Origin of the sequence: Vibrio sp. qd031 (genome assembly GCF_002100145.1) — a bacterium.
GTDB lineage: Bacteria > Pseudomonadota > Gammaproteobacteria > Enterobacterales > Vibrionaceae > Vibrio.
In genome coordinates this window covers 267088-324758 of sequence record NZ_JXQD01000025.1, presented here as the reverse complement: position 1 = coordinate 324758, position 57671 = coordinate 267088, and the positions used below count along the sequence as shown (strand labels likewise).

The following is a 57671-nucleotide window of genomic DNA, read 5'->3' as shown; positions in this document are numbered from 1 at the left end:
AAATGGCATAGACGCCAGCTTATCAAACATTTGCTGGCCTTTAGCCGCAAGCCCTTCAGCTTCGGCTGCGGTGGTGCAAGCATCGAGCATGCGTACGTCAGCACCGGCGACAAAATTATCGGGTTTGGTCGAGTGCACCACCAATCCCGCCAGTTTGTCTTGTTTGGACTCGAGTTCAACAAAGATCTCTTCCATCTCGTCAGCGAAGGCCGATTGTAAGGTGTTCATTTTCTCGCCAGGTACGTCAATTGCCAACCAAGCCAGATTGTTTTCGTCTATCGTGAGAGTAAATGCTTTATCTTGAATCATTATTCTGCCTCCAACACCATTGCAGCGCCTAGTCCACCTGCGGCACACGCTGTATTAAGCGCAAGGCCACCTCCACGTCGTTTCAACTCGCGAAGAGTTTGGGTGATCATTCTGGTTCCGGTAGCCGCAAAGGGGTGACCGTAAGCAATCGAGCTTCCCATTACATTAAATTTGTCCATATCAATCTCGCCAATCGCGCGGCTTCGATTCAGTTTCTCTTTGGCAAATTTTTCGCTACCGAACATTTTCACATTGGACAGAGCTTGAGCAGCAAAGGCTTCGTGCATTTCAATGAGTGTTAGATCTTGTAGCGTGATACCCGCACGATCCAACGCGATAGGCGTTGCATAAGAAGGTCCCATCAGCATGTCTTCCCACACGTCAATGGCAGAAAATGCATAAGAGCGAATGTAACCCAGAACGTCTAAACCAAGCTCTTTTGCGCGACCTTCACGCATTAACATGATGGCGGACGCGCCATCAGTAAGAGGCGTTGCGTTTGCCGCGGTAACAGTCCCAAACTTACGGTCAAACGCAGGACGCAGTTTGGCGTAGCTTTCTAATTGAGAGTCAAAGCGAACGTTGTTGTCTCTATCAATAAACGCTTTGTAAGGTTCTGGATAGGCGGTCATTACTTCGTCACGCAGCAATCCATCATTCCAAGCTTTCGCGGCTAGCGAGTGTGAACGGTGCGCTAACTCATCTTGCTCTAAACGTGTAATACCGTGTGACTTAGCCATTTGCTCGGCGGTCTGCCCCATACTAAGGCCTGTTGAATACTCTGCAACGGCCGGTGGCACTGGCATAAGATCTTTAAACGACAAACTTTTTAGAATCTTCAGTTTTTGTCCGACGGTTTTGGTCTTACTTAGCGCCAATAGATTAGCCGCCAATTTTTTTGATACCCCAATCGGCAACACAGACGATGAATCCGCACCGCCAGCAATACCAATTTCAACGGTGCCTGACAAAATGCTTTCTGCAACGTTTGCAGCGGCTTGGAAAGACGTCGCACAAGCTCGAGTCACACTGTACGCGTCGGTGTGCACATTCATTCCGGTACCCAGCACGATTTCACGCGCAATGTTTGGGGCTGCAGGCATCTGGATCACTTGCCCAAAAACCACTTGATCGATCAGAGCCGGATCAATGTCGGTTCGAGCCATCAGTTCGTTCACTACCATTTTGCCTAAATCTACGGCAGCCACTTGGCCAAACTCGGTACTCTGTCTCGCAAAAGGCGTGCGCAGTCCTGAGACGACGGCAATCCTTTCACCTGAAGGGGTTTTCAAATTTTGAACGCCCATAGCTTCTCCTTTATCCATTCACGCGTCCGTGGCGAAAAAATCACCGACGGTTTGTCTTTATTGTCGTTGTTGCCTCTGCGTCAGTTAACAAAAATCAGAGGTCAGACCTCAGGCCATTGTAACCAATTTGTTAACAACTTCAAACGTGCGTTTAAAAATAATAGTTAGAAAAGTGTTACAAAGCACAGAATGGGGCGTTGCCGACAAGCAAAGTGTTTGAAGTATTTGTGCTAAATGAGTCGACAGGGGTGAGAATCGAGAATCGAGAATCGAGGCTAGTTAGAATCATTAGATAAAAAAAACCACGCTCAATGGCGTGGTAGAGTAATTTCTTTTTTTAGTGGGGCAATCTGTAGCCCGCTCAAATTATCAGTTTCCCGATAATAAGGAGAAAGTAAAGTCAGCCTTCATAAGAAGTGTTGCCCTGCTCAACGAGTTAATCTGCCATGACTAACTGGGCAACAGCGTGTAATATACGTAAAAATAAGCTTAACGAATTGAAATAGATCAATCATTTCAACGAAATAGTAAATTGCACAAATCGGCAACAGGAGGTTGCAGTGTCAATTTCTGACTTTTTTGGAAAGAAAAAAGCCACATCCACGGTCAACTCTGACATGGATAAGCAAAACAAATACGAGTCCCTAGTGAGGGCCTATCATCGCGACCTGTTTCGCTACGCTTACTGGCTGTGTAAAGACCGCACAGTAGCCGAAGATTTGGTACAGGAAACCTGCCTTAGGGCTTGGAAATCGCTCGATAGCTTACAAGACGAAAAAGCAGCGAAAGCGTGGCTAATCACCATACTGCGCCGCGAAAACGCTCGTCGATTTGAACGCAAGCAGCTTGAACTGGTCGACATCGACGATCACAGTGGCGACGCTTTTGTAAACGACGATGGCTTTCATCAGCAAGAGTGGCTTCAAGCGCAAATTCTCCGCTTAGACGTCGAATACCGCGAACCGCTCTTCCTGCAAGTGGTGGGCGGATTTACTGGTGAAGAGATCGGAACGATCTTAGATCTAAACACCAATACTGTAATGACTCGCTTGTTTAGAGCACGCAATCAATTGAAAGAGCTGCTCGACGAGTCCAACACAAATAAGGAGAGACACAATGGATGAGTTAGAATTTCGCCGTCGGGTCATCTCTGATCCCAAAAATCGTGATGCCGACGTCGCCGAGCATGTGTCAGACAACCCAAGCCAAGCTAAGTTTATTGATGAGATGCTCAGCCTAGATGCCCGCATTGAACAAGCTATGCGTGTGGATGTTCCCGAAGATCTGGCCGACAAAATCTTGTTCCAAAGCTCAAATAACGTGGTGACGCCCAGTTTTGGCAAGCGTGCACTCAGCATTGCGGCTTCCGTGGCATTTGCGGTGGGTTTGGCTGCAGGCCAGCTAAATTGGGGAGCACTGATTGCTCAACCTGCCTATGCAAGCTTGTCGCAAACCGCGATGGAGCATGTGCATGCAGAGCGCCCATTTACAAACGCGCTGGATGAACAAGCAGAAATGCCACAACTGAACATGAAGCTGCAGCCGTTTGAGTTTCAGTTTACCGAAGACTTTCCCTACCATGTCTACTACTTAAACCACTGTGGATTTGGTGAGTCTACCGCGATGCACGTTGAGTTTGCCGGTGAAAAAGGACGGGTTACTCTGTTTATCACCAAAATTTCCGCCGACAGCGCTAGCCAGTTCTCTGACGAAACCTTCGCAGGTGAACTTGCCCCAATGGGTGACGCCACCTTGATTGTGGTCGGTGAGCAAGACGAAAACCTAAACGCAATTGTAGAGAGATTGGTCTCCATTATTGAGCCAACCAGTTAACTCCGTTTTCGCGATTAATTGAAATAGGCAAAAGCACCCTTCGGGGTGCTTTTTTCGTTTTACAACCAGTAGCACACAAAAAACTGGCGACAATAAAAAAACTTGCCAAAGGTATTTCTTACGCTCTAATATGTAAACGAAGTGTTAAAATAGAGTAAAGACGCTAATAATAACTTAATTGCTTACATTAGCGTTATTTTGGCAACATTTCAGAACATTTAGCCCCACAAACTCAAGTGGTCTGATATGTTTAACGGACGAATACGATAGGATACGCGCCTAAACTAATGGTAAACAATTAGTAATACTAACGTTAAGGCGTTACACAATCACAACCGTCCGTAGAGACGGTCAATAAGGATGAATAATGAAGCAGTCACGTATATTTACCCGCACGATTTTGGCAACAGCGGTTGCCCTTACAAGCCAACAAGCTTTCGCTGCTGGTTTTCAACTTAACGCCCAATCTGCAACAGGCCTAGGCCGTGCATTTGCTGGTGACGCGGTTATTGCGGACAACGCATCAGTCATGGCTCGTAACCCAGCGGCAATGGCGCTGTTTGATAAAACTGAATTTTCTGTTGGTGTGAATGCGATTAGCACTGATATTAGTGTGACGGACATCGAATATACACGTCCATTCGGTGGCGGTAGCATCGATGATGCAAGCAACGGCGGTACAACTCCAGTGCCTAATATCTACCTTGTTGTTCCAATGAATGAGAAATTAGCTCTTGGTGCTGGTGTATATTCAAATTTTGGCACTAGCAATGAGTTTTCTGATGATTTTGGCCGTGCCACTGGTGCTGCACTTGGTCCAGTACTTATCCCGGGCGCTGATGCTTTTGGTGGAACGACCAATGTTTCAAGTATTAACATTGCACTTGCTGCCTCCTATCGACTAAACAGTCAATGGAGTATTGGCGGTGGACTCGACATTGTATATGGTACCGGTGAATTATATAGAACCTCAGATTTTGGAGCATTACCAGAACCTGCAGAGTTACTCAATGTTGACGCTAAAGGGTACGGCCTCGGCTTCAATCTAGGTACCGTATTTGAATTAAACGAAAATAACCGCTTTGGTTTAGCGTATCACTACAGCCCAACAATTGAAGCGAGCGGTACAGTAGAATATCAATCAAATGATGACATTGGCGACCTAATTCTCCCATTGCCATCAATGCTAGAGTTCTCTGGTTACCACCGCATTAACCAAACTGATTTTGCCGTGCACTATAGCGTACAATGGATCGGTTGGAGCGCATTCGACAAGCTAGAAACTACTGATGATGTATTGATCAAAGATTATGAGTGGCAAGATGGTATGCACTACGCAATCGGTGGTACGTACTACATCAACAAAAACTGGGAAGCTCGTGTAGGTTACATGTACGACACCAGTGCACAAGACGAAATCACTTCAATCTCTGTACCAGACTCTGATCGCCAATGGTTCTCTGCAGGCGCAAGTTACCACTTCTCTGAAAACAACAGCCTAGACTTCGGTGTAACATACCTAGTTGGTCACGATGTTGAAGTAACAGACGTCCTTACTGAGCAAGTTTATGTTACGGCAACAACCCGTGCTGACGCATGGCTATACGGTGTTCAATACAGCCACCGTTTCTAAATCTAATCTATAGATTTTGCGAAAAAGGGCTGATGAAAATCAGCCCTTTTTTTGTTCTCGCTATGCATCCAATACTTATCGAAACATAGACAAAACATATCCCTACAAATGCTGCTGATACAGCTTGGTATAGCGCTCAACTTGAGCCTCCATGGTATAGTTCAGCGCATTCTCAAACCCTAGTTTTATAATGTCAGACTGATCGTCCTTGTGCTCAATTAAGCGTTGCAATAACTGCGCGAGTTGCTCACTCGACTCATTGTCAAAAAGTAGGGGCCACTTCTCTGGCAAAGAAGGGGTCAGTCCCGGAGCACGTGCGGCTATTACGGGCGTCTTTTCTATCTGACCTTCAAGCGAGATCAACCCAAAACCCTCATAGCGTGACGGCACCACAAGGTAATCGAAATCCTTAATGTTTTGCCTAGCGTAAGGCACCGCGCCATAGAAAAAGATCAGTTGCGGAATCGACTCGCTCATCGCTTCTAAGGTCTGTTTTTCTTCCCCATCACCAATAAAATGCAGCGCAATGCTCTGTTCAGGAAGCTGCTTTATTGCTTCCAAAAGAACGTCAGGGCCTTTTTGATAGGTCAACCGCCCGATAAACCCAAGATTAAGTTTCCCCTCTTGATAGCGTACTACACTCTGCTCTTGATTGACTTCGCAGTGGCGGTTGATGGCATTAGGCACAATTTTATTGGTCTGTGGCGGCGGTAAGCCAAACTCCGCTCGTCGCGCATTAAGCGCCGTTATGCTGTCGGGCGTAAAGTGCGCAGTAATAGCTTTTGTTAGCGAGCGTTCTGCAAACTTTCCGCGGACCTTGCTGGTTGGCCAAAACACAGTGTTTCGGATTGTTCTCACCACCAACGCATCCACCCAAGGTTTTATGAGCGCATACAGATATTCGGGGTGGTCGGTATGCAAGTGAACTACATCAGGTTTAAATCGACGAATGATAGACAGTAGTTGGTACGCACTAACCAATAATCCAGGGGGGAGATTGGAGAAGTTGAGTTGCTCGTACTCGACACCACTCTGTTTGAGTCGCGCAAGTAACTCGTCCGCGATTCCAGCGTAAATATCGAGCGGAGGCTTGATCCCCACCAGTAGAATCGAATGGTACTTAGCTTGAGCACAAGATAGGTGGATGGTTCCCGATTCCGAGCCTCCATTACCAATGCGATTGACTACGTGCAAGATCTTTAGATTCTCTTCCATGCTTCTCCTCTTATCCCTCCTCTCTTAAAGTACGTGAGAACTATTTTCGCTAGTGTCCAATTTGCGAGACATTGTAACGACAAAGAGTATGTTGTTATGCGCTGTTGAACTTGAATACGACAATAGCCAATTTCACTCTCTCACTGTTGAGACTCCCCCACCTTACTAAAACTACGCCCCTTAAGTGTGATGCACATCACAATAAATTTAACTAATCGATTGCTATTATGAACTTATCGCGCAGTCGTGGTGGCATTTCATACAAGTCGTACTGAGACTCATTTGTGTATGGCTCCCACACTGGTCAATAAAAATTCATAATAGACATTGTGTTATTCACAAAAGAGTCATCTAAGTCATCAACACTACAAGGCAAAGTGGGAGCCAAAAACCCAAGGGCGGTAGCGTGTTAAAACGCATTATAAAAACGACAAATAGTGTCGAGCGCCCACCTTACTGCCAATAGTTTGATTGCATGTTGCAGTTAAGCAATCAAACAACTTTTTCGATTAAGCTAGCGTTTTAAAAGGCCCAAAATGGACAAGTCACACGGTATAAAAACTCATGGAACAGAGTTCGCATTACTGTATAGAAGCACTGACATTCTTGTCATCTTTTCTACTTTGATGTTCTGTGCACAAGCTTACATTGGTAGCATTCATACCAGCGTATTAGCTGCGGCTTTATTGGCGATCGTGGCCTTTATGCTGACCGCAGAGAGCATTGCGCTGTATCGTTCCTGGCGAACAGCATCCATTAGGGAACAAGTTCTTGCTCCACTAACATGCTGGATTGCTGCTTTAGTGGTTGTGGTGTTTTGGGTGTTTTTTAGTAAATCCAGCGACCAATACTCGCGCGTGGTGATGGGCAGTTGGGCAATTGCAACCCCGACACTATTAATCTTCTGGCGCTTAATCGTTCGTCAATTGTTAATACGCGCTCGGAATATGGGCTTTAATCGACGCCGCGCCATCATCGTTGGTGTTACAGACAACGGCATTCGCCTCGCTAAGGAAAGCAAAAACAACCCGGAGTTTGGCATCGACTTAGTTGGGTTTTATGATGATCGCGACCTATCTCGCCTTGAGCTTTCTGACCTACCCATCCCTTATAAAGGAACCATTGAGCAAGGGTTGAAGCTCACTAAAAAACACGTTATCGATCATGTCTACATTGCAATGCCGATGAGAGCCGATGAACGCATTGCCCTGTACCTAAAACAATTCTCCGATACCACCGCCAACACCTACGTCATCCCCGAGTTCTTTGTCTACAACTTGATACAGTCTCGCCTTTCATCGATTGGTACTATCCCTACATTAAGTGTGCACGACACGCCGTTTTATGGATTTAATATATGGAGTAAGCGTCTACAGGACATCATTGTGTCGAGTTTAATTATTCTGTTTATCAGTCCGGTGCTTCTCGCTGTCGCTATTGGCGTAAAGCTCTCATCACCTGGGCCCATCATCTTTAAACAGAAGCGATATGGATTAGACGGCAGGCAAATTAAAGTGTGGAAATTTCGCTCAATGCGCACCATGGACAATGGTTCGACAGTGAAGCAGGCCACCAAAAATGATCCGCGAGTGACTAAGTTTGGCGCATTCATTCGACGCACCTCTCTGGACGAATTGCCACAGTTTTTTAATGTGTTGCAAGGTCGAATGTCTATCGTAGGCCCTCGCCCTCACGCTGTCGCGCATAATGAGCAGTATCGCGCTATTGTGGATCGCTACATGTTGCGTCACAAGGTAAAGCCCGGCATTACTGGGCTTGCGCAAATCAGTGGTTACAGAGGGGAGACAGACACGTTAGAGAAAATGGAAAAGCGAGTTGAATGCGATCTCAAATACATACAGTCATGGTCGACGTACCTGGATCTTAAAATCATTTTCTTAACCATATTTAAAGGGTTTGTCGGTAAAACCGCGTACTAAATGGACTTAAATAGGAATGCGCATGAAGCACTGTAGAGTTTTCCTTGCCATCGTTGCAGCAATGAGCACATCGCACGTATTGGCGTTAGAAAGCAACGGATACACCACCGAAAATGGCTTGACCATCATTCCCATTTTGGAAAGTGGTTTGCGTTATAACGACAACTATACCCGCACCAGTGACGCACAATCATCGGCTATCTTCGATGTAAAACCTGGAGTGGCAATAGAGTCGGACCGCAACGGTAATCGCTATAGAGTCGCCTATCAACTTGACGCGGGCTTTCACTCCAACACCAGTGACGATAATTACGTTGATCATACCTTTGCGACCAATAATTTAGTGCGATTTACCACCCGACATGCCTTAGGGTTTAACTATGCATTTCTCACCCAACATGATGCTCGAGGCAGCGGCATCGCATCAGGTGATGCGTTAGTTGCAAACTTAACGACTCCTGTTGAGTACAAAACCCATGTCGCCGACGCAACGTACATATTTGGCTCCGACAATGCGAAAGGCAGAATCGAAGCAACCCTCGATTTTGAAGACCGAACTTACACCAACTATCGCGGCAGCGATGTCTTAGACACAACCTTTGATGACTACCTGCAAATCGGCGCTGACGGTGCATTTTATGTCCAAGTGCTGCCCGCTACCCAACTGCTTTTGCAGTTGGATTACAACAACCGCCAATACACTAAAAACAGTCGCAGTGGCGGCTCTCAAGACTACAACGAAACTTACTACTTAACCGGTGCTGTGTGGGAAATAACCGGTAAAACGAACGGTAAATTACGACTGGGTATCCAAGACAAAAAGTACGACGACAGCTCTCGCGAAGGGAGCGACAACTTCAGTTGGGACCTCACCGTTGAGTGGAAACCGTTAGAATACTCCACACTTACCATTGACGGTGGGTTACGAAACGAAGACGCGGATACAGAAGAAGGCGATCTGGATGGAAGCCGCATTAGCGCCCAGTGGAAGCACTACTGGTTGGCAAATGTTTACAGTAATTTGGGTTTAAATTATAGCCGCAAAGATTACAACAGCGTAACGCGAACCGATGACACTTCCAGCGCCTCAATAAAACTGGGTTACGAACTGTATGAACGTGTAGACCTCGTTGCGGGTTGGCGCGGTGAAGATAACGACTCTAATTCTGTTGGATACACCTACAACCAAAACGTTTGGTCCCTCAACGCTAACTTTGCATTTTGATAGATAACTTATGAGCAAATTATTTTCTGTTTTTATCCTATTCTCTCTTAGCCTATTGGCAACGGTTGTCACAGCTGCCGAAGAGTCCGATTCAACCTACAAAATTGGTGCAGGAGATCGCATTGAAATTGTTGTCTACGACGAGCAAGAACTGTCCATCAGCGGCCTTCTCATAAGTAGCAGCGGGCGATTTAATTACCCCTATTTAGGCCAACTGACCGCTATTAACAAAACTCCCGAGCAACTCAAGCTAGAGATCATCAAAGGTCTAAAGGGCGATTATTTAGTCTCGCCAAAAGTGAGGGTGAGCGTTGTAGGCTATCGCAACATCTATGTCAATGGTGAGGTAAAACAACCTGGTGGCTACGAGTTTCAACCTGGTCTAACTGTCGATAAAGCCATTGCACTGGCGGGCGGTTTTACCGATAGAGCTGCACGTAAAAAAATCTACATTACCCGCTCAAATGACGTCAATACAAAAATCAAAGCAGCATTGTCGGCCAGAGTTAATCCTGGTGACATCATAGTGATTGAACAAAGCTTTTTCTAAATTTTCACGCAGGCGACGAATACGAGAATATGACTATATCTAATCCAGCAATGCAGCGCCCTCTCGCGCTCGATCCTCTCTACTATGTGTCTTTACTGGCAAAGCACTGGTTCAAGATTTCGCTGTTTACTGCGGTTTGCACCGGTATTGCTGTGATGGGCGCACTCTCTATAACACCCACTTATCGAGCGGTATCAACACTGTTTATTGAGTCGTCGCAAAACAATACCGTATCCATTGAAGCGGTAGTGGGGTTGGATACCAGCGCTGATGGCTATTATCAAACCCAGTATGAGATTATGCGCTCTAACGTTGTTGCACGTAAAGTCATCGATGCGCTCAACCTCACTGAGCACCCAGAATTTAATCCCGCGTTAATACTTAAAGAGCCTAACCTACTCGACCGCCTCAAAGAGCAAGTCAAACAACTACCATTAGCGCGAAACTATTTTGCAAAAGAAACACCCCAACCCACAGCAGCTCAGTTGGAAGAAAGTGCGTTTCGCTCTGCATTGTCGACGTTTAAATCTAAGCTGACCATCATACCCATCCCAAAAACCCAGCTGGTCAAAATAGCCTTTGAGTCAGAATCACCGCATATGGCTGCGAACATCGCCAATCAAGTAGGCCAAGCCTACATAGAAAGTAACTTAGATTCGAAACTGCTGGCAACAGAGCAAGCCACCTCGTGGATCAACGAGCAACTTGCCGAATTGCGACAAAAACTGGAAGCGTCTGAACAAGCACTCAATGACTTTTTACAGCAACGAGAGCTTATCGATAACAGTGGCATTGAAGCACTTGCCAGTAATGAGTTGGCCAACTTGACCAATCAACTGGCCAACGCCACTGAAGCTCGTATTCAAGCGCAATCTCTGTATAACGCGCTAAAAGATAACCAAGGTGGAGATTTAACCACTATTTCTGCTATCAATAATCACCCTCAAATTAGAGAAGTTCGCTCAGCCGAAAGTGAAGCTGAACGCAACTTAGCGCAACTCTCGAAACGCTACGGCCCTAAACACGACAAAATGATCCAAGCGCAAGCACAGCTGGCGTCAGCTAAGCAGCGCAGCAACAACGTCGTCAATAAAGTACTGCAAGGGTTAGAAAGCGATCTTAGAACCACTCAATCTCGCGAACAACTGTTGAAACAAGAGCTCAACAACAAAAAGTCGGAGCTTCAGTCGGTTAGCCTTGTAAAGGGGCAATACGACTCGCTCAAACGTGAAGTGGATACGAACGCCAATATTTATGACCTGTTCTTAACGCGTCAAAAAGAGACCAACGCAACTGCCGATTTTAGTACTGCAGACGCCCGCATCAGTGATTTAGCCTTGGTGCCGTCCTCACCATATAAGCCATCACGCTCAAAAATAGTCGCGGTCGCCTTTATTGCTAGCCTATTTGGGGCATGTTTGCTTGTCATCGTGCTCGATACCTTCCGTAAAACCATCACCAATATGCAAGACTTCCAAGAAAAACTCGGTATTTTGCCACTGGTTGCATTGCCAAAAGTGAAAGGTCATAAGAAGAATCACCCCATTACCAAGCAAGGCAAAACTAAAGCCGTGCTCTATGAAATTTACACCGAAAAAGTCGACTCACTTCGCACCGCAATGATCATAAACCAGAATCAAGACCATTATAGCAACGTCACAGTGATCTCCTCATCGCTACCAAATGAAGGCAAAACGTCATCGGCAATCCAGCTGGCTCGTTCATTTGCCAAGTTTGAAAAAGTATTACTGATAGATACTGATTTACGTAAGCCTTCAATTTATAAATGCTTCGATGTCTCTCGCTCACAATTAGGCATAACCAATTACATCCATGCCGATGCAGCATTTGAAGAATGTATTGTTGAAGAGGTTGATCACAACCTAAGCATCGCGGTCTCGGGCATTGCTACCGCCTCGCCTCAACAAACCCTAAACGACGCCAAGTTTAAGCAATTTATCGACACAGCACTGACCCAATTCGACCGTATTATTATCGACACGCCCCCTATGTCATCCATAAGCGATACGTTAATCGTGGGTAGCTTGATAGGCCATGTAACGTTAGTGGTCAAAGCAAACAGCACTAAAACAGAGACGGTTCAGTTTGTGATCGATCAGTTGCATCGCCACAAAATCAAACTGAGTGGCACCGTACTTAATGCAACGTTAGCCAACGACGCAAGAACAGAAGATTACTATTACAACTATTCGCGATAGATACAGCTTTGGTTGCCTGGCAGACGTAAACACGCTCGGTTATGTAAATGCTTTGAAGGATCACAGCATCACCAAGCAGCACTAGTTTCACTCAATCTGATCCCAACATGGACACCGTAGGCGTTAAAGATTAACTATGAATATTCTATTTTTAAGTCACACATTCATTGGAAATAAATACGTTGTGGGCAGCCATCACCTTGCGAAGCAATTGGCAAAGCAAGGGCACAAGGTCATGCACATCCCTCACCCATGGTCGCAGTTGCACCAAATCAAGCGTGGGCCTAGAGAGGCGTTTTTATCGGGCGAAATTGAGCCTAATTTGTGGCAATTTCAAGTGGGTGGTTGGCTACCAAGTAAATGGCATACCATGAGCTTTAGCTATGGTTCACATTCTCGGACACTTGCTAAAGCGATCACTCAACTTGCACAAAAAAACAGTATTCCACACTTTGATGTCTGCTTTGTCGATGATCCTGTGTTTCAAAAGGCGATTCAACATTTGGACTGTCGTAAGGTGATTTATCGCCCCACCGATATTTATACAGAAATGCCCAAAGGGGCAGCATACAAACAGGTCGAACAAAGGCTGATAGAGCAAGCCGATCATGTTGTGGCCACCAGCGAAGCCATTGTTAAGTTCCACCAATTGAATGACCAGCAAGCGAGCGTGCTCAATAACGGGTTCGACTTCAACCATTTTGCCACCTTTACTCGTAATGACTTAGACAGCCAATCCAGCTCTGCGATAAAGGTTGGTTATGTCGGCAGCCTCGATGCGCGGTTTGACGCTCCATTAATCAATAGCGCAGCAAAAGCTTTACCAGACATCGAGTTCTGTATCCATTCACCAGATTTACAGCACACATTGGATATCACGCTGCCAAATCTTAAGCATAAAGGGGCTGTTGACTATCAAGTCTTACCAACCGTTTTGTCCCACTACGACGCGTTAATAATGCCCTTTACATTTACCACCAATAATAAAGGCCGCAGTCCAATGAAGTTTTTTGAGTACGCAGCCACCAACAAGCCGATGATCGTCCCCGATTACTTTGACGATGCCGGCATGCCAGGGGTGTTGCGTTATCAAACGCAAGCGCAGTTTATTGAGCGTATTGCTAACCTAACACCAAACACCCATGTTGAGCGCGATAAGGCACTGCTAAAGCTGCACTGCTGGTCGACTAAAGCAACTCAACTTTTACAGTTATCCAACGCCCTTTCATAACGTTGTAGAGAGTAGAGTATTCATGCGAATTGCCCACGTTGTTAGACAGTTTTACCCCGCCATTGGTGGCTTAGAAAATTTCGTCCTCGATTTAGCGAAAGAGCAAGTGAAACAAGGTATGGACGTTAAAGTTGTCACACTTGATCGACGCTACGACACCGACCAATCGCTCGACGCCGAAGAACGTGTGTTTGGATTGGACATTGTGCGCATTCCTTTTGTGGGCAGTCACCGCTATCCCATTGCGCTCTCAGTGCTCAAGCACCTTGACGATGTGGATGTAATTCATGTGCACGCAGTAGACTTTTTTATTGATTACATCAGTCTCAATAAATTTCGCTTAAAAACCCCCATAGTTTTATCGACCCATGGTGGATTCTTTCATACTAAATTTGCCGCCAATCTTAAAAAGCTCTTTTTTAATACGGTCACCCGTTTCTCACTTCGCTCTGTTGACCAAGTCATGACGTGCAGCTCAAACGATCACAAGATTTTTGAACGCCTCTATCCACACAAAACGCTGCTGATTGAAAATGGTGTTAACACTGACAAGTTTGCCAAGTTTAAAAACGACTCAGCCAACAAGCAGATTCTGTTTATTGGTCGCTTTTCTGACAATAAAAGGGTCGACCTTTTGATTCAGTGGTTTTCGCAGCTCAACCAGCTTGATAACCAATTTAAGTTAGTGATTGCAGGAAAAGATTGGGACAACAATTACCATAAGTTAAAGCAGCAAGTCATAGACTTGGATTTGGCGTCGAAAGTGGAATTTGTTATCGAAGCGAGTGAAGACGAGCTCGCCCAAGTCGTTTCTCAATCGTCATTTATTGCCAGCGCGTCTGAATATGAAGGGTTTGGCATGACCATTATTGAGTGCATGGCCGGTGGGCTTATTCCGATCATGTCCAATATTGACAGTTTTGTCACCATTCACAATAAAACTCAATGCGGCATGCTGATTGACTTTACCAGTAGTGCCAGTGTCAGTGAATTTATTAAAAGCATTAACTTTGATGAGTTAGTAGGAGAAAAATCCCGTTGTATTGAACAATCGCAACTCTACAGCTTTAGTAAAAAAGCCAGTGACTTCACCAAAGTCTACTCAACTTTATCGACACACTCTTAACCAGATGCACTCAAGGACGAGTAAAGTCACCCTTATTTTTGCGTTAGCGATGCTTGCCATTGTTTACAATGGGGTGCTTGCCATTCTTAACGCTCACGCTATGAGTGTAAGTCGTAATCACAGCGTGATCATCGAGCTGTTTATCATTGGTGCTGGACTGGGCTTAGCCTTTATAGAAAAGCCCAATAAAGATGAGATTCTGCCTTACTTATTAATGGTTTCCATTGCGTTGTCGAGCGCCCTTATTTATGTCGCCAACGGCGCTATTCCCATTGAGGCGATCCGCAACTTTCTTATTATTTCGACTTTTACTTTACTCGGCATGAGGGTCGACATCGAAACACTGAATAAATTGGTACTCTACACCACGGTTTTAGTGCTGGTTGTATTGTTGATTGAGACGATTAGCGTTACTACTTATGTGACCATTTTTGAGCCAGCTCAATACTATTTGAGTACTCGAGGAATGGAGATTAAAAGTTTTAACGAGTTGGGGCTATTTGGTAACTCTTTGGCTATCGAAGGGCGATTTAACTTTGGTTTTTTCTCTTCTCATCGCACGTCATCGATATTTTTGGAGCAGGTATCCCTTGCCAATTACTGCTCAGTTGTTGCCATTTACTTGGTCGCGTTTTGGGATACATTTAGCAAAAAACATCGCTACATTATCCTCTTTACGTTGGTCTTCATTGTGTTAACCAACAACAGTAGAACGGCAAGCGCCCTTCTTGTGGTCTGCTTTGCTATCCGGTTTCTGACTTTGTCCAACCCCAAAACGGTTGTCAGTATCAAAAACACATTGATGGCAAGCATTGTGCTATTGGCGACATTTATTGCGTACCAAAACGATTTTCAATATACCGGCGATAACTTTGTCGGGCGTATTAGTCTGGGCATGTCTCACTTTTACGAGCTAGAGGTAATCGAGGTTCTAGGTTTTGGTTACGCCAATCTGAATGAGTACTGGGACAGTGGATACGCGTACTTATTGGCCTCAAACACGATTTTGCTTGCCGCAATGTTCATTTTTTTCATTCACGCATTTTTAACCAATCAAAGCGACAGGGCCATCATCTATTCGACCTTGTTAATCTTCTACATTTCACTCAATTTGCTCATCGGTGGCAATGCCATCTATTCAATGAAAACGTCTCCTATCCTATGGATGGGGTTCGGCCTGATTAAATCTCAACAAAGTAGACCGTACTATGCAAACACGTCTAACAACCTTTGATATCTGTAAGGGAATTGGCATCCTGTTGGTCGTGTTTGGTCACGTCCTAAGAGGATTAGATAACGCTGCTATTGAAGTCCCCTACTTCGACTATGTCGACTCCATAGTGTATAGCTTTCACATGCCGTTATTTTTTGTAATATCGGGCTACTTTATGGCTAAAAGTGTGGCCAAACGCTCAGCATCAACATTAATTACCAGCAAGCTCCACACACTGATGTACCCATACCTAATATGGATGTTGATTCAAGGCTTTATTGAGTTTGCAATGAGCAACTACACCAATGGCAACGTCGAGTTATGGCGGGTATTTGTCGTCTGGCTTCCACGAGCTCACTTTTGGTTTTTATATGTTTTAATGTTGTTTTCCGTGGTCTACATCGTTGCGGCGAATGCTCATCCACGCAATCCAATTATCCTATTTTTTGTCGCTATATTACTTTATTGCTTTCCTGTCGAATTTGAGTCGCAGATCTATTATCTGTACCTCTATATCAAAGATAACTTGGTATTTTTCCTGTTCGGTGCTCTGTTCCCAGCGCTGATCACTAAGACCACTCATTTTCACTCACGCTCCGCCATACTTCTGTCGCTAATTGTGGTAACAATGCTGCAAACCACAAGACTTTACTGGATGCATAGTGAGTCATGGTTCATGCCGTTTGTTCATTACTCTACTGCGGTCAGTTCGATTGCGCTTGTGTTGCAAGTAGCAGGATTTCTCAGTCACACCAAACAGACCTTCTGGACCCAATTAGGGGAACTGTCAATGCCGATTTATTTGGCTCACATTGTCTTTGCTAGCGGGCTGCGGATCGTACTTATCAAACTGGGTATCGACCAACCCTGGCTGCACATTGTAGTGGGTACCGTCGTCGGTATTGCTGGACCCATAATTTTGTACAAACTGTCCAACTCACTCAGATTTAACTCCCTGTTCAACAGTCCATTTTTAAAAACGGCAAGCTAATATGAAACGCTACGATAACCTCGATATGATCACCAAAATCCAATCCGTATCCGATGAAGAGCAGCTGATTGAATCGGTATTGAGCCAGCACGCAACGTTAACCCTTGGTTTTGTCAATCAGCACGGATTTAACCTTTGCTCTGACCCCGCTCTGCTCAACAATTTCATGGATCTAGACGTTTTGCTGCGCGACGGAATAGGGATGAAGATGGCGATGAGCCTGTTTGAACGACCACCGGGTAACAATATGAATGGAACCGATTTGATTCCACGTATTGTGGCTAAAGCACAACAGCAACCCCTCAATGTCATGGCTTTTGGTACTGAAGACCCTTGGTTAAGTAAAGGGGTTTCCAACTTGGGACTCGATGAGCTGTGTAGCGTTAAGCATCACGGCTTTGAGACAATTGATCACTATGTATCGCTCTTTCAGAGGCATCACAACGATGGCCAGCTCAATCTCGTGATTTTGGCGATGGGGATGCCCAAACAAGAGCAACTGGCCAGCGAGATTAAAAAACTGAATCTATCTCGCACCGTGGTGATTTGCGGTGGCGCTGTGCTGGATTTTCAGGCCAACAAAGTAAAACGAGCACCGTCATTCTTTAGGAAAACCGGATTAGAGTGGGCCTATCGACTGGGCAGCGAGCCTAAAAGGATGTTTCGGCGTTACGTTATTGGCATTCCCGTATTCTTCTCACACTTGGTGGCGCTGAAGACGCAGACTGCGTTCAACCGATAGGTAAGTAACACCATGGAATCATCTGTTAGCAGTATCAACAAAACCATCATCATGGACCCGATTTCGGCGGAGAACAATCAGTACATTCATATTGTCTCGAGTCTTCTGGCGCAACGACATGATGTGATCAGTATTAGCACTGCTTTAGCGAAGCCGTTCAGCCTAAAGCGACGCAATACGGTGGCCATTTTAAATTGGTTTGAGTCTAAGGTAAGCCACTCTAGAGCGCCTGTTTTGGGCTTTATAAAATGCGTGGCCATTTTGCTTTACCTAAAGCTTATTTGTTCAACAATAGTGTGGGTGAAACATAACCATAAGCCGCACGACAGCCAAGACGCTCTAGCCAAAAGACTGACCGCGTGGATTACCTACCTATTGAGTCATCTATCCACCAATACCATTACTCACGATCGCGTAGAAGATGTTAACTCTATTGTTGTCCCCCACCCTTTATATTTGCGAGAGCCATACATCGAACACAATCACCGCAGGGACATCGATTTTCTTATCTTTGGCCAGGTCAAAAAGTACAAAAACCTCACCTCACTGTTCGAAATTTGGCCACAAAGTATCGCTTTAACGTTAGTGGGGAAAGCCGAATCTCAGGAGCTACGCGACGAGCTGAATAGCGTCATACAGCGCAGAAACTTAAACATCATTTGGGACGACAGATTCATACCGGATGAAGAGCTGAACGCACTATTACAACGAACTCGATATGCCATTTTGCCGCACAGTGAAGACTCGATGATCGTCTCGGGCGCGTTTTATCATGCCATCACTTACGGATGCAATCTGCTTATGTCGGATAACGCCTTTGCTCGCAACATGGCGGACAAACATCCGTTTTGCCACCTATTGCTTCGAGGTGAGCCTTTGGAGCCACAACTGAACCATGCTCTACAAGCGAGCGTTTGCGCCAATCAACTGATAGAACAGGCATACGAGTGCTACTCGGATCAACAAGTCTTCTTAGGGTTTGAACAAGCTATCTCAGGCTCTAACGGAAGATCGCTATGAGCCGTATACAATCCCCCATTATCTCGAGTAACTCGATGGTAAACAGCCTGTGCACGTATTGCGCTCATAGTGTGTTAAGACTCTTTAATATTCACACGTTGTCACAGAGAAAAGCATGAAAAAAGAAAACATTGTCAAACTGGTTTGGGTTTTCGTCGAAAAAATCGTGCTCACCTTACTGGCGTTTATCTCTAACATTTTGATCATACGAGCACTCGGTGGTGAAGGTTTTGGTGCGCTCAGTTACTACTACCTGATCGTGTACTTAATTTTCACTCTGTCAGATTTGGGTTTTCGCCGTGTCTACTTAAGCATGCGTGATAGTGCCTATAAACGTCAGTTTTTCAACTATTTGCTTAAGACTAAGTTTTTGCTTCTCATTCCATCGACCGCAATAATTTCATATTACCTGCGAGGCAGTATCCCGGATTATCAATTGGTTACTATTGCAGTACTCACACTGCTTCAACCTATCCAAAGTTATTTCTATATTTGCCAATCCAAACTCAAAATCAAGCAGATTTCGTTGTTTCACATTGTGATTGAGAGCATAAGCTCCTTTAGTAAAATCGCTGTTTTTTACGTATCGGACAATATGATTTTCCATGTTGTTCTTATCCACTTCACCGTAAGTATCGTCAAGCTAATTGGTTATTTAATGCTGTCGGAGGAAAACCTTGTACGTGACATGAAGCTGTTTTTCACCCCAATTAAGTCCCGGGTTAAAAAACTCAATTACAGCAATAGTTATCGCGCGCTCTATCTGTTTATGTCGCTTATCTTGCTCACCTACTACAACAAACTCGATCAATTGATCGTGGAAGCAAAGTTTGGTTTTTATGCGCTGGGTATTTATGTAGCCGCATATAAATTTATTGAACAGATCATCTCTTTGCTTGGCATGATTAATTCTTTCTTATTACCAATGATTTCGAACGAAAACAAAGCCGAAAAACTCGAGTCAATCACCACGATTTATATAATTTCTATTGTTGTCTCAATATCTTTAGCCATATTTATGTATGCGTTAGGCGGGCATATAATTCGATTTACGTTAGGTGAAGAGTATAGCGAGAGTATTGCGATACTGGAGCTTCTCGCTATTTCTCTACCAATGCTATTCCTTTCTAACGTTGGTGGGATTTATTATTCAGTGCAAAAAATAGAACACCTCGCATTAATAAGAAACTTCCTATCCTGCGCAGTAATGTTCACTTTAGGTCATCTATTGACTAATAGAATGGGCCTTGAGGGTATTGCAGTCGCTTTGATTGTCACATCATTCTTTAACGTTTTTATTTTTGAAATTCTTCACCGTAAGACACGGTTTAATGTCACTTTAAAAATACAATCTATTAAACAATTATTGTCTATTCACTTTTGGAAAAAGCTAGCCCATGATATCAAGTAAATCACTCATCAATTACTTTGAGAAAAAGCGCCTGTTTTGGTGGGAGCCTAAGGACGGGCGTATAAATGTTGGCGACCATCTATCATATGAGTTGGTCACCTCCGTTTTGAAAATGCATGGAAAGGTCCTTGTAGAACGACAAGCGGCTGGCAAGCTGCTTGGTATTGGATCCATTATGCATTTCGGTAATGACGGCGATACCGTGTGGGGCTCTGGGATTAACGGCAAAATCGATCCTAAAGTCCATACATTTTCATCTTTGGATGTTAGAGCTGTTAGGGGCCCACTCACTAAAGAGTTTCTCGAAAACAGAGGGATCAGTTGCCCTGACGTATTCGGCGACCCTGGAATATTGGCACCACTTTTTTACAATAAACAGTGGATGCAAAACCAACCAGAATCTTGCGATGTACTGCTTATTCGTCACTTTAATGAAGGTAACGACCGATACGATGAACTGGTGGGCGAAGGTACTCGGTTTTTATCTCCAGATTGTCATCCATATCAATTTATTCAAGCGATCGTTAACGCCAAGCGAGTAGTCTCAAGTTCACTACACGGTGTCATTCTCGCCGAGGCCTACGGTATCCCTGCTGTCTACTTTAAAAGCGGTAATGGCGAGCATGACTTTAAATACCACGATTACTACCTAGGCACCGGTCGTCAAGAAGGCGAGTACGCGTTTGCTTCTTCGTTGGAAGAGGCGCTCTCCATCAACAACAAACCGATTGACAAGTTAAATGAGCGACAGCGTGTATTGCTCGAAGCGTTTCCAATTGAGCAGTGGTAAATCTTTAATTATCAATATGATTGTGTCTCATATTGGGCGCAAACAATCACATGTTGATTGACTATACTGAAAGTGACTTTGTTCGAACCAACGCGCTCTTCAAAATGGATTTAAACTCAGATAATCAAGGACAGTTATGATAATTCCCGTCATTATGGCCGGCGGTTCAGGTTCTCGACTGTGGCCCCTTTCGCGCCAAGCCTACCCTAAGCAGTTTTTAAATCTGCAAGGCGACAACACCATGTTGCAAGATACTCTAGCAAGGTTGAATACCTTGCAACACGGTAGCCCAATGGTCATTTGTAATGAAGATCATCGTTTTACGGTTGCAGAGCAATTGCGTCTTCACGGCCACACACAGAACGATATAATTTTGGAGCCCGTAGGACGTAATACTGCGCCAGCCGTGGCGCTAGCTGCGTTTCGGGCGGTTGAAGAAGACTCAGAAGCAACTTTATTGGTGCTTGCCGCAGATCACATCATTAAAGATCCTAAAGCGTTTGTCAGTGCGATCGAGTCTGCCATGCCATTGGCTGAACAAAACGTTCTCGTTACTTTTGGTATTGTTCCTACGACTCCAGAAACTGGCTATGGTTACATTAAACAAGGTCAGCCTATAAAGGGTAGTAACAGCTATATGGTTGATAGCTTTGTTGAAAAACCCGACCTTGCCACCGCACAAGACTATGTCGCAACAGGTAATTATCTGTGGAACAGTGGCATGTTTTTGTTTAAAGCTGCTCAGTATTTGAATGAACTCAAGCAGTATCGTCCAGACATTTACCGAGCGTGTGAGCTCGCCTGTCAGCATACATCAGCGGACCTCGATTTTGTTCGTATTGATCAAGCTGCATTTGAGGCCTGCCCAGACGAGTCCATCGACTACGCCGTGATGGAAAACACCGAAAAAGCCGCCGTAGTCCCCCTAGACTGTGGTTGGAGTGACGTAGGAAGTTGGTCGGCCTTATGGGAAGTAGCAGAGCATGACAATCATCTTAATGCCAGCAAAGGCGACGTGCTAAGCATAGAAACAACGAACTCCTACTTACACTCTACAGAAAAACTTATCGCGACCGTAGGTGTCGACAACCTGATTGTGGTAGAAACCAAAGATGCGGTATTGGTTGCCGACAAAAGCAAGGTTCAGCAAGTTAAACAAATCGTTGATACCATTAAGTCAGAGCAACGCAGCGAATGGCAGCATCACCGAGAAGTTTATCGCCCTTGGGGCAAATTTGATTCCATCGACAATGGTGAGCGCTTTCAAGTGAAACGCATATCGGTTAAGCCAGGCGGAAAATTGTCGGTGCAAATGCATTATCACCGAGCAGAGCATTGGGTTGTGGTGTCAGGAACAGCCAAAGTGCGCATTGGTGAAGAAGAAGTCCTGCTCACCGAAAATCAATCTACCTATATCCCTGTTGGAGAGGTCCATTCCTTAGAAAACCCAGGCCAAATCCCATTGGAGCTCATCGAGGTTCGTTCGGGCTCTTATTTAGAAGAAGACGACATCATCCGCTTAGACGATAAATATGGACGACAATAACATGACCACAGTTTCTACGGTAATTGAACAAGGCAACATTGCGTTTGGTACCAGCGGTGCCCGTGGACTGGTTAGTGATTTTACCGCGCCAATTTGTGCGGCCTTCACCCTAGGGTTTCTTACTTCACAACAGTCAAAGTCGGTTGTAATCGGTATCGATAATCGCCCAAGCAGCCCACTTATTGCGAGCTATTGCGCTTTTGCCGCGCAGTCGCTTGGGTATCAGGTCGAATACTGCGGTGTATTGCCAACGCCGGCTCTCGCTGCATACGCGATGAGCCTTAACATCCCATCCATTATGATCACCGGTAGCCACATCCCGTTTGATCGAAATGGCATCAAGTTCTATCGCGCCGATGGTGAAATCAGCAAGGCCGACGAGCAAGCTATCATTGGTAACCAATACCAGCTGGATGCGCCGCTCATAGCGGAGCTATCGGGGATAGACCAACATTCTCTGCCCAAAGCGTCACACTCAGCCTCGCAATACTACATCGAACGATATACCAAACTATTTGCAAATAATACGCTGAAGAACAAGCGTATAGGAATTTATGAACACTCCAGTGCCGGTCGCGATTTATATGCAACGCTATTTGAACGACTAGGTGCTACCACATTATCGTTAGGGCGAAGTGACGAGTTCGTACCCATTGATACAGAAGCGGTCGCCGCTGAGGATATAGAACAGGCAAAACGCTGGGTGACCGAGCATCAACTGGATGCAGTGTTCTCAACCGATGGAGATGGCGACCGACCGCTTCTTTCGGATGAATCAGGCGAATATTTACGCGGTGACATCTTAGGGCTGTTGGCGGCGAAAGCCTTAGGCATCGATTCGCTCGCGTTACCAGTGAGCTGCAACACCAGCGTTGAAGGATGTGGCGAATTTACTCAGATAATGCGAACCAAAATAGGTTCACCGTACGTAATTGAAGCCTTTGATACACTGTGTCAAACCAGTCGCTGTGTTGCGGGGTTTGAAGCCAATGGCGGATTCTTGCTGGCTAGCGAACTCACTATCAACGGTCAGGCACTGCCTGCTCTTCCAACCCGTGACGCAGTGCTGCCTGTTATCGCGCTGCTGTCTTACGTCGAACACAGTAGCATTCAGGATCAAGTCGCGGCGTTACCCAAGCGGTATACTGCAGCCGATCGATTGCAAGGTATTGAACGAGAAATGTCTGCTCAGTTACTTGAGCAAGCTCTCATTGACGACGCTGCATTTTTGCAATCCGTCGGCCTTGCTCATTTGCAGGTTGTCGATGTTGATCAAACTGACGGCTTGAGGCTGCAGTTAAGCGATCAGAGTTATCTGCATCTTCGTCCTTCGGGTAATGCGCCTGAGTTACGTTGTTACGTTGAAACAGAGTCACCACACAGCTCACAGCAACGAGTGGATGCGGTGTTAGCCGCAATATCAAATCAGCGTAGATAGTAAGGGTAAACAGTGAAGCTGCGCTTAAGGCGCGATATTCAGCGTCCTAGTAACAAACCCAATAGGATGGCATAGAGGCCGTCGCAACAAGTTAGGAGTAAAGATGTGGCGATACGTTATCAGCACCTTGTTTTTTTGATAATTGTACTCGGTGGTGGAGCATCTTTACTTAAGAGCAGCGGGCTCATTGCTTTACAGTTTGGCGAGTTTGAACGTAACGTGGGCGGCGCCTCTGTACTGCATTGCGCCGTGGCCCTGTTATTAGGTTTTTCCACAGCAGGTTGGGTATCGCAACGTTCGAACGAGACACTTAAGTTAACCATGCTAGCGCTTCCTTTTGTATTGGTAACGCTGGATGAGAGCTCACAAGCTCTGATTGCAACCCGTCAATTCTCATGGCTAGATCTGACACTTAACATTACGTGTTTGATTATTGGCATTGGGTTTTATCGGCTGTTGAAAGTCAAGCAAGGTGAATAGTTCGTGCGAGTATAATATTGTCGTCTTCTGTGCAAATAACTCGTTATTTACTCACCACATAATGAGTACCTAAATAGAACAAGGTTACCTACAGTCTTATACGTTCTGTGTGGCGTTTACAACGACTCACCCGAAAGTCATCAGCGCTCAAATTTAATAAGCACCACCAACACTCGGTAAAGTTTCGTATATGTTTGAATCCATATTATTGGTATGCACCGCAAATGTATGCCGCTCACCTCTTGCTGAAGCGCTGTTCAAACAGCACCTTCCAGCTAAACACATTGCTTCTGCTGGTATTAAAGTGGATGCCTTAGGCTATGGAGGCCGTCCTGCCGATGTCGGAGCAATAGACATCGCTAAACAGTTTTCACTTAACCTAGAGCAGCACGGTGCGCAGCAGTTGACCGCTGAGCTTGCCGAACAGTTTGACCTCATACTGGTGATGAACCCAACCCACCAACAACAAGTTCTGGAGACTGCGCCAACCTTAGGTGCCAAAACTCTGTTGGTCGGACAATGGATTGGATTAAGCGCCATTGATGACCCATTTAATCAAGATACCGCGGCGTTTGAACGGTGTTACCACGACTTACATCGTGCCACCCTATCTTGGAAAGATAAGCTAAAAACCAGTTAGTTGAGTTGTCCATTATGAATAGACAGTCGCAGTACTAGCGCCATTAGGAGTTACCCATGAAACGCACTCATGTTTCTGCCTGTATTGCACTATCACTAAGTATTACCTTCCCCACCACTGGATTTTCATCAACCAAAGGGCTCGCTAATAAGGCGGTTACCCCGGTAAACAAAAATGGAACCTATTATGGCGTCAATTTAGCGGGCCCTGGATTTGGCAACAATAAGCTTCCGGGCCGATATGGATACAACTACATCTACCCGAAGCCCAGTGAGATGGACTATTTTATTGAAAAAGGAATGAATGTCTTTCGGCTAACGTTTCGATGGGAACGGATCCAGCACAGCTTGAAATCAGACTTAGACCAAGCAGAACTGCAACGTTTGACAGCAGCTGTTGACTACGCCACTACCAATGGTACTAGCGTTATTCTCGACATTCACAATTACGCTCGTTATCACGGGGAAGTTGTTGGAGGAGATTCAGTATCTTTTGACGACCTAGCAGATGTATGGAGAAAACTTGCTTCACATTTCAAACATAACCCTGCGGTCATCATAGGGTTGATGAACGAACCCCATGGAATGCCGACAGAACAGTGGAGAGACGCGGCAAATGTTGCAATTGCCGCTATTCGTGACGCAGGATCCGAGCACTTAATTTTGGTTCCTGGCAATGGGTACAGCGGTGGGCACTCTTGGTACAGTGATTGGTACGGTACACCTAACGCTACCGTTATGGCTACCATCGTCGATCCAGCCGACAATCTCGCCTTTGAAATCCATCAGTACTTCGACTCAAACTCGTCAGGTACGTCATTTGATTGTGTCGATACCGAAGTTGGCCGCCGCCGCTTGGCTAAAGTAACCCAATGGATGCGAGACCATGGACAACGCGCTTTTCTAGGTGAGTTTGGTGCTGCCGATAACCCAACTTGTATGGCTGCGTTGGACAATACTCTCGCATACATTGATGCCAATCAAGACGTTTGGCTAGGATGGACTTGGTGGGCTGCCGGAGCTTGGTGGGGCAGCTATCCATTTTCAATCTCACCAAAATCAGGACAAGATAAGCCACAGATGGCTGTGTTGGAGCAATATACCCAACAGCTTAACTAGTTTTTGGGTTAGTACTGAATGAACAAGCTCTTGAATAGTTCGGTACGCAAATACAATACGATAAACACTTCATCAACCCCGCTTTCTAACTATCTGCAACCATAAATATCGAAGTCAACATAGCGCTACATACAACGTAGCGCTAAACAAATATCAGGCCACCTCAGTAAGCCGTCTTACCCACAAATCCTTTAAATACCGTCATAAAGATTATCTTTAGATCCAGCCAGGTTGACCAAGAATCGATGTAGCGAAGATCGTACTCCACACGCTTTTCCATTTTTTCTAACGTGTCGGTTTCTCCGCGGTAGCCGCTCACTTGCGCGAGACCAGTAATTCCAGGTTTTACTTTGTGACGCAGCATATACCTATCCACAATCACTCTATATTGCTCATTATGCACCACGGCATGAGGCCTTGGTCCGACAATGGACATTCTACCCTGCAGTACATTGATAAATTGAGGAAGCTCATCCAAAGAGGTACGGCGAATAAACGCGCCAAATGGGGTCACTCTAGCGTCATTCTTGGTTGCCTGTTTCACTTCATTACCATTCTCCATGGTGGTCATAGAACGAAACTTCCAAACTGAAATTTGTCGACCATCCAAACCATAACGCTTCTGCTTGAAGATTACAGGCCCGGCAGACGTGAGTTTCACACCCAGTGCAACAGCGACTAACACCGGACTGATCAACACCAATATCAGGCTAGATAAGATGATGTCTTGTAAGCGTTTTAACCACACCGTGCCGCCATAAAATGGGGTATCGTGGACACTTAATGTCGGTACATTACCAATCACATTAATGCGTGATTGGATCAGATTGAATACAAAGAAGTCAGGCACGACGTAGGTATTGGCGGTTGTATCAGAAAACTCTTTTAAGTAATGAGCGATGCGCGATTGCGCGCTCATTGGCATGGCGATATAAACGTGATCGACATGGTTGCCACGGACATACTCTAAAGCCACATCGGCATTGCCTTCTAACGTCGACTGCATGCGTTGCTGATCCAGACGGTCCGGTTGGCGATCGTCATAAAAGCCCACGAGATCGATGCCTAACTGATGGTTTTCTCGCAACTCTTGCGCAAGCTGCAAGCCATTTTCTGTAACGCCAATAATCACAGCCGTTCTGCGGTTATACCCCATATCTCGTGCTTTCTCTTTGGCCAACATGATGATGAGGCGCCAAAAAACCAAGCAGATAGGGGTAAATAGAAACCAGGCCTTGAGCAGTGCATTAGAATAGGTAAGATCAAAACTAATCGCGTAATTAACCAGTAAGATAGCCGTGAACATCATGACCCAACTGCACAGCAAAGTCATAATTTGTTCGCTCATCTTGGACGTTCGCCATGAACGATATAACCCGACACTTTCACTCGTAAGTAAAAAAAGCACCACGGAATAAGTCGCTATTACAATATAGGCGTTGGTCAATTCAACATATTGGGCTTTGGCACATATATAGAGTGATAAGAGAATAAGTACGCAATCCGCTGCGCGATAAAGAAAACTAAACTCGGTGCTGTTGGTTTTAATTTCCATATTAGATGCTCCACCTAGTGGCTAATTACTGAGTGAAAAACATCATCTGTAGTGAAATTACAAATCGATACACCTTAGATAGGTTATTCACTAAAAGCTCAGCGATGTTTAACCGAACGAGGAAATATTACACATTCCTACGTTTCACTATATATTCAGCAATTACTACGCCAGATCGAGCTTTGAGTTGTACTGTCTAATTATTAACTATTGAAATCACTTAAAGTTTTCATACGCAACGAGGGACATAGCTATTTTTGAAAGTCCCGTGAAAGATCTATTTCATGCACTGTTGGGGGCGCCTATCACTGTTGTGGTGCAGCTCAATGTCTTGCGTGGTTAGCTCGTAATTACAAATCGTCTAGGTAAGCATCGAGATCATCTTCTTCTTGCTGATCAACTGGAATGTCTTGCGTGATGTCTGCGCGATAGTCTCGACGTTGGAGGTATACATCGCGAGTTAGCGCATAAGGATCGGGAGAATTTTCAAGCAACGCTTCTTGCTCAACCAAGTCGATTCGGGTCTCTACCCCCTCTAATAGCCATTTCCCAAAACTGGCCCAAAAATTCAGATAAGACAACGGAGGGTATAAATTATCGGCATAGTCGGTTACTTCTCGGGTTGTTAACGGGCCATAGGCAGGGATCATTAAAAACCATCCATTACCCACACCATAATGTCCGACCGCATCACTAAAAACCCTCTCCTCCTCTTTGACTAAACCGCCTCTGCTCGCGACGTCCATTAAGCCAGCTACACCAAAAGTGGTGTTCACCCAAAAGCGATTTAAATGAAGAAGAGCAAGATCGCCATTTCCCATGATTAAGTTATTAACCACGCTGGCAGGCTCATCGAGATTGGCGAGAAAATTGGACACCCCCGAACGCGCAAAATTGGGCATAACATACCCATACGTCAGCGAAACAGGGCGAACCAGGTAAGGGTCGAGAAAATCATAGTTAATCGCCCACATAGCACGATTAAACGGCTCCAATGGGTCATTAGGATGAGGTTCGCCTTCTACACTGCTTGTGGACGCACACCCTGAAATAAGCAGCAACAGTAACACGCACACTAAACGAAACTTAGTGTGGGTAGTGTGCGTAGATTTGCTCAGTGTCGCCATAACCGTCAATCCTTAACGAGGTGCTGTGAGGCTGTTTTAATACCAACCAAAGCAATTACCTGATCATTGTTGCTCGCAAAAATCACTGTTAACAGCGTTAAATATTTTGCTGTTAGAACAGATACCTACGGGAATCTTTGCCTTGTTCTTAGCGATTTTCCCGGCGTAATTTCCTAACCAGTTAATGACTTCGATTGTTATAAGCATACTAAAAAAGGCTGACGAGTGTCAGCCTTTTGTCTTCGTCAAAGTCTCAACATTAATACTGGTTAGAGATGACTAAGTTAACAGGATTGCCTTTCTGAGTGACGGCACTTTCACCGTACCAATCGCCCTCTCGTGTTCCCACATTACCATCACTGTCAATGCGTGCTCGAACAATATAGGCATCAAGATCGGAAAGGTTCTGACCTTGCATCATACTATTGCCATCATCCAACACCAGCGTTCGAGGGAACGCGCCAACATTATACCTTGCCGCAGCAACAGGCATTGCCGAGCCATCAGCTCTGTGTACAGAAACAACTAGCACACCGTTAGGGTTAACAGGCACATCATCAGCGACACGGATTTCCACTGCCACCATATCGGCCATGGACTCACCCATGTTCGCGCGAGCTTTACGAATACTGCTTTCCAGCATTGGGTAGCGGCTGTCTTCTGGGCCAATCATCTGTTGCATCATTGTCCAGTACTTCACTGCACCAGCGAAATCTTGCTTTTCAAACGCATTGAAAGCCAGCAAAGAGATCACTCGTAGATCGACATATTCTTGTTGAGCAAGGCCAATCAATAGCCCTTCTGCAATTTCAGTATCGGTCGCATCACCAGATAACATCAACGCTTGCGCATAGCCCAGTTGGATATCTTCGTCATCTGGGCTTAAACGGTAAGCGCGTTTCATCGCACCAATGGCGGTATCAATATCACGATCCGCTAGGCCTATACGCCCTAACAGCAACCAACCTTGTTGATCTTGTGGCGTATGATGTAAGCGGGTACGTAACGCTAAGATCAAATCGCGCATTTCACTGTCAGTTAAAGGTTCAGCATCTTGAGACATCAACCTTTGACTAAGTTGAGGCAGTTGATTTGCTACCTCTTGCCATTGGCTGACCTTGTCCAATGCGCCATAGCGCTGATAACAAAACAGTGTCACGAAGATCAGCAGTGCTAGAGAAACAACAATCACGACAGGTGACACTTTCTGAGTCGACCCATGCTGTTCACTGTTGGGAACGTCGTCGAGGAGTGCCAATTTCAAATCGGTTTCGAGTTCCGCTTTATCTTGAACAATGCCTTCAACCGACTCAACTTCGAGCTCTGCTAGGCGGTCTTTATAAATTGCTTTATTAAGTTCATCACGCAATTGCTCGTCGGTGTTATCTCTGCTGCGAAGCAGGGGAATGACCACAAACAGAGCACTTACAACCAATAAGGCCCCTGCGGCTAACCAAAATTCAACCATGGTTACTTCTCTCCCTCTTCGTCGAGTAACTGTTTAAGACGTTCTTTCTCATCGAGAGAAAGATCATTATTTGACTCTACTAAAGGGCGTTTTCGGCTTCGCAGAACCATCAAACCAACGCCGCCAACGACGACAAACAATGGCCCTAGCCATAAAATTGCTGTGGCAAAGGTAAACGGCGGTTTGTACGTCACAAAGTTGCCGTAGCGCGCAACCATATAATCGACGATTTCCCCCTTTGATTTTCCTTCAGAGGTCATTTCGTAGACTTTCTGACGTAAATCTTGAGCAAGCGGTGCATTCGAATCAGCGATAGTATTGTTTTGGCACTTAGGACAACGTAACGTGTTGCCAAGCTCTTTAAACTGTTCTTCTTGTTCAGGTGTCTCGAATTCATATACTTCGATGGCCGCCGTAGCGATCGTCGAGGCGGTGAGTGTCGACAAGGCAGCCAACAGAATAAATAGGCTCTTAACAAACATCCCATGACTCAACAGAGACTTGCTGGTTAAACTTTTCATCTACTGTTTCGCCTCCGCAAGTAATTGGTTGTAGAGAGGCTCTAAGGTAGTGGCCCAGTTATTTGGATTCACATCGCCAACATGACGGTATTGCACAACACCCTTAGCATCAATAATAAAGGTTTCCGGCGCGCCGTAGACCCCAAGATCAAGCCCTAGCATGCCATCTCCATCAAATAGACTGATGAGATAAGGGTTACCGAGGTCATTAAGCCAACCAACCGCTTTATTGCGTTCATCTTTATAGTTAAGCCCAATAATCTTAACCCCTTGAGACGCTAATTGATTAAGGTATTGGTGCTCTGCGTAGCACGTTGGGCACCACGTTGCCCATACATTAAGCAGCAACGGTTCACCCACAAAGATGTCTCTGTCGTAGCGCTTGGTTGGATCGACAAGATCCTCTAGGCGAAACTCTGGTACCGGATGGCCAATTAACACCGACTCGAGCTTGGTAGGATCATCGCCCTGAGCATTACGGTTAAGCGCAATCAGCGCCACAACCGCAAACACCATAAACAGCCCGAGCGGAATAAACAGTAACTTACGATTCATTTACGCCTCCTGCTTAGTCGCGTCCTGAGTTTTTTTTGACTCAGCAACGGTGTTCTTTTTCAGTCGGTAACGCTTATCGCTAATGGCGAGCCCGCCACCTATAGCCATAAACAATGATCCAGCCCAAATCCAACGTACAAACGGTTTGTAATAAATACGTACCGCCCACGAACGACCGTCACCGAGCTGCTCGCCCATTGCGATATACAGATCGCGCGTAATGCCACGATCGATGGCCGCTTCGGTCATCATAGAGCGCGCAGTTAGATAAAATCGTTTTTCGGCATGCAGTTCGTTGATGAACTTACCGTCTTTGGTAATTTCAAAGTCAGCAATGTAACCGTCGTAGTTAGGTCCGTCATTATCACGCACCCCTTTGAAGTAGAAGTTGTACTCTTCGAGCACAAAGTTTTCACCGGGTGCTAAACGAACGTCCTTCTCGATACTGTAATTTTGAACCATCGCGACGCCGATGACCGTAATAGCTAAGCCAATATGCGCAGTCATCATTGCCCAGTGGCTTCGAGGGAGTTTCCTCACCCCAACCGCAAACGCGTGACGGTGTGTGGCACGCTGATGAAGCTCATAGCCATGCATCAATATGATCCACCAAGCCATCACCCATCCGACAAACGCCATCACTTTGAAGCTGTCTGCAAGTAGCAAGGTAGCCGCTGCGGCCAAGATCAACGAGGCTGTTGCAGCAATCGCCATTGGTTTATACAGCGCAGTGAGCGAATCTCGTTTCCAACGCAGCAGAGGACCCACGCCGAGCAAAGCCGAAAATGGAATCATTAACCATGCAAACAAGGTGTTGAAGAACGGTGCTCCAATCGACACTGACCCTAAGCCAATTTGTTTATGAACCAACGGCAGCAAGGTGCCGACTAGCACCACCACCAATGCGGCGATGAGTAAAATGTTATTCGCGAGTAAGCCGTTTTCTCGAGACACGAGATCGAAGTTACCCCTAACCCTTACCGATGCGCCCTTCAACGCAAACAGCAATAAGCTGCCGCCTATCACCACAATGAGAAATCCGAGAATGAACAAGCCACGCTCTGGATCTGAAGCGAAGGCATGAACCGACACTAATATTCCCGAACGAACCAAGAATGTCCCTAATAAACTTAACGAGAATGCTGAGATGGCAAGCAATACTGTCCACGCTTTAAAGGTTCCGCGCTTTTCAGTCACCGCTAATGAGTGCATTAGAGCAGTACCAGCAAGCCATGGCATGAATGACGCGTTCTCTACCGGATCCCAGAACCACCAGCCGCCCCAGCCAAGTTCGTAATACGCCCACCAGGAACCCAGCGCAATACCCAGCGTCAAAAAGACCCAAGCTGCCGTCGTCCACGGGCGTGACCAACGCGCCCATGCTGTGTCCAATCGCCCCGTCATGAGTGACGCAATCGCAAAGGCAAACGCAACGGAGAAGCCCACATAGCCCATGTAAAGCATCGGCGGGTGAATAATAAGTCCGGGATCTTGCAACAGTGGGTTTAGGTCACGACCATCCACTGGGAAAAACGGCAGTGTTCGATCAAACGGGTTTGATGTCACGATGATAAACAGTAAGAAACCAACGGTGACGATCCCCATAACGCCTAGCACTCTAGCGACCGATTCGTTCGGCATTCCGCGGCTAAATGACGCTACCGCAACTGTCCAACCGGCTTGGATGAGCACCCATAGTAGCAGTGAGCCTTCGTGCGCGCCCCACACAGCGGTTATGCGGTAGTACCACGGCAGTTTAGAGTTAGAGTTAGTCGCGACATATTGAACGGTGAAGTCGTTCACATAGAACGACCAACACAAAATTACGAATGACAACAGCAGCAGCAAAAACATACCCCACGCGAGTGGTCTCGCCGTGTGCATGAGCTGTACATTGTTCTTATGTGCACCCCACATAGGAAGCACACTGAGAAGCAGCGCTAACCCTAGTGAGATTATCAGTGCAAAATGACCTAGTTCAGCGACCATTATTTAGATTCCAACTGTTCGTCTGTGTATGTCAAAGGTTCATGGATCACATTCATTGCTTCAGCCACTTCTGGTGGCATGTACTCTTCGTCGTGCTTTGCCAGTACTTCGAAGGCTTCAATCGACGTTGGGCTCGTCAAAACACCTTGTGCAACGATACCTTGCCCTTCACGAAATAGGTCTGGCAAGATGCCTTCATAAACGATTTTGACTTTGGGGCCCACATCGGCCAAATCAAAACTGACTTGTAACGAATTAGGATCGCGGGCAACAGAGCCCTCTACCACCATGCCGCCGATGCGAAGACGCTGACCTACTTCTGGTTTGGTACCATTTGGTTTACCGTTTACCAGCTCAGTTGGGGTATAAAATAGGTCCATGTTTTGGTTGAGTGCGTAAATCATGAGGCCCACAGTTAAACCCACTCCAAGTACGATGGTAAAGATTAACCCCATGCGCTTTTTACGTCTTGGATTCATAGCGTGTTCTCCCTATTTTTCGCCGCGTCTATGCGTGCTTGGCGGTGTTTTTTCTTATTCACTTCGTTCAAAATTTTCTTGGTATCATTCCGACTCGCGAACAAAAGCGCAAACATCGATAAAAATGTCACAGCAAATCCGCTCCACACGTACTTTGCGTAACCCCCCATCGCGAAAATATCACCCAATGATTCAAATTGCATCACTATGCTCCTTTTTGCGCTGTGGTGGTTTCAGATTCTGCCAAGGCTTGTACCCATGGTCGATGCGATTCTTTTTGAAGGATTTGATTTTTAAATCGGATCAGCATCACTGATCCAAAAAAGAAACCAAAGCCCAAAATATTAAGCAGTAACGGCCACAGCATATTGGGCGCAATGGACGGTTTTTCAAATTTGGTGATAGTCGCCCCCTGATGAAGCGTATTCCACCATTCGACAGAGAAGTGGATGATTGGCAAGTTAATCACCCCAACGATGGCCAAGATACCGGCTGCTTTAGCGGCCGTTTTCTGATCATCGAAGGCGTGGTAAAGGGCAATAACCCCCAAGTACAAGAACAGTAGGATGAGTTCTGAGGTTAGACGAGCATCCCAAACCCACCATGTGCCCCACATAGGTTTGCCCCAAATCGCTCCAGTCATAAGAGCGATAAAGGTATACACTGCGCCGATTGGCGCCATCGCCAATGCTGCCATGTTAGAGAGTTTCAGTTGCCATACCAGACCAATAAATGCTGCGATAGCCATCGACATATAGACGCCCATCGACCATATCGCGGAAGGTACGTGCACATAAATCATGCGAAAACTCTCGCCTTGCTGATAATCCGACGGTGCAAAAAAGAGGCCCCACACCGTTCCTGTCCCTAGAGTAAGCAGTGTCAACACCGCAAACCAAGGCAGTAATCGGTTGCAAAGCTGATAAGCCGTTTCTGATTTGGCGTAGGGATGTAACCATTTCCACATGTCAAAAATTCCTATGAATCACTAATTTACGCTGACTCGGAGCGAAGCCGAAATAGCGAATGGAGTTAAAGTCATTGCGCCTACTAAAAAAGCGCCAAGCACTGCCGCTTGACCGTTATACGCCATTCCTAACGTGGCGGCATCAATCGCAGACGTTGCAAAAATTAAAATTGGGACATAAAGAGGCAGTACCAAAAGGCTCAGAAGAACACCTCCTTTTTGCAGCCCCACTGTCAGTGCTACACCGATTGCGCCAATAAAACTAAGCGTCGGCGTCCCTAAAAGCAGTGTCACAACCACCGCCAACCATGTATCGAATGACAATGATAATAACACCGCGAGCAGTGGACTGATAATAATCAACGGCAAACCGGTTAGCAGCCAGTGTGCGAGTACTTTCGACATCGCCACGAGCGGAAGAGGAATGGGCATCAACATCATTTGTTCAAGCGCACCGTCGTTATAGTCGTCACGAAACAGTCTCTCTAAAGACAATAACGCGGACAATAACGCAGCAACCCACACAATACCCGGTGCAATGCGAGCGAGCAGGTTCGGCTCAGGACCAATACTCAGTGGAAACAGAGTGATCACAATGATAAAAAACCACAATGGGTTTAACACATCTGCTTGACGCCGATATGCGATCAGTAGCTCCCGTCGAATAATGGCGAGCATGGTACTTAGCATCCGTTCTTTACCCCAGAGTAATCTTTCGCAATTTTGGATTGTCGATGAACATGTCTTGGTGAGTGGTTAATAGCACTATCCCACCTTGGTTAGCGTGCGAGAGAAACAAGGACTCCAACACTTTGACACCTTGTTTATCAATTGCAGTCAGCGGTTCATCCAATATCCACAATGTTTGATTGGTTAGCCACAACCGAGCTAACGCAACACGACGCTGCTGCCCCGCCGACAATTGCGAAACCGGAATATCTTCACGCCCCGCAAGTCCAACTTGCGCTAGCGCGTCAAAAAGAGTTTTCCTATCATGACTAAGACCGAACACCGACTGATAAAATTGCAAATTTTCGAGTCCGCTGAGATCTTTTTTCACCCCAGTTTGGTGCCCAAGAAACAGTAAGTTTTGATGAAACGTATCCCGGTCGCGCTCTACATCGGTTCCTTCCCACAGGATGTCACCTTCTTCTTTATCGCCGAGACCGGCGATAATTCGCAATAAAGTCGTTTTACCTGTCCCATTGCGGCCTTCAATCTGGATAAGATCCCCTGATTTGGCTTCAAACGACAATTGTGCAAACAACACGCGATCATCACGAATGGCGGTGACTTGTTGGACGGTAAGCATGGGTACCAGGATTGAAAAATTTTCGTCAGTCTACCACATAGCAGTTGTGCCGAAGAAGAGTTGAGACGCCTGCAAATGTCGAAATGTAGCGTACGTTGGCACTTCTGTTAAAAAAGTGCGATCAAGGTTGTATTCGTGGTTCGTTTATGCGGAGAAATTAACGTTTTAGAGGACGTCTTGATGGATAAGCGGACGGTTGGGTGTTCTTTGCGCGTGGGGCTTGCGCACGGTGAGTCGCAGCACGCTGCGGCGAGCGGTTTTCTTGTTTGCTAGCAATTTTATTTTGTAACGACATCATCAGCTCTGCTTCCGCTTTTGGAAGATCACATTCTTGAATGAGCTCGTTCACGTCGGCACCCAACTTAACCATCTTGGAGGCACGTGAGTAGAGTCTTCCATCGTTATCGTTATTCTCAATTTCTCGAATTCTATCATTGAGAATTTGAATGATATCTTGTTGTTCAGACACTTTTTGCCCTAAGCCTATCACCACGGAACGAACCTCTAGCAGCTGTTTGTTCACTGTCGCAAGATCTTTTTCTTGCCTTGATAATCGGTCTTGCTGTTTTTTTGTGGCAAGGTTAGCCGCACGCTTTGCTCGTATCCACAGCAGCGCTAAAAACAGCAATGTAGCTGCTAATGCAGCTACATAAGGAATCAATTGTGAATCTATACTGATTGGCATTACAAGTGAGCCATTTCTTCCCATTCATCGTCTGAAAGCAGTTTATTAAGATCCACCAAAATAAGCAACTTACCATCGCGATTGCTGACACCTTGAATGAACTTAGCACTTTCATCCGTACCCACGCTTGGTGTGGTATCGATTTGTGAAGAGCGCAAGTAAACCACTTCAGCAACACTATCGACAAGGATACCAATCACTTGGCTGTCTGATTCAATCACAATAATACGAGTATTGTCGGTGATTTCACCTTGCATCAATCCAAAGCGAGAGCGTGTATCGATGACCGTTACTACGTTACCACGCAGATTAATAATGCCCAGAACATAGTCTGGTGCGCCCGGTACGGGTGCAATTTCTGAGTAACGCAGTACTTCACGCACTTGCATTACATTGATGCCATAGGTTTCGTCTTCCAGTTGGAAGGTCACCCATTGCAATACCTCATCGTTTACCTGGTCTTTTCTCACTTCCAGTTCTGCTGTCTGAGACATTGATATCTCCTTATACGTTACCGACGACTTTCTGATTCTTTAACATTGACATAGAAACACCCGAATCGAGCATTTCGATCATTGCACTTACGTGAATAAGTGCGCACATTTTCTTTTTCACCATACCCGCTAACCAAGGTCGCTTACCCGGTTGTGAGCGCCAATTGACTGAAGTGGTAGGAAGCGATTCGGTTCCTTTCAATGCATTTGACGCCAATCCCCATTTACTTTGGTCTAGCATAATAATGTATTCATAGTTGGACTGATGCTCAGTACCACTCAACCTGTCTTCCATAGCCCAAAGTGCAGTATCAACCACATCAATTTTGAGTTCGCGGGTTGATTGCAGCCCTAGATACCAATTAGGACGGCCAATGAGATGACTCAGCGTTTCCAAACGGTGGATCCCGCCCAACTCTTCAAGTGGCACTGCGAATAGCACATCAGCCACTTCGAAATAGAGCACTTGAAACTCACCTTCTCGCTCTCCACTTTGCCACTGGGGCTCCACGTGCGAAAATGCGGGCTTTGATTCTGTATCGGCCAGCAACTGAGTATCTTGAGTGGGGTCTGTCACAACTTTAGCACTCGGCTTAATGTCAACAACCGGAATAACGGGTTGAATAATTTCAGCTTGAGGCGTCTCAGTAATCGCCGTTTCAACTTGCTTAGCTGTTGCGGTTTCGGCTCTGGCTATATTATCCGTATTGCGTTCTATGATTGACTCAATTTCGGGCTCATCGGCCACATTTTTTTGATTGAGCTGATCAAACAGTTTTTGAACGTCTTCCAATAGCGGGACTTCCACTACTGGGTAATAAGATTGTGGCTCTGGCTCTGGCTCTGGCCGGATGACCGTCGCGGTTGATGTTGATACGACAAAGTCATCGTGAGTCGGCGTATTAGGTTCAATACCTACTTCACCCATAGCAGAGCTGGCTTGAATCGCCGCCTCTGGCTCTTCAATGAGTAGAGCGTCGAAGTAGTCATTCAATACCTCATCGGCACTGGCATATTCTGGCGTTGAATTACTGCTGGTCATTTTGAGCCAACCTGTCTAAATATATAAGCAACTGCTTGTAGGCAAACACACCTCGGCTTCCCGGAGCGCAGTGAGAAATAGGCAGCCGTCTTAAGCTAGCGTCTCTAAATTTGGTATCAATTGGGATCGCCGATGGCCATACTTGCGTAGGATAGTCTTGCTTAAGCTGATTGAGCGTTTGTAGAGATGCTCGAGTTCGCTTGTCATACATGGTTGGAACAATAGTGACGTTAAAACCGCGTTTTTTGGATTTTTGCATAATCGCGAGTGTGCGAGTCATACGCTCCAGCCCTTTCATCGCCAGAAACTCTGTCTGTACAGGAATGAGTATCCGTGAGCTTGCCGCCAAAGCATTAACCATCATCACCCCCAATATAGGTGGGCAGTCGATCAGTACATAGTCATAATCGTCTCTAATTGAGCTCAACGCTTTTTTGACCACCAAACCTAACCCACTTTTAGAGCCCATAACACGGTCTAATGTCGCTAATGACATGTGGGCTGGAATTAAGTCAATGTTCTCTATTTCGCTTTTTTGAATAACGTTGCGAACAGCATCACGTGAGGTGCTTGATTGCTGAAACAGATTAAACAATGAATGAGTCACCTCATCGCTGTCAACACCAAGATAGGTGGATAATGATGCGTGGGGATCCGTATCGATCACTAGCACTCGATGCCCTTTTTTAGCCAGCAATCCTGCTAAGCTTATGGTTGTGGTCGTTTTACCCACACCACCTTTTTGGTTGGCAATGCTCCACACTATCATCGGTTACTTCATCCCCAATTCAACGAGGATGCGTTCAGAGATGCGTTCTAGCGGCAAATCTTCACTCGAAATCCCAGCTTTGGCTACCGCTTGCGGCATACCATACACTACGCAGCTGGCTTCATCTTGCGCCCAAACCGTGGAACCTGCATTCTTAAGCAGCTTGGCACCATCGCGTCCATCAGCCCCCATACCGGTTAGCACCATTGACAAAACTTTATCTTGGTACACTTTTGCCGCCGATGCGAAGGTTACATCAACACAAGGCTTATAATTCATGCGATCGCCACCATCAATGATGCGGACGCGAGCTGAACCACTGCGCCCATCGACCATCATCTGCTTACCACCCGGTGCTAAGTATGCTACGCCTGGTTTTAGGACGTCGCCATCTTGAGCTTCACACACCTTAATCTTACATAGTGTATTAAGTCGAGCCGCAAATGCTGACGTAAAGGTCGCAGGCATATGCTGAATTAATAAGATAGGATGCGGGTAATGCGCGGGTAACGCCGTTAACACTTTTTGAAGTGCTACAGGCCCACCGGTTGAGGTGCCAATCGCGGTTAATTGATACTTTTTGCCACTCGCTCTAAACCCGACTTGTCGCGCAACGGGCGCTGGTTTTACGTCTTCAGCAACGCCCGACCTCGCGGCTCGAACAGGTGCTGCCGTAGGTGCAGAGCGTCGCATAAACCGACGTTTACGAGCGATTTCAACGACGCGATTTTGCAGCAGCGCAACCGCTTCGTCTTTGTTTTTAGCAATGTCTTCAAACTTTTTAGGCAAAAAGTCCAATGCACCGGCATCTAAAGCTTCCAACGTGGCTTTAGCGCCATCGTGTGTCAACGACGAGAACATCAAGATGGGTGTTGGATTTGCTGCCATGATTTTTTTCACAGCAGTAATTCCGTCCATTACCGGCATTTCGATGTCCATGGTGATCACATCAGGTTTCATCGAAGCCGCTTTTTCCACGGCTTCTTTACCATTTACAGCGACATCAATCACTTCCAGTTGCGGGTGGCCATTAATGATTTCACTTACGCGTCGACGAAAGAAACTCGAATCATCTACGACCAGTACTTTTAACCCCATAACTTCCTTTTATCCTCCCGATTACGCTTTAGTACGCTCGTGAGCGCGTAGCGTAACGTTTCAGCAAGTTAGGTACATCCAAAATCAGTGCGATATGTCCGTCACTGGTAATAGTTGCCCCTGCCATTCCTGGTGTCCCTTGTAATAAAGCATCCAATGGTTTAATCACCACTTCTTCTTGACCGATCAGCGCGTCTACGACAAACCCAACTCGTTGACTGCCAAGCTGTACAATGACGACATGCCCAAGACCACGCTTACTTGCGTCTCGTGATTCATTTGGACATAACCAATCTTGTAAGTAGAACAGTGGGATCGATTTTTCTCGAACAATAATGGTCAACTGACCATCCACAGTATTGGTCTTACTTAAATCAAGGTGGAAAATTTCATTAACGCTACCCAATGGCAATGCAAAAGGTTGGTTCGCGACACCGACCATCAGTGTCGGTAGAATAGCTAACGTCAGTGGCACTTTGATGGTGATCTTAGTGCCTTTACCCAGCTCAGAATCAATATCAATTGAGCCGTTGAGTGTATTAATGGCCGTCTTAACAACGTCCATACCGACACCGCGTCCAGAAATATCTGAAATCTTCTCTTTGGTTGAGAAACCCGGTGCGAAAATAAGGTTAAAACACTCTTTGTTGGTTAAGCGAGATGCCGCATCCGTATCCATGAGACCTCGGTTTACCGCGATGTCACGAAGCTTATCCGCATCCATACCGCCACCGTCGTCAACAATAGACAGTTCGATGTGGTCACCTTCTTGAGACGCCGATAAAATCACTTTACCTGTTCGAGACTTACCTACTTTGGCACGCTCGTCCGGCATTTCAATACCGTGATCCACAGAGTTTCGCACTAAGTGAATCAATGGATCGGCAAGCGCTTCGACCAAGTTTTTATCCAGGTCTGTCTCTTCTCCGCGCATTTCCAGCACGATGTCTTTGTTTAGATTACGAGCCAAATCTCGAACGACACGTGGGAATCGACCGAATACCTTCTTAATTGGTTGCATGCGCGTTTTCATGACCGCGCCTTGCAGATCCGCAGTAACGACATCAAGGTTCGACACCGCTTTCGACATCTCTTCGTCAGCGCTGTTCAAACCTAAGCTAACCAGTCTGTTTCTAACCAATACCAACTCGCCCACCATATTCATTATGGTGTCTAACGTCGAGGTATCAACACGAACAGAAGACTCGGCTTGAGGCTTAGACTTTTCTTTACCTGATGCTTTCGCCTGAGCGGGTTTTGCTGCAACTTCAGGCTCCGCGGCTTTTGGCGCTGGAGCGGACTGGGCAGCTTTTGACGAAACAGGCGCTGGAGCGGGGTTCGTCGCGGCGGGTCTAGTCGCTGCATCAAGTTCTTCTAGCGTTGGCCCTTTGCCAGATCCATGAAGCTCGTCGAGGATTTTCTCAAATTCGTCGTCAGTCATGAGATCTTCGTCGCTACCAAAGCTCGATGGAGCGGCTGCAACCGGAGTTGCTTGAGTGGCATCACTTGAGGTAGGGCTTCCACCTACGCCGTGCAATTCATCGAGTAGGTTTTCAAACTCATCATCGGTAATATCTTCATTCGATACCGCCGGTGTTTTAGATTCTATAGAGGTGACATTACTTGCAGCAGAAACCGTCGGGCTGCCGCCTGTGCCATGCAATTCATCCAACAATTTTTCAAATTCGTCTTCAGAAATTTCATCTACAGAGCCTGCGTTAATACTTCCCTTAGAGACGGGAGGCTCAGCGATAACTGGCTCTGGTATTACAGTCGGTGCCTTCTTTGCGGGCTCTTCGCTTTCAGGTTTACACAAACGGTGCAACTCTTCTAAAAGTGCCGGAGCGGCTGGCGTCAAAGACTCACCATTTTGAACGGCCTCAAACATAACATTTACGGCGTCTAGAGACTGCAAAATAGTGTCCATCAGCTCTGGCGTCACAGAACGTTGACCATTGCGTAAAATATCAAATACGTTCTCTGCACCATGGCAGGCGTCGACTAATTCGACTAACGATAAAAATCCTGCTCCACCTTTAACGGTGTGGAACCCACGGAAAATAGCATTCAGAAGTTCTTTGTTATCTGGATCATTTTCAAGCTCAATCAGTTGCTCTGAAAGAAGCTCAAGGATTTCTCCTGCTTCAACAAGGAAGTCCTGAAGAATATCTTCATCTACATCATAACTCATACAATACCCCTAGAATCCGAGACTTGCTAACAAGTCATCGACATCATCTTGAGACGAAACAGCGTCATCGCGGTTTTCCGCATCTATGATAGGCCCTTCGGCCTTTACACATTTTTCTTTAGCTGTTTTAGTCGATTCTGTGGCCTCTTCCACACCAAATACGGTGAGAATATCAACCAAACGTTCTTCTACTTCGCCTACCAGGTTGATCACTTTTCGGATGATTTGGCCTGTCAGATCTTGAAAGTCTTGCGCCATCAAGATATGGGTAAGCTGGCTGCGGAGTTCCACACTGTCACCTTCGATACTTACGAGTAGCGCGTCGATGCTGTGGCAGAGGGTTTTAAATTCATTAAGTTCAATGCGCCCATGCATCAAGTCATTCCACTTTGGACGAATCTGCGTGAGCTTTTCATTGAGTTGATCGGCGATAGGCAAGGAGGCATCAACCGCATCCATTGTTTTGTTGGCTGCATCTTCTGTCTTATCCAATACATATTGCAGTCTATCGCGCGCTTCAGGAATTTCATCAATTGCGATCTCACTCATTCGCTGTTCAATATTGAATTGCTTGAGTGAGTCATGCAGGTCGCGAGTGAGTTCGCCTACCTGCTGAAGTACGGGGTTTATAGGCCCTGTCGCCATCTGCTCAAAGAGCTGATTGGCTTGCTGCTGCTCGCCACTTTCTAACAGGGCAACCAACTGTTGGGCATCTTGTAGTGAAACCATCAACGCAGTCCTTGGTAATTACTCTTCCGTGAAATGGCCTTTATAGGCGCTCGAAAATTTTGTCCAGCTTCTCTTTGAGAGTGCCTGCAGTAAATGGCTTGACGATATAACCGTTTACACCCGCCTGTGCAGCTTCAATAATCTGCTCGCGTTTTGCTTCAGCGGTGATCATAAGTACTGGTAAGTGTTTCAATGAATCATCCGCGCGGATGTTCTTCAGAAGATCGATTCCCTGCATGCCCGGCATATTCCAGTCGGTCACGACAAAGTCGAAATCGCCCTTTTTCAGCATAGGTAGAGCAGTCAGACCATCGTCTGCTTCTTGTGTATTGTTGAAACCCAGATCGCGCAGTAGGTTTTTTACAATTCGGCGCATTGTTGAAAAGTCATCAACAATTAGGATTTTCATGTTCTTATCCAAAATATCCTCCAGTGAATAAGAGAGCGATTTACTCGTTTTGCGTCCACGCGCTTAATTTGGCACGTAAACGCTGCATGGCTTGGCTGTGAATTTGGCTGACGCGAGATTCGCTGACACCCAATATTTCCCCAATTTCTTTTAAATTTAACTCTTCGTCATAGTAGAGAGAGAGCATCAGTGCTTCACGCTCTGGCAACGTTTCTATCGATTCGATCAACGCTTTACGGAATGATTCGTCAGCAACCCCCTGAAACGGTGCGTTGTCTTCTTCCTCTTCAATTGGAGATATCGCATCTTCTGATACCCCTAGATCTTCCATACCGACCAAACGAGAACAGTTAATATCGTTTAACGCACTATGGTATTGACTCATTGTCATACCTAAGTGCTCAGCGATTTCAATATCATTTGGATCGCGATTAAGCTTGCTTTCAAGCTCGCTAATAGCGGTATTGATCGTTCGGTTGTTCTTATGTACCGAGCGAGGTACCCAATCCCCACGACGAATTTCATCTAACATCGCGCCACGAATACGAATGCCAGCATAGGTTTCAAAACTTGCCCCTTTGCTGCCATCATAATTCTGCTGTGCTTCTATCAAGCCGATCATTCCCGCTTGAATTAAATCATCAACCAACACGCTAGGGGGTAGACGCCCCATTAAATGATGCGCGATCCGTTTAACAAGATCGGAATAGCGCAGCATAAACTCCTGCTGGCTATTCGCGTTAACTTTGGAATCGTAAGTAAGAGCTTTATTCAACATAAGGCTCCCCTACAATTTCTCGATTGTTCAGTAAACGCTCGACAAAAAATTCTAAGTGACCGCTTGGTGCTTTCGGAATCGGCCAGGTTAAGGCCTTATTCGCCAGTGAACTGATCGCCAGTGCCGCTGGCGAACGCGGAAAAGCATCGACCACAATTTTCTGCCGCTTCACCGACTGTCTGACTTTGTCATCCAATGGCACACAAGCCACCAGCTCTAACGTCACATTTAGAAAACGTTCTGTCACTAAAGTGAGCTTGGCAAACAACTCTCGTCCTTCACGGTAGCTTCGCACCATATTGGCCACCACTTTAAACCGTTGAACGTGGTGCTCTCGGCTTAGCAGTTTAATCAGTGCGTAGGCATCGGTAATCGATGTCGGTTCATCGCATACCACCACCACTACATCTTGCGCCGCACGGGCGAAACTAACGACCATGTCAGATATACCAGCTGCCGTATCGATTAGCAACACATCCATGTCTTCTTCGAGACTACCAAAGGCACGAATTAACCCGGCGTGTTGTTGAGGTGTTAACTCTGTCATACTTTGAGCGCCAGAGGTGGCAGGAATAACCCTGATCCCATGTGGCCCTTCTACAATGGCCTCTTGCAAAGTACATTCGCCAGCTAACACGTGCCCCAGATTGCGTCTAGCGCGGATGCCAAGCATCACGTCTACATTCGCCAACCCAAGGTCTGCATCGAGTACCAATACTTTTTTGCCTTGACGTGCCATGGAAATGGCCAGTCCAAGTGTGACGTTGGTTTTACCCACACCGCCTTTACCACCTGTAACAGCAATTACCTTAGTCAATGACGGTTTGGTCAGCCGACGTAATCCACTTGCTTGATCTTGTAACATATTCTCTATCATCGTATCGACCGCCTAGTACTCATCCATGTCACTGGTCCAGAAATGCGGTTCATCTTGCGTAGATTTCTCTAGCAATTCACTCGCTTTTGCTACCAGATAGCGCGCTTGTGCCAAGACTAAATCTTCCGGAACACGCTGGCCGTTAGCGACATATGATACTGGCAGTGCATTGTGTACAGCTACATTGATAAATTCACCGAGACTCAATGATTCATCTAGTTTAGTCAGGATACACCCTGACAATGGTATTCGACGAAAATGATCCAATGTCTCTTGCAGTACTTGCCGCTGTGCTGTTGCTGGAAGCACCAAATAACTATGAATAACTTCCCCACTTTCTTGCATTAGGGTATCGAGCTGCTCGGATAATCGAACATCACGCTGGCCCATACCTGCCGTATCAACCAATATCAGGCGACGATCTCTCAACTGATATAATATATCGGCAAGCTCTTCAGAATCTTTAGCGACTCTTACCGCACATCCCATGATTCGCCCATAAATGGAGAGTTGCTCGTGGGCACCTATACGGTATGTATCGGTTGTAACCAGTGCGACCTCATCAGGGCCGTACTCCATTGCTGCGCGTGCAGCCAGTTTAGCAACGGTCGTTGTTTTACCTACCCCAGTTGGACCAAGTAGCGCAACAACGCCGCCTTTCTTTATTAAATCTGTTTTATTGATCGTGATTTGATCGGCCAATAGGTCGAGCAATGCAACCCATGCTTTTTTGGGCTCTGTATCTTCAGGGATATAACACGCAAGTTGATCCGCTAAGTCAGGGGCTAAGCCCATGCGCTCTAAGCGCTTAATAAGCATTGCTCTAAGCGGTTCGCGTCGTTCAACTTCTTGCCACATCAGGCCGGAAACTTGATGTTCGAGTAAACGACGTATAGAGCTCATTTCTTCACGCATGCTTTCCAATTCTTGATTGGCCGCTGAGGGTGGCTGAGCTTGATTTTTATCGTAACGTGTCGGGTCGAGTCTAGGTTTCCTTGGGCGAACACTGCTGTCATCGGCGATGAGTCTTGATAGCCCTGATTCTTCTGCAAGAGACGATCGCACTGGAGCTTGTCTTGGTTGAGGCGCACGAGATGGCGCAGATTGGTCACGATAAGCCTGGTTAGCCGAATGTTTGGCTTTGGCTTGTCGCTGTAACAATTTAGTTAATGAGTCAGGCTCAGGTTCGTTATTCTGCGTTTCGCTATCTTGATAGCGTTGCAACATATTGGCGAACTGACGGCTGACTTCACCCGATGAGAGCTCGTCTTGAGAGCTAGGGCGATGTCCACCCAAACTCACTCTATCTTGTTTTAGATCTCGACCATACGTGCTGTTCGAAGACGCAATATTATATCGACTTTGCGGCGCGGCAGGAGCCGTCATTTGCTTTTCGACAACGTCATTGTCGACAGCCGCCACAATTTCAACGCCACCTGCAACTTTCTTGTTAGACATGATCACCGCATCCGCACCAAGCTCTTCTTTCACTTGTTGCAACGCAAGGCGCATGTCTTTGGCAAAATAGCGTTTAATTTTCACTGTCACAGTCCTAGTTAACGTTTTCTAATACTCGCCTACTGTTTGAGGCTAGTTACCGACCGCTTGTACGATTCGGATCTGTTTCTCATCAGGGATCTCTTGATAAGAAAGCACCCGCAAGTTTGGTATGGTATTTTTCACAAACTTAGCGAGTGTTGAGCGCAGTACGCCTGATGTGAGCAATACAGCTGGCTCACCTTTTAATTCTTGGTCTTGAGTTGCGCCGCTTAATGACGACTGCAATCTCTCTGCCAGACCTGGCTCAATTCCGGTGGATTCACCACCTGAGGCTTGCATAGTTTGATGCAATATTTGTTCCAGCTCTGGGATCAGCGTGATAACTGGAAGCTCAGGCTCAATACCATTGATTTCTTGGACGATTAAGCGTTTAAGGGAAATACGAACTGCCGCTGTAAGAACGTCGGGATCTTGACTCTTAGGCGCATATTCTGACAGTGTCTGTACTATCGAACGTATGTCGCGTACTGGAATGGCTTCATTAAGCAAGTTTTGCAGTACTTTCACAACAGTGCTCAAGCTCAATTGATCAGGGACGAACCCTTCTACTAACTTAGGCGCGCTCTGTCCAAGTAGATCAAGCAGGTTCTGAACTTCTTCATAGCCAATTAGTTGAGAGGCATTGTTGGTCAATAATTGACTCAAGTGTGTCGCCAATACAGTGGCTGAATCAACGACGGTATAACCCAGCGCTTGAGCGTGTTCTCTTTGCTCTTCCCCTATCCAAACAGCATCTAGGCCAAAAGCGGGATCCGTAGTCGGTTCGCCTTCTATCGCACCATAGACTTGCCCAGGGTTAATCGCTAGCTCTTGATCTGGGTGAATTTCTGACTCTCCAACTGCCACTCCCATCAAGGTTATGCGGTAGCTATTTGGAGTCAGTTCTAAGTTATCTCGAATATGTACCGACGGAACCAAAAAACCAAAATCTTGTGACAGTTTTTTCCGAACGCCTTTTACTCGCTCGAGCAGTTCACCACCTTGATCACGATCCACCATTGGGATCAGCCTGTAACCAACTTCTAAACCAATTACATCGACAGGTTGTACATCATCCCAAGACAGCTCTTTTTGTGCTGGAGAATTCTCTGGACTGACTTCTGGCACACTCGGTTTTTGCGCTTCACGTTTTTGTTTACGATCCATGAAGTACGCACCACCACCTGCGATTGACGCAAGTAATAGAAACGCAAAATGAGGCATGCCTGGTACAACGCCCATCACCGCGAGGATCAGCGCGGTTATCATCAGCGCTTTAGGGTTATCAAACAACTGGAATACCAGTTGTTGGCCCATGTCTTCATCGGTGTTTTGTCGCGTAACCATCATTGCCGCGCCGATAGAGAGTAGAAGTGACGGGATCTGTGCGACAAGACCATCACCGATGGTAAGCAGAGTATAAATCTCGATGGCTTCACCAAAGCCTAAGCCGTGCTGAACCATACCTATGGATAGTCCACCCAAGATATTGATAAGTAATATCAATATACCCGCAATAGCGTCACCTTTTACGAATTTAGAGGCACCATCCATCGAACCATAGAAATCGGCTTCTTTGGTAACTTCGAATCTACGAAGTCGTGCTTGATCTTGATCTATCAATCCTGCATTGAGATCGGCATCGATAGCCATTTGTTTACCGGGTAACGCATCCAAGGTAAAACGAGCGCTTACTTCAGAAATACGACCTGCACCTTTGGTAACAACCATGAAGTTTATGATCATCAAGATCAAAAACACCACCAAGCCCACGGCATAGTTACCACCGATAACCACGTTACCAAATGCTTCAATGACGTTACCTGCCGCCCCTGGCCCTTCGTGACCTTTTAAAAGCACCACACGGGTTGACGCGACGTTAAGTGCTAATCGCAGTAATGTCGCGATCAGTAGGACGGTTGGGAAAGCAGCAAAATCGAGAGGACGTCGAGTATAAATGGTGACTAACAGCACCACCATAGCTAGCGCTATGTTAAAAGTAAACGACAAATCCAATAGTAGAGCTGGTATCGGCAGCACGACCATTGCCAAGGTCGACAAAACAACGATAGGCGCGCCAATCGATGGCATTCCGCGTTGGGTAATTGGCGCAAGTTTATCTGCAAACGGCAGGGCTAACTTCATGTGGTTAAGTTTCTAGCGTATTCCATTATCTAATCACTAGACAGCAATAATTATGCCATACCGTAAAGTCAATTTATTGGCTCTAAAGTATTATGCGAAGATATCTGGAATTAATACCTTAGATCGTCAGGGATACTCATACTTTTAGGGTCCAATGATGGCCGTTGGCCCCCTTTACTACGGAACTGACGCAATTGAAATACGTAAGCTAACACTTGAGCCACAGCGGTGAATAGACCGTCAGGAATTTGTTGTTCTAGTTCAGCAGTATGATAAAGAGCTCGAGCCAGTGGGGGCGCCGGGACTATTGCAATATCGTGCTCGCGAGCAATTTCACGAATTTTCATTGCGGTATGGTCAACACCTTTAGCCACTACGATTGGCGCGGTGTCCTGACCTTGCTTGTAGCGCAGCGCCACAGAAAAGTGTTCGGGGTTGGTTACGATAACGTCTGCGCTTGGCACTTCCGACATCATTCTTCGTTGCGCCATTTCCCGTTGCAACATTCGGATCCGACCTTTCACCTCGGGCTTACCTTCAGTGTCTTTAAATTCGTCCTTAACCTCTTGTTTGGTCATTTTTAGCTGATTAGCGTGTTGCCAAATTTGAAAAGGAATATCTATCGCAACCACGACAAGCAATGAGCAGCTAATTAATAGAACAAAATTAAGCAGGATATCCAACGCATGAAAAATGTTTTGAGGATAGACATCGAGGCTTAGCTGAAAGAGATCTTGACGCGCTGTTGAGATAAGAAAAAACGCGACACCTGCCACGAGCGATACTTTTAAGATTGACTTAAGTAGCTCCACCCAACTTTGCATGCCAAACATCCGTTTAAAGCCGCTCATAGGATTAATTTTAGACATTTTAGGGGCTGCAGCTTGAGCTGAAAATCCTACACCACCTAATCCGGCAGCTCCAGCAAACGCGGCAGCAAAGAGCGTTAAAAGAATGATCAGTAGCGGTAGAATAAGCGCGACTAACGAGCCCAAAGCAATTTCAATAAGTTTGTTAAAGTCAAAAATCTCTTCACGACTCAAACTGAACAACCGAGTCATCGTTTGACCAACACCTTTTGCCAGTGGCTCACCCATCATCATTAGCGACAATGCACCGACCACCAGCACTGACACCGACGCTAGCTCTTTAGATCTTGCAACCTGCCCTTTTTCTCGAGCCTGTTGCAAGCGCCTGGGCGTTGCGTCTTCTGTTCTTTCTTGACCGTCTGACTCTGCCATACAAGCAACTCCCTAACAGCTGATATTGATCAGGCTACACAATTGTTGCTCACCTTGCGCCCAATAGAGCTCGTAGTGAGAAAATAGCCCAAGAAGAATGTACCAACACAGCAATAAACCTACCATCAGGGCAAATGAGAATCCGAGCGAGAATATATTGAGCTGCGGCGCGGCACGCGTCATGACACCAAAAGAAAGGTTAATGGTGAGCAGCGCAATAATCCCCGATAGCGCCATGCTCAGTGCGGTTTTAAACATGATACCCATCCACGAAGCCAGCTCTTGAAAATCCGCCGAGGACAAGCCTTCGCCGCCAATGGGGAGTGTAGTAAAGCTCATCACTACCATCTGGATCATTTGTAAATGTCCATCAGTGACCAAAAAAAACAGTGTCGCAACAAACAAAAACAGCTGCCCCAACAGTGGCGTGTTTTGACCGTTCGCCGGATCCACCATTGACGCAAAACCTAAACTTGATTGCATACCTAGAATTTGACCTAGTAAAACAAAAGTTTGGGTAATAAATACCGTCACATAACCCATCGCGACGCCAATCACTATTTGCTCTGCGGTGGTGATAAACCCTTGCACGGATAAAAGTGCGAGGTCACTGGGAGGCACTGGGATCATTGGCATTACACCAAAGGTGACCGCCAAACCCAAGTAGAGCCTAATTCGCCTAGACACATAGTTTGCACCAGTCACCGTCATCACCATAAACATGGTGGAAATACGCGTGTACGGCCAGAAATAACTGGCCATCCATTCGAGTATGATTGTGCTGGTGAATTCCATCAGGTCACCTAATAGATGATGGTGGGCATGCGGGCGATCATTTCAAAAAAGAAATCCATCAACATCTGCACCATCCAGTGCCCCGCAAACATTAGCGCCAGTAGCGTCACAATTAAACGGGGTAAAAAGCTCAAGGTTTGTTCGTTGATGGAAGTCGCCGCTTGGAAAACGGCAACCAGCAGACCGATCATTAGGCTCGGAATAATGATGGCACATACCAAGATAAGAACCATCCACAGAGCATCGCGAAAAAGGTCGACAAAGACTTCAGGTGTCATCAATTACCCTCGCTAAAGCGCAAAACTGCTGGCTAAGGTAGCTAAGATAAGGTTCCACCCATCCACCAAAACAAACAGCATTAACTTAAACGGCAATGAAACGATCATTGGCGATAGCATCATCATACCCATCGCCATCAAGATGGAAGCAACCACCAGGTCGATAATCAAAAACGGTAAAAACAGCATAAAACCAATTTGAAAGGCGGTTTTTAGCTCAGAAGTAATAAACGCTGGGATCAGCACACTCATTGACACGTCTTCTGGGGTGTCCACTTGAGAGCCAGACATACCCACAAAGGTCTCAAGATCTTTAACTCTAGTCTGTTTTAGCATGAACGCCTTCATGGGCTCTTGCGCCAAATCGAAGGCCTCACGAGCCGTCACTTGTTCATTGAGATACGGTTGCAAGGCATCTTGATTCACTTTGTCAAAGACCGGTGACATGATAAAAAACGTCATAAAGATCGACAAACCAATAATGACTTGATTAGACGGTGTCTGTTGCAAGCCCATGGCTTGACGCAAAATCGACATCACCACGACAATGCGCGTAAAAGAGGTCATCAATATCACCATGGCAGGCAAGAAGCCCAGCATGGTCATAAGACCTAGTATTTGAATATTAACTGAGTAATCTTCACTACCATCTGGATTGGTAACCATGGTAAATGCTGGCACGCCCGCGCCACTTCGAGTGTCAGTAATTGAAAGCGTCGAACCGCCCTGCTCACGCTCTATTTCTGAAACCGTCACACTGCTTGCTGGAGCGGTATTATTCGGGATCTCTTCTTGCGCGTGCAATTGCGTGGCAAACAACAGCGTTGCCAAAAGCATACAGGCAAGAACCCAGTACTGCGTCGACAGTCTGGTAAGATTATTTCGCATGACCATTTTTCTTTAGTAGCTGATTGAGTTGAGCCCCAAAAGGCACTTGTTGTGGAGACTCATCGTCCAACGGCGTATCGAGCTTGGCGATCAATTGGATTGAGTGCGCTGTGGCACCCACCAAAAATTGCTCATCACCCGCTTGAACTACCATCATTCGCTCTTTGGTACCCAAAGTAATTTGACGTTTAATGGAAAAGTCTTTTTGTCCCGACATGCTCGGTAAACGCATTTTCTTCAGCATCCAAGCCATGCCAAGTATCAATGCAATGACCAGCAGCAGCGAGCCAAGCGTGGTAGCAAGATCGAGGTTGGGCGCCGATGCAGCGAGAGCTGAAGAACTGGCCGCTGATAGAATTAGCGTTAGCCAAACACGCGGGAAAATACTCATGTTACCGTAACTTCTTAATACGTTCAGTTTGGCTAATAACGTCCGTCAAACGGATACCAAACTTATCATTGACCACCACGACTTCACCGTGGGCTATCAAGGTACCATTAACCATGACATCCAATGATTCACCGGCAATACGGTCTAACTCTACAACCGAACCTTGGTTAAGCTGTAACAAGTTACGGATACTGATTTGAGAGCGCCCAACTTCCATCGAAATGGTCACTGGAATGTCCATAATGGTATCCAGTTTACGACGCTCATCGTCTGAGATCGGTGTCGAGCTGTCTGTCAGCTCGTCAAGCGGTGCTTGTTGCGCTTGTGATTGAGAAGCCATTAACGCATCGGCTTCTGCCTCTGCGGCAGCTTCTTCCGCGGCGGCAATTGCCAGCGGGTCTTCGCCAAGGGCTGCGGCCCATTCGTCAGCCAATTTTTGATCTTCAGATGTAGACATAATTTTCCTCGTAAAATCCTTACTCCAAAACTGCGGTTACTACGCCAGTTCCGGATCCTCTTCTTCGCCTTCAATTTCCGACATAATATCCTTGCTTAGAAACGCAAGATCGGTCTTAACCACGTCCGGTCGACGAATTTTTTCTGAAACTTGTACTGCGATGCTCTCGCCAGATTTACCCATTTTGACGCGAAATGTTGGTAGTTCTTCTACAAACATCACACCGTGCTCTGGCATATCCACCGGAATTATGTCGCCGGTTTGCAGCTCCATTAAATCGCGTAATGAAATGTCTTTTTCCAACAGGTCGACTCTAAAGTTGACTGGTACATCCATGATCTCTTCTCGAAGTGCCGTGCTCCAACGAACGTCGGTTTCCATTTTGTCGGATTGAACACCTGCATCGAGAAGTTCTCGAATCGGCTCCACCATCGAGTACGGCATGACAATGTGAAAATCACCGCCACCACCATCGACTTCAATATGAAAGGAACTGACAACGATCACTTCGGTCGGACTTACTATGTTAGCCATACTTGGGTTTACTTCGGAGTCAATGTAATCAAACTCCACGCCCATGACTGGGGACCAGGCTTCTTTGTAATCTTCGAATACAATCTTAAGCAGCAACTGAATAATACGTCGCTCTGTTGGGGTAAACTCACGACCTTCAATCTTGGCGTGGAAACGACCGTCTCCACCAAAAAAGTTTTCCACCAAGATAAACACTAAACGAGCTTCCATGGTGATCAACGCTGTCCCTTTTAAGGGTCTAAATCGAACCATGCTGAGGCTGGTCGGGACATACAGTGTATTTTGGTATTCACCAAATTTCATCATCTGTACACCGTTAATCGACACTTCAGCCGTTTTGCGTAACATGTTAAACAGGCTGATCCGCAAATGACGCGCAAATCGCTCATTGATCAGTTCAAGGGTCGGCATCCGCCCACGAACAATACGGTCCTGTGACGAAAAGTCGAAATTTACTGCCTGGCCGGATTCCTCGACCAAAGGCAGTTCATCTTCGTTCTCATCGGCGTCATCAACTCCATGCAGGAGCGCGTCGATTTCGTCTTGAGTGAGTAAGTCAGTCACTTGGCACCTATTGAATTACAAAATCGGTAAACAATACGCGTTCAATCACTGGTTTGCCCACCAGTTCTGTCAGCGTTAGTTTAATGTCATTGGTTGCTTGATCACGTAGGTCAACTCGACCGGATGGCGAACGAAGCTGCTCTTGTGACGCGCTACCAAAGGAGGACAGCAGCGTACTTTCGATTAATGGCGAATGGTGTCTAGCCAGTCCTTCATTGTCAGTGCCACGCACCATCAACTGTACTTTAATTTGCACTAACCGATCGCGGTCATTGCCAGGAACAGTAAACAGAAACGGCTGAGGTATGTTGACATACAACGCTGGTGCTTCAACTTGTGGAGCAGACACCGATTGAGATTGCGCAGAGGAAGCTGCTGAGCTGTCATCACCTGATGACAAAAAGAAAAATGCGCCCCCACCTATGCCCGCGATCAGCACAACCGCGGCTACAATGATGATAATAAGTTTGTTGCCTTTTTTATTGCCGCTATCAGCTGGATTGTCGTCTGCCATGAGTCTGCTTTGTTCCTATTTATTTATGCAAAAAAGCTTATGCCCTGCTCGGGGCTAGCTGTACTAACTTGAATAGCTGGATCATCCTCTGCTATTCCATCAAAATCATGGTTGCCGCCACGGGAAAGTTGACCATCACTGCCTTGTTGCGCTTGACCGCCACGACTCGATTGTTGCTGAACCGAGGTATCAGCAAGCGCTACACCGCTTTGTGCCAACATCTCACGCAGTCGCGGTATAGTTTGTTCAATTAATTCACGCGCTGCAGGGTTGTTAACCGTGATTTGAACATTCGCGACTTCGCCGTTCATGTTCATTCGTATTTGCATGCGCCCCAACTCTGGTGGATCGAGTCTAATGTCAATATTTTTCAGGTTTTTTGACATCATCATTTGCACGCGTTCAGCCATTTGATCGGCGGCCAAATCACTTTTAACCTGCACTGGCGTTTGTGCTTGTTGCGCTTGTTCTAATCGCTGTAATCCCGACAATGATTGTTGGTTTTGCAGGGACGTGACTGAATCAAATGGTGTGGCGGCTTCAGGTTGATTAGGATCCATTTTCTGAGTGCGCGCCATGTGTAAACCAGCGGCTGTTAGCGCTGTGTGTTGTTTACCCGAAAGCTCAGGAGAGGCTGGGCTGACAGCCCCTGTAGCAATCGCATTAGCAGGTGCTTCCACTCCCATTTGTACTACGCTATTTGGGCTCCATGGTGGCGACGTTGCCGCGTTTTGCCCTGCCACAGTGGCGCCTGCCGCTGTAGCTGAACCTTGATTCGCCGCAGAGCTTGTCGTTGCCGAGGTAGCGGTTACTGTTGAAGCGCCAACACCGGTTGTGACGGCATTAGGTGTATCTTGCTGCTCCAGTTTGTCCCACACGATTTGATCATCACTGTTAGTGGGCCCATACACTTGAGTCATTGATGACTCACCGTCTTGCGCCTTCAAACTTGCTGCTTCACCTTGAGTGGCTGTATTCAATTGAGGCTCAATACCCTCTGAACTCACCGGTTGAGACCTGTTGCTACCTGCCGTGTTGAGGTTAGATGATTCACCGCTCGATGACTCAAGGTTAGATGATTTTAGATTAGATTGTTGCGACATTGGCTCAGCAGTGCTTGCCGACTCCTCATCGGTCTGTTTTACCGATGTTACAGTTTCGCTGGAGAATCGGCCTTGATTAGAGCCTGTTTCACCTTCTTTTAAGGCTGAAATCCCTTCCCCGCGGTCTTTAACAGCAACGCTCTCATCAGACTTCGTCAAATTTTGCGCCGTCGTCAACTTTCCGTCACTCTCCACTGTTGTAGAAGAAAGCTCTGTAGACAGTTCCTGTTTGCCATTGCGACTTGCCAATTGCCCTTTAGAAGAGTGAGTTTGAACTGAATCTGCGGCGTAGGTAGACGACTTAGCCGCGTCTTCTAGTTGTTCAGATTTTAACGCTGCATTGGATTCATCGAGTCGTTTTAGTAAATCTGATGCTTGTTGCATGTTTTCATCGACAGCACTGTCGTCTTTACCCGTTGCAGTTGACTCGGTCTTGCTCGATGGGTTTGCCGTTTGCTTTGAGGCATCGATCTTATCGCCTTTCGATGCGTCGTCGCTGGAAAAGAATGAGCCTAGAAACGACTCAGAAGACTCATCCCCAGGCGTAACAAGTGACTTCGAATCAATGCCTTGAGTGTCTTTTGAGGTCACCTTTTGGTCAGTTTTGGGGGCTGACGTGGAGCCTGCTTTCTCAGCGGCTTTAGCCTCTTCAGAGGATTGCGGCTTTGACACTTTTGTCGACTTATCTGACTTTGAATCGCTGTCTGACTGGCTGGCTTTTGTCAAAGATTGCTCAAAGTTATCTGCTTTATCTGCTTTATCTGCAGACGCACTTGGCGCAGGAGATTTTGCTGACATCTCTGATTTTGGCAATGTGGCCTTAGTGGTAATGGCTTGCGCTGCCGCAGTTTGCATTGTCATGACACCTTTCCCTAAGCGTATTTTTTGGCGTTTTTGCTTATAGTTAGATATATGCAAAAAACAGACCACGAGAGCAGTTTTATTGAGGGAATGCGGGGGAATAACGAGAGAGTTACGGCTTTCGACTTAGTTTTCTGGCATAGCTAAGGGTCGAGAATTCATCCATCAATTTCTGTTCTGCTTTATCGGCGGCCAGTTTTGTTTGTGTCGCTTTTTTCTCTAGCATCCATTCATAAGAGCGTCGCTGCTTGCGCATTTCTATCCACACTTGTTCAGACTGGGTAACTTGCTGCGTAAAGTGAGATTCCGCTTCTTTCTGCTTCGACAAGGTGTTATCTAACTGCGTTAAGAATCGGTTTAAGTGACTGTATTCACTTGCTGATAATCCATTTTTACCGCGGTCAATAAGCTGATTACAGTAATCTATTCGGTATTGCTCAATCTGACTCAACTGTTGATAGTATTCGTCAAGATCGGCGCGAGCTTTAGTCAAACCCAGTACAGCTTGCTCTTCTTTCTCTTTGGCTTGATCCAACAAAAACTCTATGGCCTGACTCATCTGTTATGACCTTGCTGATTCTGATTCGCTGAATTATTCATTGCGGTTTGCAGCATACTCGACAGCATATTGACGCACATGTCATAAGGTATCGAATCTTTCATACCTTGTTGTAGATACTGATCGATAGTCGGCTTTAAAGTAAATGCGGTATCGATGGCAGGATCTGTCCCCGGTTTATACGCGCCAATAGACACCAGATCTTGGTTTTTACGACACGTCGCCAGCACTTGCCTTACCGCTTTAGACATCGTGAGGTGATCATCGGTGGTAATTTGTGGCATAACACGACTGACTGAACGCTCAACATCGATGGCAGGATAATGACCGGCATCGGCCATTTCTCGTGACAACACAATATGGCCATCCAAAATCGCACGGGAGGCATCGGCAATAGGATCTTGTAGGTCATCCCCTTCAGTCAACACCGTAAAGAACGCGGTAATCGAGCCTTGAGTGTCATCACCGTTACCTGCCCTTTCGACCAATGCAGGTAATTTGGCAAACACAGAAGGTGGATAACCTTTGGTCGCAGGAGGCTCGCCAACAGACAACGCTATTTCACGTTGTGCCTGTGCAAAACGGGTCAAGGAATCCATGAGCAGCAACACATCAAGACCTTGATCTCGGAAGTATTCAGCAATGGTCAGTGCGGTTTGACACCCTTTTAAGCGCATGAGTGCCGATGCATCCGCTGGGGCCGCAACGACCACCGCACGCTTGCGACCTTCAACACCAAGAATTTCTTCTATAAACTCTTTTACTTCACGGCCACGCTCA

57 protein-coding genes (2 of these 57 only partly in view) are annotated in these 57671 nt (G+C 46.3%); 20 read left to right on the top strand and 37 right to left on the bottom strand.

Features of this window, described 5'->3' with window-relative positions:
- Positions 1-309, bottom strand: partial view of a fatty acid oxidation complex subunit alpha FadJ gene (fadJ, locus tag ST37_RS13475; protein WP_084887227.1) — the 5' end (the start) only. It extends 1800 nt beyond the left edge of the window; the window shows 309 of its 2109 coding nt (coding positions 1-309); the start codon lies at positions 307-309; its stop codon lies off the left edge, out of view.
- Positions 309-1616, bottom strand: coding sequence for an acetyl-CoA C-acyltransferase FadI (gene fadI / locus ST37_RS13470; RefSeq protein WP_084887225.1), 1308 nt, complete (start codon positions 1614-1616; stop codon positions 309-311). The genes fadJ and fadI overlap by 1 nt, the downstream gene beginning before the upstream one ends.
- A 617-nt stretch (positions 1617-2233) precedes the next feature.
- Between fadI and ST37_RS13465 the strand changes: the two genes are divergently transcribed.
- The 3 genes from ST37_RS13465 to ST37_RS13455 all read left to right on the top strand — a co-directional run bounded on the left by ST37_RS13465 (position 2234) and on the right by ST37_RS13455 (position 5082).
- Positions 2234-2740, top strand: coding sequence for a sigma-70 family RNA polymerase sigma factor (locus ST37_RS13465; protein WP_242426329.1), 507 nt, complete (start codon positions 2234-2236; stop codon positions 2738-2740).
- Positions 2733-3449 carry a DUF3379 family protein gene (locus tag ST37_RS13460; RefSeq protein WP_084887221.1) on the top strand — a complete coding sequence of 239 codons (717 nt, stop codon included), beginning with the start codon at positions 2733-2735 and terminating at the stop codon, positions 3447-3449. The genes ST37_RS13465 and ST37_RS13460 overlap by 8 nt, the downstream gene beginning before the upstream one ends.
- Before the next feature lie 367 nt (positions 3450-3816).
- A complete protein-coding gene (locus ST37_RS13455; protein WP_084887219.1) occupies positions 3817-5082 on the top strand; it encodes an outer membrane protein transport protein in 1266 nt (421 codons plus the stop codon).
- Between the two features lie 102 nt (positions 5083-5184).
- Here ST37_RS13455 and ST37_RS13450 read toward each other — a convergent pair whose 3' ends face one another.
- A complete protein-coding gene (locus ST37_RS13450; RefSeq protein WP_084887217.1) occupies positions 5185-6297 on the bottom strand; it encodes a glycosyltransferase family 4 protein in 1113 nt (370 codons plus the stop codon).
- Positions 6298-6833: 536 nt separating this feature from the next.
- Between ST37_RS13450 and ST37_RS13445 the strand changes: the two genes are divergently transcribed.
- The 17 genes from ST37_RS13445 (at position 6834) to ST37_RS13365 (ending at position 25977) form a co-directional block, all read left to right on the top strand.
- Positions 6834-8237 (top strand): undecaprenyl-phosphate glucose phosphotransferase, encoded by a 1404-nt coding sequence (locus ST37_RS13445; RefSeq protein ID WP_084887215.1) that lies wholly within the window; start codon positions 6834-6836, stop codon positions 8235-8237.
- A gap of 22 nt (positions 8238-8259) precedes the next feature.
- Entirely contained in the window at positions 8260-9462 is a 1203-nt protein-coding gene (locus ST37_RS13440; protein ID WP_172400997.1) for an outer membrane beta-barrel protein, read from the top strand.
- A 10-nt stretch (positions 9463-9472) separates the two neighbouring features.
- Positions 9473-10012 (top strand): polysaccharide biosynthesis/export family protein, encoded by a 540-nt coding sequence (locus ST37_RS13435; RefSeq protein ID WP_084887212.1) that lies wholly within the window; start codon positions 9473-9475, stop codon positions 10010-10012.
- Between the two features lie 29 nt (positions 10013-10041).
- Positions 10042-12231 carry a polysaccharide biosynthesis tyrosine autokinase gene (locus ST37_RS13430; protein ID WP_084887210.1) on the top strand — a complete coding sequence of 730 codons (2190 nt, stop codon included), beginning with the start codon at positions 10042-10044 and terminating at the stop codon, positions 12229-12231.
- Between the two features lie 136 nt (positions 12232-12367).
- Positions 12368-13462, top strand: a complete 1095-nt coding sequence (locus ST37_RS13425; protein ID WP_084887208.1) for a hypothetical protein — start codon at positions 12368-12370, stop codon at positions 13460-13462.
- 22 nt (positions 13463-13484) lie between these two features.
- A complete protein-coding gene (locus tag ST37_RS13420; RefSeq protein ID WP_084887205.1) occupies positions 13485-14588 on the top strand; it encodes a glycosyltransferase family 4 protein in 1104 nt (367 codons plus the stop codon).
- 4 nt (positions 14589-14592) lie between these two features.
- Entirely contained in the window at positions 14593-15822 is a 1230-nt protein-coding gene (locus ST37_RS13415) for a hypothetical protein (RefSeq protein WP_143698203.1), read from the top strand.
- On the top strand, positions 15797-16792 hold the full coding sequence (locus ST37_RS13410) for an acyltransferase (protein ID WP_084887201.1): 996 nt from the start codon (positions 15797-15799) through the stop codon (positions 16790-16792). Before ST37_RS13415 ends, ST37_RS13410 begins: the two co-directional genes overlap by 26 nt.
- 1 nt (position 16793) lies before the next feature.
- Positions 16794-17534, top strand: coding sequence for a WecB/TagA/CpsF family glycosyltransferase (locus ST37_RS13405; RefSeq protein WP_084887199.1), 741 nt, complete (start codon positions 16794-16796; stop codon positions 17532-17534).
- 12 nt (positions 17535-17546) lie between these two features.
- Entirely contained in the window at positions 17547-18554 is a 1008-nt protein-coding gene (locus tag ST37_RS13400) for a hypothetical protein (RefSeq protein WP_084887197.1), read from the top strand.
- Positions 18555-18669: 115 nt separating this feature from the next.
- Positions 18670-19965 (top strand): oligosaccharide flippase family protein, encoded by a 1296-nt coding sequence (locus ST37_RS13395; RefSeq protein WP_084887195.1) that lies wholly within the window; start codon positions 18670-18672, stop codon positions 19963-19965.
- Positions 19952-20755 carry a polysaccharide pyruvyl transferase family protein gene (locus ST37_RS13390; RefSeq protein WP_084887193.1) on the top strand — a complete coding sequence of 268 codons (804 nt, stop codon included), beginning with the start codon at positions 19952-19954 and terminating at the stop codon, positions 20753-20755. The genes ST37_RS13395 and ST37_RS13390 overlap by 14 nt, the downstream gene beginning before the upstream one ends.
- A 136-nt stretch (positions 20756-20891) precedes the next feature.
- Positions 20892-22301, top strand: coding sequence for a mannose-1-phosphate guanylyltransferase/mannose-6-phosphate isomerase (locus ST37_RS13385; protein ID WP_084887191.1), 1410 nt, complete (start codon positions 20892-20894; stop codon positions 22299-22301).
- 1 nt (position 22302) lies between these two features.
- Complete coding sequence (locus ST37_RS13380; protein ID WP_084887188.1) at positions 22303-23739, top strand: phosphomannomutase; 1437 nt, start codon at positions 22303-22305, stop codon at positions 23737-23739.
- A gap of 105 nt (positions 23740-23844) precedes the next feature.
- Positions 23845-24219 (top strand): hypothetical protein, encoded by a 375-nt coding sequence (locus ST37_RS13375; RefSeq protein WP_084887186.1) that lies wholly within the window; start codon positions 23845-23847, stop codon positions 24217-24219.
- A 190-nt stretch (positions 24220-24409) separates the two neighbouring features.
- Positions 24410-24859 (top strand): hypothetical protein, encoded by a 450-nt coding sequence (locus ST37_RS13370; protein WP_084887184.1) that lies wholly within the window; start codon positions 24410-24412, stop codon positions 24857-24859.
- A gap of 56 nt (positions 24860-24915) precedes the next feature.
- The gene (locus ST37_RS13365) at positions 24916-25977 is read left to right on the top strand and encodes a glycoside hydrolase family 5 protein (protein WP_084887182.1); all 1062 of its coding nucleotides are present in this window, start codon (positions 24916-24918) and stop codon (positions 25975-25977) included.
- Positions 25978-26140: 163 nt separating this feature from the next.
- Here ST37_RS13365 and ST37_RS13360 read toward each other — a convergent pair whose 3' ends face one another.
- The 34 genes from ST37_RS13360 to fliI all read right to left on the bottom strand — a co-directional run.
- On the bottom strand, positions 26141-27532 hold the full coding sequence (locus ST37_RS13360) for an undecaprenyl-phosphate glucose phosphotransferase (protein WP_084887180.1): 1392 nt from the start codon (positions 27530-27532) through the stop codon (positions 26141-26143).
- A 350-nt stretch (positions 27533-27882) separates the two neighbouring features.
- Complete coding sequence (locus ST37_RS13355) at positions 27883-28659, bottom strand: MlaA family lipoprotein (RefSeq protein ID WP_084887178.1); 777 nt, start codon at positions 28657-28659, stop codon at positions 27883-27885.
- Between the two features lie 259 nt (positions 28660-28918).
- Complete coding sequence (gene ccmI, locus ST37_RS13350; RefSeq protein ID WP_084887176.1) at positions 28919-30127, bottom strand: c-type cytochrome biogenesis protein CcmI; 1209 nt, start codon at positions 30125-30127, stop codon at positions 28919-28921.
- 2 nt (positions 30128-30129) lie between these two features.
- Complete coding sequence (locus ST37_RS13345) at positions 30130-30609, bottom strand: cytochrome c-type biogenesis protein (protein WP_084888127.1); 480 nt, start codon at positions 30607-30609, stop codon at positions 30130-30132.
- A 39-nt stretch (positions 30610-30648) separates the two neighbouring features.
- Positions 30649-31203 (bottom strand): DsbE family thiol:disulfide interchange protein, encoded by a 555-nt coding sequence (locus tag ST37_RS13340; protein WP_084887174.1) that lies wholly within the window; start codon positions 31201-31203, stop codon positions 30649-30651.
- The gene (locus ST37_RS13335; protein ID WP_084887172.1) at positions 31204-33192 is read right to left on the bottom strand and encodes a heme lyase CcmF/NrfE family subunit; all 1989 of its coding nucleotides are present in this window, start codon (positions 33190-33192) and stop codon (positions 31204-31206) included.
- On the bottom strand, positions 33192-33671 hold the full coding sequence (gene ccmE / locus ST37_RS13330; RefSeq protein WP_084887170.1) for a cytochrome c maturation protein CcmE: 480 nt from the start codon (positions 33669-33671) through the stop codon (positions 33192-33194). The genes ST37_RS13335 and ccmE overlap by 1 nt, the downstream gene beginning before the upstream one ends.
- Positions 33668-33874, bottom strand: coding sequence for a heme exporter protein CcmD (gene ccmD / locus ST37_RS13325; protein ID WP_084887168.1), 207 nt, complete (start codon positions 33872-33874; stop codon positions 33668-33670). The genes ccmE and ccmD overlap by 4 nt, the downstream gene beginning before the upstream one ends.
- A 2-nt stretch (positions 33875-33876) precedes the next feature.
- Positions 33877-34638: a heme ABC transporter permease gene (locus ST37_RS13320; protein WP_084887166.1), complete on the bottom strand. Its 762-nt coding sequence runs from the start codon at positions 34636-34638 to the stop codon at positions 33877-33879.
- A gap of 21 nt (positions 34639-34659) precedes the next feature.
- Positions 34660-35328, bottom strand: coding sequence for a heme exporter protein CcmB (ccmB, locus tag ST37_RS13315; RefSeq protein ID WP_084887164.1), 669 nt, complete (start codon positions 35326-35328; stop codon positions 34660-34662).
- 7 nt (positions 35329-35335) lie between these two features.
- Positions 35336-35950: a cytochrome c biogenesis heme-transporting ATPase CcmA gene (gene ccmA / locus ST37_RS13310; protein ID WP_084887163.1), complete on the bottom strand. Its 615-nt coding sequence runs from the start codon at positions 35948-35950 to the stop codon at positions 35336-35338.
- A gap of 157 nt (positions 35951-36107) precedes the next feature.
- Entirely contained in the window at positions 36108-36635 is a 528-nt protein-coding gene (locus ST37_RS13305; protein ID WP_143698202.1) for a DUF2802 domain-containing protein, read from the bottom strand.
- Positions 36635-37129 carry a chemotaxis protein CheW gene (locus ST37_RS13300; protein ID WP_084887159.1) on the bottom strand — a complete coding sequence of 165 codons (495 nt, stop codon included), beginning with the start codon at positions 37127-37129 and terminating at the stop codon, positions 36635-36637. The genes ST37_RS13305 and ST37_RS13300 overlap by 1 nt, the downstream gene beginning before the upstream one ends.
- Before the next feature lie 10 nt (positions 37130-37139).
- Positions 37140-38171, bottom strand: a complete 1032-nt coding sequence (locus ST37_RS13295) for a chemotaxis protein CheW (RefSeq protein ID WP_084887157.1) — start codon at positions 38169-38171, stop codon at positions 37140-37142.
- Positions 38158-38940: a ParA family protein gene (locus tag ST37_RS13290; protein WP_084887155.1), complete on the bottom strand. Its 783-nt coding sequence runs from the start codon at positions 38938-38940 to the stop codon at positions 38158-38160. Before ST37_RS13290 ends, ST37_RS13295 begins: the two co-directional genes overlap by 14 nt.
- Before the next feature lie 3 nt (positions 38941-38943).
- The gene (locus tag ST37_RS13285; protein ID WP_084887153.1) at positions 38944-40038 is read right to left on the bottom strand and encodes a chemotaxis response regulator protein-glutamate methylesterase; all 1095 of its coding nucleotides are present in this window, start codon (positions 40036-40038) and stop codon (positions 38944-38946) included.
- Positions 40039-40066: 28 nt separating this feature from the next.
- On the bottom strand, positions 40067-42229 hold the full coding sequence (locus ST37_RS13280) for a chemotaxis protein CheA (protein ID WP_084887151.1): 2163 nt from the start codon (positions 42227-42229) through the stop codon (positions 40067-40069).
- Between the two features lie 9 nt (positions 42230-42238).
- Positions 42239-42958 (bottom strand): protein phosphatase CheZ, encoded by a 720-nt coding sequence (locus ST37_RS13275; RefSeq protein WP_084887150.1) that lies wholly within the window; start codon positions 42956-42958, stop codon positions 42239-42241.
- Between the two features lie 40 nt (positions 42959-42998).
- Positions 42999-43367, bottom strand: coding sequence for a chemotaxis response regulator CheY (gene cheY / locus ST37_RS13270; protein ID WP_084887148.1), 369 nt, complete (start codon positions 43365-43367; stop codon positions 42999-43001).
- Positions 43368-43407: 40 nt separating this feature from the next.
- Positions 43408-44142, bottom strand: a complete 735-nt coding sequence (locus tag ST37_RS13265) for an RNA polymerase sigma factor FliA (protein WP_084888126.1) — start codon at positions 44140-44142, stop codon at positions 43408-43410.
- Positions 44135-45022 (bottom strand): MinD/ParA family protein, encoded by an 888-nt coding sequence (locus ST37_RS13260; RefSeq protein WP_084887146.1) that lies wholly within the window; start codon positions 45020-45022, stop codon positions 44135-44137. Before ST37_RS13260 ends, ST37_RS13265 begins: the two co-directional genes overlap by 8 nt.
- A gap of 12 nt (positions 45023-45034) precedes the next feature.
- Positions 45035-46564, bottom strand: a complete 1530-nt coding sequence (gene flhF, locus ST37_RS13255; protein WP_084887145.1) for a flagellar biosynthesis protein FlhF — start codon at positions 46562-46564, stop codon at positions 45035-45037.
- A 48-nt stretch (positions 46565-46612) separates the two neighbouring features.
- Positions 46613-48706, bottom strand: a complete 2094-nt coding sequence (flhA, locus tag ST37_RS13250; RefSeq protein WP_084887143.1) for a flagellar biosynthesis protein FlhA — start codon at positions 48704-48706, stop codon at positions 46613-46615.
- 110 nt (positions 48707-48816) lie between these two features.
- Entirely contained in the window at positions 48817-49947 is a 1131-nt protein-coding gene (gene flhB / locus ST37_RS13245) for a flagellar biosynthesis protein FlhB (RefSeq protein WP_084887141.1), read from the bottom strand.
- Between the two features lie 12 nt (positions 49948-49959).
- Complete coding sequence (gene fliR, locus ST37_RS13240; RefSeq protein ID WP_084887139.1) at positions 49960-50742, bottom strand: flagellar biosynthetic protein FliR; 783 nt, start codon at positions 50740-50742, stop codon at positions 49960-49962.
- Between the two features lie 8 nt (positions 50743-50750).
- On the bottom strand, positions 50751-51020 hold the full coding sequence (gene fliQ, locus ST37_RS13235) for a flagellar biosynthesis protein FliQ (RefSeq protein ID WP_084887137.1): 270 nt from the start codon (positions 51018-51020) through the stop codon (positions 50751-50753).
- Positions 51021-51032: 12 nt separating this feature from the next.
- Positions 51033-51908 carry a flagellar type III secretion system pore protein FliP gene (gene fliP / locus ST37_RS13230; RefSeq protein WP_242426302.1) on the bottom strand — a complete coding sequence of 292 codons (876 nt, stop codon included), beginning with the start codon at positions 51906-51908 and terminating at the stop codon, positions 51033-51035.
- On the bottom strand, positions 51898-52299 hold the full coding sequence (gene fliO, locus ST37_RS13225) for a flagellar biosynthetic protein FliO (protein ID WP_084887133.1): 402 nt from the start codon (positions 52297-52299) through the stop codon (positions 51898-51900). The genes fliP and fliO overlap by 11 nt, the downstream gene beginning before the upstream one ends.
- A gap of 1 nt (position 52300) precedes the next feature.
- On the bottom strand, positions 52301-52756 hold the full coding sequence (fliN, locus tag ST37_RS13220) for a flagellar motor switch protein FliN (RefSeq protein WP_084887131.1): 456 nt from the start codon (positions 52754-52756) through the stop codon (positions 52301-52303).
- Positions 52757-52795: 39 nt separating this feature from the next.
- Positions 52796-53854, bottom strand: a complete 1059-nt coding sequence (gene fliM / locus ST37_RS13215; protein WP_084887129.1) for a flagellar motor switch protein FliM — start codon at positions 53852-53854, stop codon at positions 52796-52798.
- 7 nt (positions 53855-53861) lie between these two features.
- Positions 53862-54368 (bottom strand): flagellar basal body-associated protein FliL, encoded by a 507-nt coding sequence (fliL, locus tag ST37_RS13210; RefSeq protein ID WP_084887127.1) that lies wholly within the window; start codon positions 54366-54368, stop codon positions 53862-53864.
- Positions 54369-54391: 23 nt separating this feature from the next.
- Positions 54392-56332, bottom strand: coding sequence for a flagellar hook-length control protein FliK (locus tag ST37_RS13205; protein WP_084887125.1), 1941 nt, complete (start codon positions 56330-56332; stop codon positions 54392-54394).
- Positions 56333-56444: 112 nt separating this feature from the next.
- Positions 56445-56891 carry a flagellar export protein FliJ gene (fliJ, locus tag ST37_RS13200; protein ID WP_084887123.1) on the bottom strand — a complete coding sequence of 149 codons (447 nt, stop codon included), beginning with the start codon at positions 56889-56891 and terminating at the stop codon, positions 56445-56447.
- Positions 56888-57671 carry the 3' portion of a flagellar protein export ATPase FliI gene (gene fliI, locus ST37_RS13195; protein ID WP_084887121.1) on the bottom strand. It continues 581 nt past the right edge of the window, so only the last 784 of its 1365 coding nucleotides appear in the window; its start codon lies off the right edge, out of view; it ends in the stop codon at positions 56888-56890. Before fliI ends, fliJ begins: the two co-directional genes overlap by 4 nt.

Bases quoted from the DNA above. Each gene is read 5' to 3' on its own strand.
- flhA (WP_084887143.1), bottom strand. From the start codon at position 48,706: ATGAAGTTAGCCCTGCCGTTTGCAGATAAACTTGCGCCAATTACCCAA.
- ST37_RS13370 (WP_084887184.1), top strand. From the start codon at position 24,410: ATGTTTGAATCCATATTATTGGTATGCACCGCAAATGTATGCCGCTCA.
- ST37_RS13455 (WP_084887219.1), top strand. From the start codon at position 3,817: ATGAAGCAGTCACGTATATTTACCCGCACGATTTTGGCAACAGCGGTT.
- ST37_RS13260 (WP_084887146.1), bottom strand. From the start codon at position 45,022: ATGATAGAGAATATGTTACAAGATCAAGCAAGTGGATTACGTCGGCTG.
- ST37_RS13410 (WP_084887201.1), top strand. From the start codon at position 15,797: ATGCAAACACGTCTAACAACCTTTGATATCTGTAAGGGAATTGGCATC.
- fliR (WP_084887139.1), bottom strand. From the start codon at position 50,742: ATGGAATTCACCAGCACAATCATACTCGAATGGATGGCCAGTTATTTC.
- fadI (WP_084887225.1), bottom strand. From the start codon at position 1,616: ATGGGCGTTCAAAATTTGAAAACCCCTTCAGGTGAAAGGATTGCCGTC.
- ST37_RS13395 (WP_084887195.1), top strand. From the start codon at position 18,670: ATGAAAAAAGAAAACATTGTCAAACTGGTTTGGGTTTTCGTCGAAAAA.
- ccmE (WP_084887170.1), bottom strand. From the start codon at position 33,671: ATGAATCCAAGACGTAAAAAGCGCATGGGGTTAATCTTTACCATCGTA.
- fliO (WP_084887133.1), bottom strand. From the start codon at position 52,299: ATGAGTATTTTCCCGCGTGTTTGGCTAACGCTAATTCTATCAGCGGCC.
- ST37_RS13300 (WP_084887159.1), bottom strand. From the start codon at position 37,129: ATGTCTCAGACAGCAGAACTGGAAGTGAGAAAAGACCAGGTAAACGAT.
- ST37_RS13380 (WP_084887188.1), top strand. From the start codon at position 22,303: ATGACCACAGTTTCTACGGTAATTGAACAAGGCAACATTGCGTTTGGT.
- ST37_RS13400 (WP_084887197.1), top strand. From the start codon at position 17,547: ATGGAATCATCTGTTAGCAGTATCAACAAAACCATCATCATGGACCCG.
- ST37_RS13355 (WP_084887178.1), bottom strand. From the start codon at position 28,659: ATGGCGACACTGAGCAAATCTACGCACACTACCCACACTAAGTTTCGT.
- ST37_RS13340 (WP_084887174.1), bottom strand. From the start codon at position 31,203: ATGAATCGTAAGTTACTGTTTATTCCGCTCGGGCTGTTTATGGTGTTT.
- ST37_RS13450 (WP_084887217.1), bottom strand. From the start codon at position 6,297: ATGGAAGAGAATCTAAAGATCTTGCACGTAGTCAATCGCATTGGTAAT.
- ST37_RS13205 (WP_084887125.1), bottom strand. From the start codon at position 56,332: ATGACAATGCAAACTGCGGCAGCGCAAGCCATTACCACTAAGGCCACA.
- ST37_RS13460 (WP_084887221.1), top strand. From the start codon at position 2,733: ATGGATGAGTTAGAATTTCGCCGTCGGGTCATCTCTGATCCCAAAAAT.
- fliL (WP_084887127.1), bottom strand. From the start codon at position 54,368: ATGGCAGACGACAATCCAGCTGATAGCGGCAATAAAAAAGGCAACAAA.
- ST37_RS13360 (WP_084887180.1), bottom strand. From the start codon at position 27,532: ATGGAAATTAAAACCAACAGCACCGAGTTTAGTTTTCTTTATCGCGCA.
- ST37_RS13285 (WP_084887153.1), bottom strand. From the start codon at position 40,038: ATGGGGTTAAAAGTACTGGTCGTAGATGATTCGAGTTTCTTTCGTCGA.
- ST37_RS13405 (WP_084887199.1), top strand. From the start codon at position 16,794: ATGAAACGCTACGATAACCTCGATATGATCACCAAAATCCAATCCGTA.
- ST37_RS13275 (WP_084887150.1), bottom strand. From the start codon at position 42,958: ATGGTTTCACTACAAGATGCCCAACAGTTGGTTGCCCTGTTAGAAAGT.
- cheY (WP_084887148.1), bottom strand. From the start codon at position 43,367: ATGAAAATCCTAATTGTTGATGACTTTTCAACAATGCGCCGAATTGTA.
- ST37_RS13465 (WP_242426329.1), top strand. From the start codon at position 2,234: ATGGATAAGCAAAACAAATACGAGTCCCTAGTGAGGGCCTATCATCGC.
- ccmD (WP_084887168.1), bottom strand. From the start codon at position 33,874: ATGCAATTTGAATCATTGGGTGATATTTTCGCGATGGGGGGTTACGCA.
- ccmI (WP_084887176.1), bottom strand. From the start codon at position 30,127: ATGGTTGAATTTTGGTTAGCCGCAGGGGCCTTATTGGTTGTAAGTGCT.
- fliN (WP_084887131.1), bottom strand. From the start codon at position 52,756: ATGTCTACATCTGAAGATCAAAAATTGGCTGACGAATGGGCCGCAGCC.
- ST37_RS13345 (WP_084888127.1), bottom strand. From the start codon at position 30,609: ATGTTTGTTAAGAGCCTATTTATTCTGTTGGCTGCCTTGTCGACACTC.
- fliQ (WP_084887137.1), bottom strand. From the start codon at position 51,020: ATGACACCTGAAGTCTTTGTCGACCTTTTTCGCGATGCTCTGTGGATG.
- ST37_RS13295 (WP_084887157.1), bottom strand. From the start codon at position 38,171: ATGACCAGCAGTAATTCAACGCCAGAATATGCCAGTGCCGATGAGGTA.
- ST37_RS13445 (WP_084887215.1), top strand. From the start codon at position 6,834: ATGGACAAGTCACACGGTATAAAAACTCATGGAACAGAGTTCGCATTA.
- ST37_RS13440 (WP_172400997.1), top strand. From the start codon at position 8,260: ATGAAGCACTGTAGAGTTTTCCTTGCCATCGTTGCAGCAATGAGCACA.
- flhB (WP_084887141.1), bottom strand. From the start codon at position 49,947: ATGGCAGAGTCAGACGGTCAAGAAAGAACAGAAGACGCAACGCCCAGG.
- ST37_RS13420 (WP_084887205.1), top strand. From the start codon at position 13,485: ATGCGAATTGCCCACGTTGTTAGACAGTTTTACCCCGCCATTGGTGGC.
- fliP (WP_242426302.1), bottom strand. From the start codon at position 51,908: ATGCGAAATAATCTTACCAGACTGTCGACGCAGTACTGGGTTCTTGCC.
- ccmB (WP_084887164.1), bottom strand. From the start codon at position 35,328: ATGCTAAGTACCATGCTCGCCATTATTCGACGGGAGCTACTGATCGCA.
- ST37_RS13390 (WP_084887193.1), top strand. From the start codon at position 19,952: ATGATATCAAGTAAATCACTCATCAATTACTTTGAGAAAAAGCGCCTG.
- ST37_RS13290 (WP_084887155.1), bottom strand. From the start codon at position 38,940: ATGATAGTGTGGAGCATTGCCAACCAAAAAGGTGGTGTGGGTAAAACG.
- ST37_RS13335 (WP_084887172.1), bottom strand. From the start codon at position 33,192: ATGGTCGCTGAACTAGGTCATTTTGCACTGATAATCTCACTAGGGTTA.
- ccmA (WP_084887163.1), bottom strand. From the start codon at position 35,950: ATGCTTACCGTCCAACAAGTCACCGCCATTCGTGATGATCGCGTGTTG.
- ST37_RS13425 (WP_084887208.1), top strand. From the start codon at position 12,368: ATGAATATTCTATTTTTAAGTCACACATTCATTGGAAATAAATACGTT.
- ST37_RS13435 (WP_084887212.1), top strand. From the start codon at position 9,473: ATGAGCAAATTATTTTCTGTTTTTATCCTATTCTCTCTTAGCCTATTG.
- ST37_RS13385 (WP_084887191.1), top strand. From the start codon at position 20,892: ATGATAATTCCCGTCATTATGGCCGGCGGTTCAGGTTCTCGACTGTGG.
- ST37_RS13430 (WP_084887210.1), top strand. From the start codon at position 10,042: ATGACTATATCTAATCCAGCAATGCAGCGCCCTCTCGCGCTCGATCCT.
- ST37_RS13280 (WP_084887151.1), bottom strand. From the start codon at position 42,229: ATGAGTTATGATGTAGATGAAGATATTCTTCAGGACTTCCTTGTTGAA.
- fliJ (WP_084887123.1), bottom strand. From the start codon at position 56,891: ATGAGTCAGGCCATAGAGTTTTTGTTGGATCAAGCCAAAGAGAAAGAA.
- ST37_RS13365 (WP_084887182.1), top strand. From the start codon at position 24,916: ATGAAACGCACTCATGTTTCTGCCTGTATTGCACTATCACTAAGTATT.
- ST37_RS13415 (WP_143698203.1), top strand. From the start codon at position 14,593: ATGCACTCAAGGACGAGTAAAGTCACCCTTATTTTTGCGTTAGCGATG.
- ST37_RS13320 (WP_084887166.1), bottom strand. From the start codon at position 34,638: ATGTGGAAATGGTTACATCCCTACGCCAAATCAGAAACGGCTTATCAG.
- ST37_RS13305 (WP_143698202.1), bottom strand. From the start codon at position 36,635: ATGCCAATCAGTATAGATTCACAATTGATTCCTTATGTAGCTGCATTA.